48 protein-coding genes and 1 pseudogene (1 of these 49 running past the window's edge) are annotated in these 56,867 nt (G+C 66.3%); 22 read left to right on the top strand and 27 right to left on the bottom strand.

The window, feature by feature from the left end:
* The 5 genes from AC1DKV_RS18485 to AC1DKV_RS18465 all read left to right on the top strand — a co-directional run.
* On the top strand, positions 1 to 582 hold the end of the coding sequence (locus AC1DKV_RS18485) for an acyl-CoA carboxylase subunit beta (RefSeq protein WP_441615913.1). Its footprint begins 1,050 nt before the window's first position; 582 of the gene's 1,632 nt are visible here — the last part of the coding sequence; its start codon lies beyond the left edge, outside the window; the stop codon is at positions 580 to 582.
* A 15-nt stretch (positions 583 to 597) separates the two neighbouring features.
* The gene (locus AC1DKV_RS18480; RefSeq protein ID WP_441615911.1) at positions 598 to 2,187 is read left to right on the top strand and encodes an acyl-CoA carboxylase subunit beta; all 1,590 of its coding nucleotides are present in this window, start codon (positions 598 to 600) and stop codon (positions 2,185 to 2,187) included.
* Between the two features lie 41 nt (positions 2,188 to 2,228).
* Positions 2,229 to 3,548 (top strand): MFS transporter, encoded by a 1,320-nt coding sequence (locus tag AC1DKV_RS18475; protein WP_441615909.1) that lies wholly within the window; start codon positions 2,229 to 2,231, stop codon positions 3,546 to 3,548.
* A 370-nt stretch (positions 3,549 to 3,918) separates the two neighbouring features.
* Positions 3,919 to 4,491 carry a TetR/AcrR family transcriptional regulator gene (locus AC1DKV_RS18470; protein WP_441615907.1) on the top strand — a complete coding sequence of 191 codons (573 nt, stop codon included), beginning with the start codon at positions 3,919 to 3,921 and terminating at the stop codon, positions 4,489 to 4,491.
* Positions 4,492 to 4,525: 34 nt separating this feature from the next.
* On the top strand, positions 4,526 to 5,407 hold the full coding sequence (locus AC1DKV_RS18465) for an NmrA family NAD(P)-binding protein (RefSeq protein ID WP_441615905.1): 882 nt from the start codon (positions 4,526 to 4,528) through the stop codon (positions 5,405 to 5,407).
* Between the two features lie 207 nt (positions 5,408 to 5,614).
* On the opposite strand, the gene AC1DKV_RS18460 is transcribed toward AC1DKV_RS18465, so the two are convergent.
* The 10 genes from AC1DKV_RS18460 to AC1DKV_RS18415 all read right to left on the bottom strand — a co-directional run bounded on the left by AC1DKV_RS18460 (position 5,615) and on the right by AC1DKV_RS18415 (position 17,727).
* Positions 5,615 to 6,688 (bottom strand): acyl-CoA dehydrogenase family protein, encoded by a 1,074-nt coding sequence (locus AC1DKV_RS18460; RefSeq protein WP_441615903.1) that lies wholly within the window; start codon positions 6,686 to 6,688, stop codon positions 5,615 to 5,617.
* Positions 6,689 to 6,722: 34 nt separating this feature from the next.
* A complete protein-coding gene (locus AC1DKV_RS18455; protein ID WP_441616498.1) occupies positions 6,723 to 7,880 on the bottom strand; it encodes an acyl-CoA dehydrogenase family protein in 1,158 nt (385 codons plus the stop codon).
* A 5-nt stretch (positions 7,881 to 7,885) separates the two neighbouring features.
* On the bottom strand, positions 7,886 to 8,659 hold the full coding sequence (locus AC1DKV_RS18450; RefSeq protein WP_441615901.1) for an enoyl-CoA hydratase/isomerase family protein: 774 nt from the start codon (positions 8,657 to 8,659) through the stop codon (positions 7,886 to 7,888).
* 38 nt (positions 8,660 to 8,697) lie between these two features.
* Positions 8,698 to 9,690 (bottom strand): NAD(P)H-dependent flavin oxidoreductase, encoded by a 993-nt coding sequence (locus tag AC1DKV_RS18445; RefSeq protein ID WP_441615900.1) that lies wholly within the window; start codon positions 9,688 to 9,690, stop codon positions 8,698 to 8,700.
* Positions 9,687 to 11,240, bottom strand: a complete 1,554-nt coding sequence (locus tag AC1DKV_RS18440) for an acyl-CoA synthetase (RefSeq protein WP_441615898.1) — start codon at positions 11,238 to 11,240, stop codon at positions 9,687 to 9,689. Before AC1DKV_RS18440 ends, AC1DKV_RS18445 begins: the two co-directional genes overlap by 4 nt.
* Positions 11,241 to 11,255: 15 nt before the next feature.
* Positions 11,256 to 11,399: a hypothetical protein gene (locus tag AC1DKV_RS18435; RefSeq protein WP_441615896.1), complete on the bottom strand. Its 144-nt coding sequence runs from the start codon at positions 11,397 to 11,399 to the stop codon at positions 11,256 to 11,258.
* Positions 11,400 to 11,472: 73 nt separating this feature from the next.
* A complete protein-coding gene (locus AC1DKV_RS18430; protein WP_441615894.1) occupies positions 11,473 to 12,453 on the bottom strand; it encodes a Bug family tripartite tricarboxylate transporter substrate binding protein in 981 nt (326 codons plus the stop codon).
* A gap of 29 nt (positions 12,454 to 12,482) precedes the next feature.
* Entirely contained in the window at positions 12,483 to 13,670 is a 1,188-nt protein-coding gene (locus AC1DKV_RS18425; protein ID WP_441615892.1) for a lipid-transfer protein, read from the bottom strand.
* Between the two features lie 30 nt (positions 13,671 to 13,700).
* The gene (locus AC1DKV_RS18420) at positions 13,701 to 14,840 is read right to left on the bottom strand and encodes an acyl-CoA dehydrogenase family protein (RefSeq protein WP_441615890.1); all 1,140 of its coding nucleotides are present in this window, start codon (positions 14,838 to 14,840) and stop codon (positions 13,701 to 13,703) included.
* Between the two features lie 112 nt (positions 14,841 to 14,952).
* On the bottom strand, positions 14,953 to 17,727 hold the full coding sequence (locus AC1DKV_RS18415) for a LuxR C-terminal-related transcriptional regulator (protein WP_477137767.1): 2,775 nt from the start codon (positions 17,725 to 17,727) through the stop codon (positions 14,953 to 14,955).
* Positions 17,728 to 18,381: 654 nt separating this feature from the next.
* On the opposite strand from AC1DKV_RS18415, the gene AC1DKV_RS18410 reads away from it, so the two are divergent.
* From AC1DKV_RS18410 to AC1DKV_RS18395, 4 genes are all read left to right on the top strand, one after another.
* Positions 18,382 to 19,473 (top strand): BTAD domain-containing putative transcriptional regulator, encoded by a 1,092-nt coding sequence (locus tag AC1DKV_RS18410; RefSeq protein ID WP_477137766.1) that lies wholly within the window; start codon positions 18,382 to 18,384, stop codon positions 19,471 to 19,473.
* Positions 19,418 to 21,490: an ATP-binding protein gene (locus AC1DKV_RS18405; RefSeq protein WP_477137765.1), complete on the top strand. Its 2,073-nt coding sequence runs from the start codon at positions 19,418 to 19,420 to the stop codon at positions 21,488 to 21,490. Before AC1DKV_RS18410 ends, AC1DKV_RS18405 begins: the two co-directional genes overlap by 56 nt.
* Before the next feature lie 121 nt (positions 21,491 to 21,611).
* Positions 21,612 to 22,997 carry an FAD-binding oxidoreductase gene (locus tag AC1DKV_RS18400; protein ID WP_441615884.1) on the top strand — a complete coding sequence of 462 codons (1,386 nt, stop codon included), beginning with the start codon at positions 21,612 to 21,614 and terminating at the stop codon, positions 22,995 to 22,997.
* A 103-nt stretch (positions 22,998 to 23,100) separates the two neighbouring features.
* The gene (locus tag AC1DKV_RS18395) at positions 23,101 to 23,283 is read left to right on the top strand and encodes a hypothetical protein (protein WP_441615882.1); all 183 of its coding nucleotides are present in this window, start codon (positions 23,101 to 23,103) and stop codon (positions 23,281 to 23,283) included.
* A gap of 213 nt (positions 23,284 to 23,496) precedes the next feature.
* Here the strand turns inward: AC1DKV_RS18395 and AC1DKV_RS18390 are convergent, their stop codons facing one another.
* Complete coding sequence (locus AC1DKV_RS18390) at positions 23,497 to 24,465, bottom strand: LysR family transcriptional regulator (RefSeq protein WP_441615880.1); 969 nt, start codon at positions 24,463 to 24,465, stop codon at positions 23,497 to 23,499.
* A gap of 195 nt (positions 24,466 to 24,660) precedes the next feature.
* On the opposite strand from AC1DKV_RS18390, the gene AC1DKV_RS18385 reads away from it, so the two are divergent.
* Complete coding sequence (locus AC1DKV_RS18385) at positions 24,661 to 26,073, top strand: M20 family metallopeptidase (protein WP_441615878.1); 1,413 nt, start codon at positions 24,661 to 24,663, stop codon at positions 26,071 to 26,073.
* A 45-nt stretch (positions 26,074 to 26,118) separates the two neighbouring features.
* Here the strand turns inward: AC1DKV_RS18385 and AC1DKV_RS18380 are convergent, their stop codons facing one another.
* Entirely contained in the window at positions 26,119 to 26,628 is a 510-nt protein-coding gene (locus AC1DKV_RS18380; protein ID WP_441615876.1) for an Lrp/AsnC family transcriptional regulator, read from the bottom strand.
* A gap of 223 nt (positions 26,629 to 26,851) precedes the next feature.
* Between AC1DKV_RS18380 and AC1DKV_RS18375 the strand changes: the two genes are divergently transcribed.
* The 3 genes from AC1DKV_RS18375 to mdeB all read left to right on the top strand — a co-directional run bounded on the left by AC1DKV_RS18375 (position 26,852) and on the right by mdeB (position 31,742).
* Positions 26,852 to 27,868 carry a 1-aminocyclopropane-1-carboxylate deaminase gene (locus AC1DKV_RS18375; RefSeq protein ID WP_441615874.1) on the top strand — a complete coding sequence of 339 codons (1,017 nt, stop codon included), beginning with the start codon at positions 26,852 to 26,854 and terminating at the stop codon, positions 27,866 to 27,868.
* Positions 27,869 to 28,018: 150 nt separating this feature from the next.
* Positions 28,019 to 29,008: a Bug family tripartite tricarboxylate transporter substrate binding protein gene (locus AC1DKV_RS18370; protein WP_441615869.1), complete on the top strand. Its 990-nt coding sequence runs from the start codon at positions 28,019 to 28,021 to the stop codon at positions 29,006 to 29,008.
* Between the two features lie 31 nt (positions 29,009 to 29,039).
* Complete coding sequence (gene mdeB / locus AC1DKV_RS18365; RefSeq protein WP_441615867.1) at positions 29,040 to 31,742, top strand: alpha-ketoglutarate dehydrogenase; 2,703 nt, start codon at positions 29,040 to 29,042, stop codon at positions 31,740 to 31,742.
* Between the two features lie 51 nt (positions 31,743 to 31,793).
* Here the strand turns inward: mdeB and AC1DKV_RS18360 are convergent, their stop codons facing one another.
* From AC1DKV_RS18360 to AC1DKV_RS18330, 7 genes are all read right to left on the bottom strand, one after another.
* A complete protein-coding gene (locus AC1DKV_RS18360; protein ID WP_441615865.1) occupies positions 31,794 to 32,549 on the bottom strand; it encodes a DeoR/GlpR family DNA-binding transcription regulator in 756 nt (251 codons plus the stop codon).
* A gap of 108 nt (positions 32,550 to 32,657) precedes the next feature.
* The gene (locus AC1DKV_RS18355) at positions 32,658 to 33,854 is read right to left on the bottom strand and encodes a sialidase family protein (protein WP_441615863.1); all 1,197 of its coding nucleotides are present in this window, start codon (positions 33,852 to 33,854) and stop codon (positions 32,658 to 32,660) included.
* A 26-nt stretch (positions 33,855 to 33,880) separates the two neighbouring features.
* Positions 33,881 to 35,308, bottom strand: a complete 1,428-nt coding sequence (locus AC1DKV_RS18350) for a sodium:solute symporter family protein (RefSeq protein ID WP_441615861.1) — start codon at positions 35,306 to 35,308, stop codon at positions 33,881 to 33,883.
* 96 nt (positions 35,309 to 35,404) lie between these two features.
* The gene (gene pdxA / locus AC1DKV_RS18345; protein WP_441615859.1) at positions 35,405 to 37,747 is read right to left on the bottom strand and encodes a 4-hydroxythreonine-4-phosphate dehydrogenase PdxA; all 2,343 of its coding nucleotides are present in this window, start codon (positions 37,745 to 37,747) and stop codon (positions 35,405 to 35,407) included.
* Entirely contained in the window at positions 37,744 to 38,913 is a 1,170-nt protein-coding gene (locus AC1DKV_RS18340; RefSeq protein WP_441615857.1) for an iron-containing alcohol dehydrogenase, read from the bottom strand. Before AC1DKV_RS18340 ends, pdxA begins: the two co-directional genes overlap by 4 nt.
* Before the next feature lie 37 nt (positions 38,914 to 38,950).
* Positions 38,951 to 39,844, bottom strand: coding sequence for a 4-hydroxy-tetrahydrodipicolinate synthase (gene dapA, locus AC1DKV_RS18335; RefSeq protein WP_441615855.1), 894 nt, complete (start codon positions 39,842 to 39,844; stop codon positions 38,951 to 38,953).
* Positions 39,845 to 40,157: 313 nt separating this feature from the next.
* The gene (locus tag AC1DKV_RS18330; RefSeq protein WP_441615853.1) at positions 40,158 to 40,331 is read right to left on the bottom strand and encodes a hypothetical protein; all 174 of its coding nucleotides are present in this window, start codon (positions 40,329 to 40,331) and stop codon (positions 40,158 to 40,160) included.
* Between the two features lie 264 nt (positions 40,332 to 40,595).
* On the opposite strand from AC1DKV_RS18330, the gene AC1DKV_RS18325 reads away from it, so the two are divergent.
* A complete protein-coding gene (locus AC1DKV_RS18325; protein WP_441615851.1) occupies positions 40,596 to 42,113 on the top strand; it encodes a CoA-acylating methylmalonate-semialdehyde dehydrogenase in 1,518 nt (505 codons plus the stop codon).
* Between the two features lie 99 nt (positions 42,114 to 42,212).
* Here AC1DKV_RS18325 and AC1DKV_RS18320 read toward each other — a convergent pair whose 3' ends face one another.
* On the bottom strand, positions 42,213 to 42,686 hold the full coding sequence (locus AC1DKV_RS18320) for a VOC family protein (RefSeq protein WP_441615849.1): 474 nt from the start codon (positions 42,684 to 42,686) through the stop codon (positions 42,213 to 42,215).
* 237 nt (positions 42,687 to 42,923) lie between these two features.
* A complete protein-coding gene (locus AC1DKV_RS18315) occupies positions 42,924 to 43,175 on the bottom strand; it encodes a hypothetical protein (protein ID WP_441615848.1) in 252 nt (83 codons plus the stop codon).
* A gap of 36 nt (positions 43,176 to 43,211) precedes the next feature.
* Here AC1DKV_RS18315 and AC1DKV_RS18310 point away from each other — a divergent pair, with 36 nt between their 5' ends.
* Positions 43,212 to 43,397, top strand: coding sequence for a hypothetical protein (locus tag AC1DKV_RS18310; RefSeq protein ID WP_441615846.1), 186 nt, complete (start codon positions 43,212 to 43,214; stop codon positions 43,395 to 43,397).
* Positions 43,398 to 43,613: 216 nt separating this feature from the next.
* On the opposite strand, the gene AC1DKV_RS18305 is transcribed toward AC1DKV_RS18310, so the two are convergent.
* A complete protein-coding gene (locus tag AC1DKV_RS18305; protein ID WP_441615844.1) occupies positions 43,614 to 44,135 on the bottom strand; it encodes a universal stress protein in 522 nt (173 codons plus the stop codon).
* A gap of 277 nt (positions 44,136 to 44,412) precedes the next feature.
* On the opposite strand from AC1DKV_RS18305, the gene AC1DKV_RS18300 reads away from it, so the two are divergent.
* The 4 genes from AC1DKV_RS18300 (at position 44,413) to AC1DKV_RS18285 (ending at position 48,500) form a co-directional block, all read left to right on the top strand.
* On the top strand, positions 44,413 to 46,380 hold the full coding sequence (locus AC1DKV_RS18300) for an APC family permease (protein ID WP_441615842.1): 1,968 nt from the start codon (positions 44,413 to 44,415) through the stop codon (positions 46,378 to 46,380).
* Between the two features lie 118 nt (positions 46,381 to 46,498).
* A complete protein-coding gene (locus AC1DKV_RS18295) occupies positions 46,499 to 46,630 on the top strand; it encodes a hypothetical protein (RefSeq protein WP_441615840.1) in 132 nt (43 codons plus the stop codon).
* A 121-nt stretch (positions 46,631 to 46,751) separates the two neighbouring features.
* Positions 46,752 to 47,093, top strand: coding sequence for a hypothetical protein (locus AC1DKV_RS18290; protein ID WP_441615838.1), 342 nt, complete (start codon positions 46,752 to 46,754; stop codon positions 47,091 to 47,093).
* A gap of 549 nt (positions 47,094 to 47,642) precedes the next feature.
* A complete protein-coding gene (locus AC1DKV_RS18285; protein ID WP_441615836.1) occupies positions 47,643 to 48,500 on the top strand; it encodes a hypothetical protein in 858 nt (285 codons plus the stop codon).
* Between the two features lie 97 nt (positions 48,501 to 48,597).
* On the opposite strand, the gene AC1DKV_RS18280 is transcribed toward AC1DKV_RS18285, so the two are convergent.
* Complete coding sequence (locus AC1DKV_RS18280) at positions 48,598 to 49,041, bottom strand: cupin domain-containing protein (RefSeq protein ID WP_441615835.1); 444 nt, start codon at positions 49,039 to 49,041, stop codon at positions 48,598 to 48,600.
* 343 nt (positions 49,042 to 49,384) lie between these two features.
* Between AC1DKV_RS18280 and AC1DKV_RS18275 the strand changes: the two genes are divergently transcribed.
* The gene (locus AC1DKV_RS18275; RefSeq protein WP_441615833.1) at positions 49,385 to 50,221 is read left to right on the top strand and encodes a hypothetical protein; all 837 of its coding nucleotides are present in this window, start codon (positions 49,385 to 49,387) and stop codon (positions 50,219 to 50,221) included.
* A 100-nt stretch (positions 50,222 to 50,321) separates the two neighbouring features.
* Here AC1DKV_RS18275 and AC1DKV_RS18270 read toward each other — a convergent pair whose 3' ends face one another.
* Positions 50,322 to 51,491, bottom strand: a complete 1,170-nt coding sequence (locus AC1DKV_RS18270) for a hypothetical protein (RefSeq protein ID WP_441615831.1) — start codon at positions 51,489 to 51,491, stop codon at positions 50,322 to 50,324.
* A gap of 399 nt (positions 51,492 to 51,890) precedes the next feature.
* Here AC1DKV_RS18270 and AC1DKV_RS18265 point away from each other — a divergent pair, with 399 nt between their 5' ends.
* A complete protein-coding gene (locus tag AC1DKV_RS18265) occupies positions 51,891 to 52,163 on the top strand; it encodes a hypothetical protein (RefSeq protein WP_441615829.1) in 273 nt (90 codons plus the stop codon).
* Between the two features lie 33 nt (positions 52,164 to 52,196).
* Here the strand turns inward: AC1DKV_RS18265 and dinB are convergent, their stop codons facing one another.
* The 3 genes from dinB to AC1DKV_RS18250 all read right to left on the bottom strand — a co-directional run bounded on the left by dinB (position 52,197) and on the right by AC1DKV_RS18250 (position 55,375).
* On the bottom strand, positions 52,197 to 53,360 hold the full coding sequence (gene dinB, locus AC1DKV_RS18260) for a DNA polymerase IV (RefSeq protein ID WP_441615828.1): 1,164 nt from the start codon (positions 53,358 to 53,360) through the stop codon (positions 52,197 to 52,199).
* 290 nt (positions 53,361 to 53,650) lie between these two features.
* On the bottom strand, positions 53,651 to 54,142 hold the full coding sequence (locus AC1DKV_RS18255; protein WP_441615826.1) for a hypothetical protein: 492 nt from the start codon (positions 54,140 to 54,142) through the stop codon (positions 53,651 to 53,653).
* Positions 54,143 to 54,517: 375 nt separating this feature from the next.
* Positions 54,518 to 55,375 (bottom strand): 23S rRNA (adenine(2030)-N(6))-methyltransferase RlmJ, encoded by an 858-nt coding sequence (locus AC1DKV_RS18250; protein ID WP_441615824.1) that lies wholly within the window; start codon positions 55,373 to 55,375, stop codon positions 54,518 to 54,520.
* A gap of 154 nt (positions 55,376 to 55,529) precedes the next feature.
* Between AC1DKV_RS18250 and mnmC the strand changes: the two are divergent.
* Positions 55,530 to 56,843: pseudogene (gene mnmC / locus AC1DKV_RS18245) on the top strand (bifunctional tRNA (5-methylaminomethyl-2-thiouridine)(34)-methyltransferase MnmC2/FAD-dependent 5-carboxymethylaminomethyl-2-thiouridine(34) oxidoreductase MnmC1); the annotation flags it as partial.
* Positions 56,844 to 56,867 lie beyond the last annotated feature (24 nt).

The following is a 56,867-nucleotide window of genomic DNA, read 5'->3' as shown; positions in this document are numbered from 1 at the left end:
AACAACCCGATGGTGATGGGCGGCGCCCTGACGCGCGCCGCCGCGCTGAAGATGGCGCGCTTCGTCGACCTGTGCGACACCTTCCACCTGCCCATCGTCAACCTGGCCGATCAACCGGGCGTGATGACCGGCCCCGACGCCGAGCGCGAAGGCACGCTGTCCGCCGCGCTGCAGGCCATGCATGCGATCGAGCAGTCTGGCGTGCCTTGGCTGGCGATCGTGCTGCGGCGTTGCGTGGGCTTGGCCGGCGCCATGCTGAGCCCGTGGCACGGGCCGTCGGGCACCGCGCTGCCGAACCGCTATGCGTGGCCGTCGGCACGCTGGGGCTCGATCCCGGTCGAAGGCGGCGTTGCCGCGGCCTACAAGCAGGACATCGCCGCGGCCGCGGACCCGGTCGCACACCGCCTGGACCTGGAGGCGCACTACCACGCGATCTCCTCGCCGATGCGCACCGCCGAACGCTTCGGTGTGCTCGACATCATCGAACCGGCGAGCACGCGACCGCTGCTTTGCGCCTGGGTCGAAGACGCATACCGGGCCACCGCCCGCCGCCTCGGCCCGGTCGGCCGCACGATGCGCTAAGGGAGGACCACCGGCATGGACACCACGCTCGAACTTCCCGACCCGGTGACGGATACCGCAGCGGGCCCTGGCAGCTACGAGGCACAACGCGCCCGGCTCGACGCCCGTATCCGTGAGGCCCTGGCGATGGGAGGCGAAGCCAAGCTCGCCCGGCGCCGGGCCAGCGGCCATCTGAACGCGCGCGAGCGCATCGCGCAACTGTTGGACGACGGCTCGTTCAGCGAGACTGGCATGCTGGCGGTCTCGGTGCTTCCCGCCGACCGCGGCACATCGCCGGCCGACGCCAAGATCACCGGCACGGGGCGCGTCGACGGACGGCGAGTGGCGGTGGTGTCGAACGACATGACCGTCATGGGCGCGTCGTCCTCGGCGGTCAACATGCGCAAGATCGCCCGCCTGAAGGAGACGGCCACGCGCAGCGGCATGCCGCTGATCTTCCTGGGCGAGTCGAGCGGCTCGCGTGTGCCTGACAGCCTGGGCGCGGAAGCGATGGCCGGTGCCGGCCAGGACCCGCAGCAGTACTGCCGCCGGCGTGAAATTCCTTGGGTGAGCGCGGTGCTCGGGCCTTGCCTGGGCTCGTCGACCTGGTACACCTGCCTTTCCGATTTCGTGGTCATGCGCAAGGGCGCGTTCCTCGCGGTGTCGAGCGCGCGGGTCACGTCGCTGGCCATCGGCGAAGCGGTCGATCCCGGGGAACTCGGCGGCTGGAAGCTGCATGCCGAGCAGACCGGGCTGGTGGACGTGATCGTCGACAGCGACGAGGAAGCGCTGGCGGCAATCCGCCGCTTCCTCGGCTACCTGCCGTCGCACGCCGGCGTCCGCCCGCCGAGCCTCCCGGCTGCCAAGGCGACCGCGCCCGACGCGGACAGGCTCCTCGAACTCGTGCCGTCGGCGCGCAGCAAGACCTACGATATGCGCAAGGTCATCGCCGGCATCGTCGACGAAGGCAGCTTCTTCAACCTGAAGGATCGCTTCGGTCGTGCCGCGGTGACCGGCCTGGCGCGGCTGAATGGCGAGAGCGTGGGCATCGTCGCCTCGAATCCGATGTTCAAGGGCGGCGCGATGGACCCCGAGGCTTGCCGCAAGGTCACGTCGTTCCTGGTGATGTGCGATTCGTTCAACATACCGATCCTCTTCCTGGTCGACACGCCGGGCTTCCTGGTCGGCATCGAGGGCGAGCGCAAGGCTGCACCCGCGCATATCATGAACATGATTCACGCCGTGCAACTGTGCAGCGTGCCTAAGCTGTCAGTCATCCTGCGCAAGAGCTACGGCCAGGCCTACATCAACATGGGCGGCGGCCGCAACAGCGACGAGGTGGCGGCCTGGACCAGCGCCGACACCAGCTTCATGGACCCGCAGATCGGCGTCAGCGTGCTCCACGGCATCAAGCGCGAGGACGACCCGGCGCGCTTTGACCGACTGAAGGCCGAACTGGCGCGCGATACCTCGGCCTACGCACTGGCCGGCGCCTTCGGCGTACAGGCCGTGATTCCCCCGCAGCAGACCCGCGCCTGGCTGATCGAAGCATTGGCCACCCATCGCCGCGAAGGTAACGGCGGCATCGGCCAGCACGAGATGCGCGCGTGGCCGACGTACATCTGAATGCACTTCGACCAGTAGGCTTAACCCAAGGGATGCCAGACGTGAAAACCACTACCCTGTCGGCCGTAACGGCCAACACCCCCCTGAACGCGCCCGCCGGGCTGTCGCGTGCCCATGCGTGGGTCGTGTTCGCGCTCACCTTTGGCCTGATGCTGTCCGACTATCTGTCGCGCCAGCTCATCGGCGCGGTATTTCCCGCCTTGAAAGCCGAATGGGCGCTCTCCGACTCGCAACTCGGGATGCTGGTGAGCGTGGTCTCGCTTGCCGTCGGCGTGCTGTGCGTGCCGATTTCACTGGTCTCGGACCGCTGGGGACGAGTCAAGAGCATCACGCTGATGGCCTTCGTGTGGTGCCTGGCGACTATCGCCTGCGGCCTGGCGCAGAGCTATGGCCAGTTGCTGCTGGCGCGGATGTTCGTCGGCCTCGGCGAGGCGGCTTACGGTGCAGCGGGGGCCGCGTTGCTGGCCCATGTGTTTCCCGCCAGGCAGCGCGCCGCGGTGCTGGGCGCATTCCTGTCGGCCGGCTTGTTCGGGTCCGTACTCGGCGTGGTCGTCGGGGGCGCCGTGGCGGCCCAGGCGGGGTGGCGCATGGCCTTCTTTGCCGTGGGGGCGCCGGGCCTGCTGCTGGCCCTGATCTATCCCTTCGTCGTGCGCGACTACAAGACCGCCGCGTTGAGCGCCGAGGGGCAGGGGGATGCCGCGCCGGCCCGGCTGCGCCTCGGCCAGATCGCGCGCGAAGTGTTTGCCGCGCGCTCGGGCAATCTCACCTACGTCGCGAGCGGATTGCAGATGGCAATACCGGCGATCCTCATTGCATGGCTGCCGACATACCTCGGCCGCTACCAGGGCATGGACGTGAAGCAGGCAGGGCTGATGGCCGGCGTGGCCGTGCTGGCTTCCGGCATCGGCATGATCTTTGGCGGCGGTCTGGCGGACCGGCTTAGCGCCAGGCATCCGCGACGCCGGGCGCTGGTGCCCGCCGCCTATGCGGTGCTGTCGGCTCTGGTACTGATTACCGCATTCGCGCTGCCGCCCGGTCCGCTGGCCCTGGGCCTGATCTTCCTTGGCGCATTGTTCGCCGCCGCGCACGGAGGCTGTTCCGGGGCCATCGTTTGCGATGTCACCCATCCCGGCGTGCGCGCGACGGTGACGGCGATCATCTCCCTGGCCAACAACCTGATTGGCCTCGCGCCGGGCCCCCTGCTCGTCGGCGCGTTCTCGGACGTTCTCGGCCTGAAGCCGGCACTGACGCTGGCGCCCGTGTTTGCGCTGGCGGCGGCGGTCTTCTTCGTCCTGGCCTCGCGCACCTACGAGGCAGATGCCGCGCGCCATCGCACAAGCGGGACGCAAGAGCCAGCCTGACCGTATTTCGTGATCGTTCGACCCACACAGTTAGAACAGAAGACAGGGGCGGGAGGTGTGCCGCTCTTTGGCTCGCTTGTCGCCTTTCTGTCTGACCGCCGTCCCGTGCCGGGCGTTCTGGAAACGCCTGCATTGGGGGAGCGTCGGGTGTGGGCAAATCATCTGCCCTTACGCGTTGGTTTGAGACCGTCTCGATGCGACCCGCCGTGATCAACGGTCTCAAGGCCTCTGCCCAGGGCGCCACGGCCCCTGGCTTCAGGTCTACTAATCCGCACTCGCTTCGCGCAAGCTTCTCTTCTTGACTTCCATTTAGATGGTACCTACAATCTATTTAAGATTGTTAGCGACCACACACAACAGGAGCGGCGAGATGAGGAAGACGAAGGTCGAGACGGCGGAAACCCGTCGACGCATTGTCGAGGTTGCCGCGCGGGAATTCCGGCTGAACGGCATCCAGGCGACGGGGCTGAGCGACGTGATGTCTCCGTTGAACCTTACGCAGGGCGGCTTCTATCGGCATTTCGACTCGAAGGACCAGTTGGTTGCAGAAGCGTGTTCTCAGGCCATGACTGAAGTGATCGAGGGGCTGACAACGGTCGCTCGCGACAGTCAGGCTGCCAGCGGTTTCGCCGCCATGGTGGAAGCCTACGTGTCTCAGGCCCACCGCGACACACCGACCGGCGGATGCCCTCTGGCGGCAATGGGAAGCGAACTCGCCAGGGCCGATAAACAAACGCGCGCGGCCGCCGCGCAAGGTTTTGATGATCTGGTCGACGTACTGGCGAAGCAACTGGCGGACAAGCCGCCGCAGGAAGCCAGGTCGTCTGCCGTGTTCGCGCTGGCAGCCATGATCGGGGCCGTCACGATGTCAAGAGTCGTTGAAGATGCCGACGCTTCAACGGCGATTCTGGAGGATGTGAAGCAACACCTCGGGGCGATGTAAACCTGTCGGACACATTCACAGATTGGAGTAATTAATGGAACAGCGCAAATTCCTCATCACGGGCGCCACGGGCAAGACCGGCGTCTACACCGTCCGGTTCCTGCTGAAGGCGGGGCACGCGGTTCGCGCCTTCGTACACCAGGAGGATGAGCGGAGCGCAGCCCTGCGCGAAGAAGGGGCAGAGATTTTCGTCGGCGACCTCCTCGAGCACGACGACGTGATTCGCGCCATGGACGGAGTGGACGGCGCGTACCTGTGCTATCCGGTTCGTCCCGGCTACATCCAGGCCACCTCGTACTTCGCTGATGCCGCACGGCGTGCCGGCGTCGAGGTCGTGGTCGAGATGTCGCAAATCTCGGCGCGGGAAGATTCCAGGAGCCATGCCGCGCGCGATCACTGGATTGCCGAGCGCGTTCTCGACTGGTCCGACGTTCCGGCAGTCCATATTCGCCCGACGTACTTCTCCGAATGGCTGACATTTCCGTGGGTGCTCGATCCTTTGGTGCAGGAAGGCAAGATCACGCTGCCCTACGGGGAAGGGCGTCATGCGCCGATCGCAGCCGAGGACCAGGCGCGTCTGATCGCCAACATTCTCGCGGAACCCGCAGGCCATATTGGCAAGACTTACTCTCTATTCGGCCCCGTCGAGCTGAATCAGCAGGAGATCGCCAGCGAGATCAGCAAGGTGCTGGGACGCGAGATCACCTATGTGCCATCGACCCTCGAGCAATATCGCGAACATCTGGAGAAGTACAAGCTGCCTGAGTTCGTGATCCAGCATTTCCTTGAAACCGCCATCGACTATCAGAACGGAATCTTCTCCGGTACGGATGGCGTTATCGAAGAAATCACGGGCAAGGCGCCGCAGACCGTGGCTGCGTTTGTACAGGCCAATCGCCAGGTGTTCCAGGCGTAATTTCGCCAGGAACCTGCCGCCCACACAGTCCAATGATCGTGTGGGCGGACGGGCGGGGGCGCAGGTTCATGAAAGGCGGTGGTAGCACGAAATCCAATTCGAACGGTACATCCGGCATTGGCCTTGAACCGATCAGGAGAAAGAAGTGAGCATCCCTGTCACTATCGGTGGCTTGATTGCGCCCGATTCGGAACTGATACGCCCACGCTAGCCGCGACAAGGGACATACGCGCCGAAGCGCAGTTTCAGCAGTGCTTCGCTTACCACCTCCCGCCTCCCGCCTTGCTCCTCCAATAGCGTGGCTTTTCTCACAAACTCCACGGTGCCTGCTTCACTGGCCAGGAGGGCTTCCCCGACCTGGACAGACCAACACGCCTCCGATCCGTGCGCGGCCCGCCATTCGTGCAACCGCCGCGTCAGCAATTGCAGGTCATACTCCTGCGTCACCCCGATCGCCCCATGCAGACCATGCGCGCTCGCGGCTACCAGTTGCGCCGCCTCGCTGCTGCGTGCCTTCGCAATCGCCGCCGTCAGTCGCTGCGGCTGCGTGCCGTTGGTGCCGAAGGCGAGCTCGGCGGCCACCGTGGCGGCGGCGATGTGCTCGGTCATGACCGCCAGTTGATGCTGGATCGCCTGGTACTTGCCGATCGACTTGCCGAACTGCGAGCGGTCCTGGCAGTACTGGAGCGTCATCGCGCCGACGCGCGCGGCGGCCCCCGCGATCAGCGCGGCGTGGAGTGCGGCGCCCCATGCCTGGACGTCGGCGGAGGTCGCACCGGGCAGAGGCGTGGCGACATCGCCGGGCAGCCAGCGCAATGTCGCGCGCTGGCTGCCGCGCACGCCTGTGCCGATGCGCTCGGCCCCGCGGCAGTCGAGCAGATGCAAACCGTCAGCCGTGCCGGCCAGGGTGAAGTCGGCGACCGCACCGAACGGCGTGTATGCGCACACGAGCGCGCCGTTGGCCTCGCGGCGGCACGACTGGGCCAGCGTGATCATGCCGCCCGGCGCGGCGGTATCGGTGCGTGCGAGCAGCGCGCGGGCGGCGATGCTTTGCGCGAGCGGCACCGGCACGGCGTGGCTGCCGATGGTGGTGAAAATCGAAAAGAGGTCGGACAGCGACAGTCCCGCACCGCCGGCGTCTTCGGCGGCTAGCAGTTCGAGAAATCCGGCGTCGGCGAGCGCGTTCCACGCAGGCGCGGGATCGGCCCCGGCTTCGATCGCGCGAATGGCAGCCGGCGTGAATTGGTCCTGCAGGATGGCTTCAATGGCTTCTGTGAACATGGGTGGTCTCCCGTATATGGCCTGCGGGGGCGTCTCAGCGCAGGCCTAGCGCGCGCGCGATCATGCCGCGCAGGATTTCGCGCGTGCCGCCGCGCAGCGAGAAGGTCGGCGAAATCTGGCTCAGGTATGCGACCGTGCGGTACAACTCGGGGTCGGGCGGCGAGTCCGGGTCGGCGGCCATCGCGGATTCGATATAGGCCGGAATGGCCTGTTCGATCTCCGTGCCGAGGTCTTTCACGAGCGCGGCTTCGACCACCGGGCTTTCGTGGCGTGCGAGCTTGGCCGTCACGGCGACCGACATATTGCGCAGCGTGGCGATATGCGTGACGAATCGACCGAGCGCGGCAGCCTCTTCGCGCGTGGCGCCATGGCGGCGCAGGTGGTTCGCCCACAGGTCGAGCAGCACGATGCTCGAGTAGATGCGCTCCGGCCCGCTGCGCTCGAAAGCAAGTTCGGCATTGACCTGCTCCCAGCCGCTGCCTTCTTCGCCGATCAGCGTGTCGGCGGCAAGCTCGACGTTGTCGAAGACGACTTCGCAGAAATGCGCGTCGCCTGTGAGGTCGTGGATCGGGCGGATCGTGACGCCCGGCAGCGACAGATCGACGATGAGTTGGGACAGCCCTTTCTGTTTGTCCTCCGGCGCGCCCGACGTGCGCACCAGTGCGATCATGTACTGGCAGTGATGGGCATTGGTCGTCCAGATCTTCTGCCCGTTCAGCCGCCAACCCGTCCCGGTCGGCGTGGCGCGGCTGCGTACGCTGGCGAGGTCGGAGCCGGAATTGGGCTCGCTCATGCCGATGCAGAAGAATGCCTCGCCACGGCACAGGCGCGGCAGGTAGAACTGCCGCTGCGCTTCGCTGCCATAGCGCAGGATCTGCGGACCGCTCTGGCGGTCGGCGATCCAGTGCGCGGCGACGGGTGCGCCCGCGCTCAGCAGTTCCTCAACGAGCACGAAGCGGCGGAACGCATCGATCCCCGCGCCGCCATAGGCGGGCGGCAGCGTCAGCCCGACCCAGCCGCGCGCGGCGAGGCGACGGCTGAAATCGGCGTCGAAGCCCATCCACGAGCGCGCGCGGCGCTCGGCGGACGCCGCCGGCTGGTGATCTGCGAGGAATTGCCTGACTTCGGCGCGGAAGGCCTCGGCCTCGGGCGGAAGCTCGGCGAGGCGGAAGGTTTGCAGCAACTGGTTCAGCATCACTATTTCCCCGTGAATACGGCGGCACGGCGCGCGGCCGTGGCGGCCACGCCTTCGGCGAAATCGGCAGTCTGCACCTGCCATTCCTGTTCCGACGCCTCGCGGTCCACGGCGGCAGACACGGCGTCGGCCAGGCCCTGGCGCAGCGTGGCGCGGGTCGACACCACGGCCAGCGGCGCCGATGCCGCGATTTCCTGCGCGAGCATCACGGCGTGCTCGAGCACGGCGTCGTCCGGCGCCAGCACGTCGGCCAGACCGATCTCGACCGCCTCGCGGCCGGTGATCCGGCGTCCGGTGAACAACAGCTTCGTAGCCTGCTGCATGCCGATCAGGCGAGGCAGCGTGACCGACAGCCCGAAGCCCGGATGAATGCCGAGCCGGTTGAAGTTGACCGCGAAGCGCGCGGCGTCGCTGGTCACACGGAAATCGGCCACCAGTGCGAGTCCGACGCCGCCGCCGATGGCCGGGCCATGTACCGCGGCGATGATCGGCTTGCGCGTGCGAAACAGGCGCACGGCGTGCTTGTAGATCCGGCGCGGCATCTGCGGATCGGTGGGGCCGCCCGAGAAATCGGCGCCGGCGCAGAAGGCCTTGCCTTGCGCGGCGAGCACGATGGCGCGGCACGACGCATCGTCGTCGAGGCGTTCGAAGATCGCAACGAGGTCATGGATCAACGCCTCGTCGAAATAGTTGTGTGGGGGACGTACCAGCTCGACGATCGCCACGTGGCCGTCATGGCGCACGGCGATGTCCCGGGAGTCTTGATGAGATTGCATGGAGGTCTCCTGTATCGCTTCTTTTGTACAAAGTGCCATCACGACATGGTGGCACCGAGGCGCGCGGTGGCTTGCCGCGCGTCGGCCATCAGCCGTGCGACGATGGCACCGGCCGGCTCGATGCGATCGGCGAATCCGCCGGCCGGTCCGAGTGACACGATGCCCGCTTCGACATCGCCGCCTTCGTACACGCGCTCGCGCGTGCGGGCCGAGAGAATCAGGTCGCCGAACTCGGCATGCGAGCGCGCACCCTGCGCTTCGAGTTGCTGCACCGCGCGGGCGGTGTCGTTCGCCAGTACGCGCCAGGTGTCGCCGAGCGTATCGAGGATGGCGACCGAGCAATGTTCGTCGGACGCCGCGATGCGTTCCTTTAGCGCCCGATGCGCGATGATCTCGTCGGCCACCATGAAGCGGCTGCCGAGCACCACGGCGTCGGCGCCCATCGCAAGCGCAGCGGCAATCTGGCGGCCGCTGCCAATGCCGCCGCCGATCGCCAGCGGCACGCGCACGCGTTCCAGCGCAAAGGCGCCGTTGACGAACGCCGATAGCTTGTTGGCGCCGGGATGGCCGCCTTCTTCCAGTCCGACCAGCGCCACCGCATCCACGCCCAGCCGCTCTGCCGACAGCGCATGGCGCACGCTCGGGCATTTGTGGATCAGCACGCCGCCGCCGCGCTGGATCGGGCCGACCAGCTCCGCCGGCGAATTGCCGGCGCTTTCGAAATGCCGCACGCCTTCTTCGAGCGCGATGCGGACCCAGTCCTGCACGGCAGCGTTGTGGCCGGCGCGGCGCGCCAGCGTCAGGTTGACGCCAAACGGCTTGCCGCCGGTCAGTTCACGGCAACGGCGCAGGTCCTGGCGCAGCGCGTCAGGCGTGGCGAACGAGCGCGCCGTGATGAAGCCCATCGCCCCGGCGTTGACGACAGCCGCCACCACGCCGGATTCGCCGAGATGGTGCATGCCGCCGAGCAGGAGCGGGTGACGGATGCCGAACAGGTCGGTCAGGCGCGTGCGGAACCGCGCGGCCGTCATGACGGCTTCCAGTAGCGTTCGCGCAGCGAGGTCTTGTAGAGCTTGCCGGTCGGCAGACGTGGCATCGCGTCGATAAAGTCGAGCGAGCGCGGGACCATGTACTTCGCCACCTTCGTGCGCAGGTAGGCGAGCAGTTCCTCCGCCAGTTCCGGGGTCGGGCTGACGCCTGCCGCCGGCTCCACGATGGCCTTGACCTCCTCGCCCATCTCCGGATTCGGCACCCCGATGACGGCGGCGTCGCCCACACTGGGATGGATCACCAGCGCATCCTCGATCGCCTGCGGATAGATGTTGACCCCGCCCGAAATGATCATGAACGCCTTGCGGTCGGTCAGGTACAGATAGCCGTCGGCATCGACATGCCCCACGTCGCCCACCGCGGTCCAGCTCGGATGGCGTGGGTGCTGCGCGGCGCGTGTCTTTTCCGGATCGTTGTGGTAGTGGAACGGCAGCGTGTCGCGCTCGAAGTACACCGTCCCGGTCTTGCCGGCAGGCAACTCGTTGCCGTCATCGTCGCAGATGCGGATGCGGCCGAGCAGGGCCGTGCCGACTGATCCGGGGTGGGCCAGCCATTCCTGCGTGTCGAGGCTGGTCGACCCGTTGCCTTCGGTGGCGGCGTAGTACTCGTACAGGATCGGTCCCCACCAGGCGATCATGTCGCGCTTGGTTTCCTGCGGGCATGGAGCGGCCGCATGAATGGCCACGCGATGGCTTGACAGGTCGTACGCGCCGCGCGCCGCGCCATCGAGCTTGAGCATGCGGATGAACATGGTCGGCACCCACTGGCTATGGGTGACTCGATGGCGTTCGATCATGCGCAGCGCGTCTTCGGCGTCGAACTTCTCCATGAAAATGACGGTACCGCCGCCGAACTGCGTTTCCAGCCCGTAGCCCAGTGGTGCCGTGTGGTACAGCGGCGCCGGGGACAAGTACACGGTATTGGCGTCGAAGCCGTAGCGGTCGAATTGCGGGCGGCGCGCGGAGCCGGAGCCCTCGGTGACCTTGCCTTCGGCCTGGGCGCGGAGGATACCCTTCGGGCGTCCCGTTGTGCCGGAGCTGTAGACCATCGTGGCGCCGAGCCATTCGTCGGCCAGGCGCTCGGCGGGGCAGGCAGCAACTTCTGCTTCGTAGCTGTCCCAGCCAGGAATCGTGCCATCGATCATCAGCCGCTTGCGGCAGGTCGGCATGATGTCGCGCAGGGCCGTGGCCAGGTCGCGCATGGCCCAAGAGGTCACGACGACCTGGGCATTGCTGTCTTCGATGATATAGGCGGCCTCCGGGGCGGTCAGGTAGCGGTTGACCGGCGTGATCAGCAGCCCGGAGCGCAACGCGGCCCAGCACACCTCGAAGCAGCGGATATTGTTCTCCAGCACCATGGCAAGGTGGTCGCCACGGCGCAGGCCAAGCGCGTAGAGGTACTGGGCGAAGCGGTTGGAGCGTTCGTCAAGTTCTTGGTATGTGAGCAAATCTCCCGTGGTGCCGTTGATGACGGCGGGCTTGTCGGGCGTCTGCGCGGCGTGGTCGCCGAGGTATTTCGGGGTTTTCGTCATGGCTTGGGCTCGCGATCAGCGTTGCGGAATCTCGCCGGAAACATCGGCGTTGGCGGCGGCCTGGCGCACCAGTGCCGGAATCTCGGCGACCACTTCCTGCGCAGGCGCACTGGCGGCGCCAGTGACGACGACGCGGTTTTTGCAGATCTGTTGTTGCATGGTTGCTTCTCTGAGTATTCCGATGGATGCTCGATGGTCCTTCGCGGGGCGCCGCGAAGGACCGCGCCGGTGACTAGCGCGCGCTGACGTCGTAGGTCTTGACGATCGATGCGTAGCGCCCGCGCTCCGCATCGATCATCCGGCTCATTTCCTTCCCGGGCATGCCGAGTACGCCGGCGTACAGCGTCTGTGCGGCGAAGCTCTTGAACTCGGCGGAGCCGATGGCCTTGAGCAATGCGTCCTCCAGCCTGGCGACGACCGGCTCCGGCGTTTTCGCGCTGACCGCGAAGCCCACCCAGACCGTCAGCTCGTAGCCGGGCAGACCACTTTCGGCGACCGTCGGGACATCGGGCAGTTCGGGATGGCGTGCGCGGGTCGTGACAGCCAGTGGGCGCAGCTTGCCGGCACGGATGAGCGGCAGCGCGCCGCCGAGATCGAGCAGCGCCGCGTCCACGGCGCCCCCCATCACGTCGGTCTGGGCCTGAGATGCGCCCTTGTAGAGGACGTGGTTGAACTCGACCCCGGACATCTGCTGCATCTGCAGCGCGCCGAGCCGGTAGTGGTAGCTGTAGTTCGCCAGGCTGACCGAGTTCGGCGCCTTCTTCGCGGCGGCCAGAAAGTCGCCGAACGTCTTGTACGGCGACGACGGGCCCGTCACCAGTACCGACGTGGCGCGGATCGCGGCGGCGAGCGGACGCAGGTCGCGCCTGGGATCGTAGGGCAGGTGATCGTGCACCAGCGGGTTGATGACCATCGCGCTGGGCGAGATCATCAGCACGCTGTAGCCGTCGGGCGGTGCCGTGAGGACGCTCTGCGTGGCGATGATGGTGTCGGCGCCAGGCCGGTTTTCCACCACGGCCGGCTGCCCCAGCAACTTGCCGGCGCGCTCCGCCACGAAGCGGGTTACGGTGTCGGAACCGCTGCCTTGCGTGAGCGGAACGACAAAGCGCAGCGGCCGCGAAGGGTAGCTGTCGGCGGCGCCGGCCAGTGCCGGCAGCAGTATGGCGAACGTTAGCCCAAGGCCCGCCAGCCAGGTGAGTCGTGCACGCTTCATGTTTGTCTCCTCCTGCGTTCTTGTGTCGTTCAGTTCTTGCCGTACAACGTGACCACGCAGGCGCCACCCAGTCCAAGGTTGTGCTGCAGGGCCAGCCGCGCGCCTTCCACCTGGCGCTGCTCCGCCGTGCCGCGCAACTGGTGCGTCAGCTCGAAGCACTGCGCCAGCCCGGTTGCGCCGAGCGGGTGTCCCTTCGACAGCAGCCCGCCGGACGGACCCACCACCACCTTGCCACCGTAGGTGTTGTCGCCGTCGCGCACGAATTTTTCCGCGCCGCCTTCCGGGCAGAAGCCGAGCGCTTCATAGCTGATGACTTCGTTCTGGGCGAAGCAGTCATGCAGCTCGCAGACATCGATATCCTCGGGGCCGACACCGGCCTTCTCATAGACCCGGTTGACTGCGGAGCGGGTCATATGCGTGCCGACGTAGTTCAGCATCGACGGCGGGTCGAACGAGGCGAGCGGATCCGTGGTGAGCGCCTGCGCCAGGATCTGCACGTCGGTGCGCAGGCCGTGCTTGCGGGCGAAGCGCTCCGAAACGAGGATGGCCGCCGCGCCGCCGCAGGTGGGCGGGCATGCCATCAGGCGGGTGAGCACGCCGGGCAACAGCGGGGTGTCGTTCAGCACGTCCTCGGTGGTCACCACCTTGCGGAACAGCGCCAGCGGATTGTTGGCAGCGTGGCGGCTGGCCTTGGCGCGCACCGCGGCAAAGGTCGCGAGGCTCGTGCCGTAGCGTTGCATGTGCTCGCGGCCGGCGCCGGCGAAGGTGCGCACCGCTTGCGGCAGATGGGCCATGTCGGCGGTCAGGCCATGCATGATGGGCTGGAAGCGGGCGCGCGTGACAGGACGGTCGTCCCAGTGCGATTTCAGCGCCCCGGCCTGCATCTGCTCGAAGCCGAGGGCCAGCACGCAGTCGGCGTCGCCGGTGGCGATTGCCTGGCGTGCCAGGTACAGCGCGGTCGAGCCGGTCGAGCAGTTGTTGTTGACGTTGACGATGGGGATGCCGGTCATGCCGACCTCGTACAGGGCGGTCTGGCCACACGTGGAATCGCCGTAGACGTAGCCGGCAAACGCCTGCTGCACGTCGCTGTAGGCAATGCCGGCGTCGGCCAGCGCGCGGCGTGCGGCCTCCGCGCCCATTTCGGTGTAGCTTGCGCACGCGCCCGGCTTGGCAAAGGGAATCATGCCGACGCCGGCAACCAGTACTTTTTCGCTCATGGTGATTGTTCCTCGGGAAAAATGATGAAATCAGAGCTTGCGCGAGATGAGATCGCGCAGGACCTCGCTGGTGCCGCCGAAGATGCGCGTCACGCGCATGTCGACGAACGAGCGTGCGATGGGGTATTCCAGCATGTAGCCGTATCCGCCGTGCAACTGCACCATCTCGTCGAGGCACTTCCACAGCGTCTCGGTGGCGAAGAGCTTGGCAATGGCTGCCTCCTGCAGCGTGAGCTTGCGCGCCATGTGCTGGCCGATGTAGTAGTCGATCATCGTGCGCACGGCGATGGCCTGTGCCTTGACGTCGGCCAGCTTGAACTTGGTGTTCTGGAAATCCCAGACGGTCTGGTTGAAGGCCTTGCGCGACTTGACATACTCCAGCGTCAACTCGAGCTGACGCTCCAGGCGGGCGGCACTGTAGACGCCGATGATCAGGCGCTCCTGGGGCAGCTCTTCCATCAGGTGGATGAAGCCGCTGTTCTCCACGCCGAGGAGGTTGCTCGCCGGCACCCGCACGTCATCGAAAAACAGCTCGGCGGTATCGGCCGCGTGCTGCCCGACCTTTTCCAGCTTGCGTCCACGGCGGAAGCCCGGGCGGTCGGCCTCGACCATGATCAGGCTCACTCCCTTGGCGCCGGCGCCCGGATCGGTCTTGCAGACCACGACGACCCAGTCGGCGGTCAGGCCGTTGGAGATGAAGGTCTTGCTGCCGTTGATGACCCATTCGTCGCCTTCGCGCACGGCCGTGGTGCGGATCGACTTGAGGTCGGAACCGGTGCCCGGCTCGGTCATGGCGATGGCGAGGATCTTCTCGCCCCGGCAGACGGGGGGCAGCCAGCGTTGCTTTTGCTCTTCCGTGCCAAGCCGGGCGATGTAGGGCGCGGTAATGTCGGAGTGAACCGAGAAACTCGGGCCCGACACGCTGGAGCGGTGGTACTCCTCGGCGAGCACCGCCGCGTGGCCGAAGTCACCGCCGCCGCCGCCATATTCCGTCGGGACAGTGACGCCCAGCAGCCCTTCGCGGCCAGCCTTCAGCCAGATGTCCCGGCCGGCCTGGCCGGCCTGGTCCCATTCCGCCTGGCGCGGGGCACACTCGCGTTCGAAGAAGCGGCGCGCAGTGGCGCGGAACATTTCATGGTCTTCGCGATAGACGCTGCGCTGGATCTCCACTGCAGACTCTCCCAATCCGGTTGGCGGCACCAGAGCGGCACCGCGATGAAGAGAGTGTGGACGGAGCGACGAAAAGAATCCCTACACCCGTGGTGTAGGAAGGCGTCCCGGCTTACCCCAGACGAGGCGCCTGCATCTCACGCAGCCGCGCCACGGCTTCATCGCGGCCGGTCACGCCGAGTTTGGCGTAGACATTGCGCAGGTGGTACTTCACCGTGTCGAGGGAAACATTGAGCACGCGGGCAATCTTCTTGTTCGGCATGGCCTGCGTGAGCAGCCCCAATACTTCGTTCTCACGGTCAGTGAGTGCGGCCAGTGTGCCGGGAAACGCGGGCCGTGGCGCCGTGGCGGGCTGGACGTCTCGCTCCGCCTCGTCGAGCAGTCGTTGCGCATAGAAGGCCAGGATGGGGTCGAGCGCAGGATCGTGGGCGACGTCTGCAATCGCTTCGGGAGCGCGCGGGGAGACGTCAAGCATGCTGCGAACGAGCCCAAGGCGATGACCGAGACGAAGCGCGGCCACCACATGGGTGCGTGCGGTCGCCGTGTTGAGCCGTCCGGCCTCGGCGATGGCCATCAGCATGTGCAGGCTTGCCACGCGACACCAGCGGCCGCCGGCTTCCGAAAGGCGGTGAAGCGGCGTGAGACGTGCCAGCGCCGCGTCGAAGTCATTCTGATGCAGGTGCATGGCGGTGGCAGCCAGATCGGCGCAGACACGCACTTCCCACGCCGTGCTGCGCGTGGCCTCCCGGTATCGGGTTGCCAGTGCCTCCAGGGCGCGCAATGCCGTGGCGCCATCGTGCATGTTCCCGGCTTCCAGATGGAACCTTACGCGCAGCCACCAGGCAGTGGCCAGCAAGCGGTCCGTCTGGCGACGTTGCGCGTAGCGTTCGAGCCGATCGAGGCAGGCGAGCGCTTCCTGGCGGCGTCCGGCCAGCCACCCGGCGCACGACAGTGTCTGCAGCGCGCGCAATACGGTGTCCGGAATGGAGATGCGCTCCAGCACATCGATGCGCCCGGCGAGCATCTGTGCCGCGGCGTCGAAGTCGTTCAGCTCGTACTGCGCCTCGCCCAGCAACGCTGCGGCCATGCATGCGACACCCGCGTAGGTGCGGCCCTGCTGCTCCGATTCGGCCAGCACGTCGCGCAGGATGCGCTCGGCCAGCAGGACTTCGCCTTCGGCAGCGTGCGTCATGCCCGCCATGCAGCGGCCCAGCAGGAGGCCGCGCGGCGCGCCGCCGCAGGGAGCGCCATCCTCGATCACCCGGCGTGCCTCGCCGTATTCGCCGCGATAGATGTGCATCCACGACAGGATGTTGCCGCGCCCGGTGAGCGTGAGATCGTCGGCGTCCCGGGGCACGCGGTGCAGCGTGGGCAAGAGGGCGGCGACGGCGTCGGGGTCATCGCGCACAAGCGCGATGCCGCCACGAAGGATGGCGAGCATGTAGGCCCGGCGCGCCCTGGACATCTCGGGCTGATCGGGCCACGCTTCCAGCCGCCGCAGGCTGCCTTCCAGGGCATCCGCTTCACCGGCGTACATGTGCAGGTAGGCCATCGCCAGTTCCAGGCGGAAGCGGGCGGCGATGGTGGCGGGCGGCAAGCGGCGCAGCAGCGTGGCAAGCTGGCTCAGTTCGCCAATCCTGAGCCGTTCGATGGCGCGCCGTTCCACCATGTCGGCCGCGGCTTCCAGGGCGCCCGCCCCAACGGCATGGGCTACCGCTTCTTCCACCAGTCCCTTTGCCGCAAACCAGTGCCAGGCGGCGGTGTGGATGGCCTCGCGCGCCTCCGCAGGCAGGTCCGCGGCGTGCGCATGCAGGACTTCGCGCAGCAGGGGATGCAGGCGATACCACGCGTCGTCGCCGGTGCCGTCACCGATACGGACCAGGAACAGCCCGTCCAGCGCGAGACCGGCAAGACGCCGGGCGATGTCCGGCCCGGTGTCGGGCGTGTCGAGCAGCGTCGCGCCAAGGGCGCCGCAGAAGCGGTCGCAGGCGGCCAGGCAGGTGAGCAGGTGGCGGTCGGCCGGGGCCAGTCGCACCAGCACCTCGCGCTCGAAATAGCTGGCAAAGCCTTCGGCGTCGCGCACATGGACCGGTACGTAGGCGCCGCCCTGCCGCGTCCGCATGTCCACCGCGAACAGTTGCAGGCCGGCGGGCCAGCCGTCTGTCAGCTCGTGGAGCCTGCTGGCATCCTGCGGGGTGACGGCGCCAAGCTGGTCAAGCAGGAATCGCGCTGACTCGGCTCCGGAAAAGCGCAGGTCACGCAGGTCGAAGCGCGCCGCCATCCCGCGCGCCTCCAGTCGGGCCAGCGACTGCGACACGGGTTCCGGCAGCGGCAGCCGTGAAGCCAGCGCGATATGCAATTGAGGCGGGGCATAGTCGAGCAGCCAGCGCAGTACGGCCAGCGCGCCCGGATCGCGCAGAACGTGGGCGTCGTCCAGCATCAGCACCAGTTCGCGGCGGTACATGGCAATGGCGCGTACTAGCGTGATCACGCAATGCTCGGCGGCGCCTGGCGTGCCGTCGCGGCCCGCGAGTAGCTGGGCATCGCTGACGAGGACTGGGTCCACCGCGGCCAGACTGGCGAGCAACGCATCGAAGAAGCTGACCGCATCGTCGTCATCGTGGGTCAGCGACAGCCATGCGACATCGTAGTCCAGTGACAGAAGCGACTGGCGCCAGGCGACCAGGCTGCTGGTCTTGGCGCTGCCCGCCGGCCCCTGGATTGTCACGCAACGCAGGCCGCGCGCCTCGGTCAGCCGCGCGGTGAGACGCGCACGCGGCATCAGGGGGCGGGCACTGCGCGGTGGCGTGAGCTTGCTTGGCGCAATGGGAGGCGGGACGGGAGCCGTCTGGGGCGGCGTGTCCGTCACGCATGCGGCTGGGGCCATGACAGAAAATCCTCGGGGAAAGCCGGACGGCGGTACGTGTTGCCCTGCGCGGGGCTGGGTGATTATAGGAACGGTCGGCCCCGGCCGGGGAAGCTCCTGCAGCATGCAACCCGATATGGGTGGGGAGATCAGGGAACATTGCCGGCAATACATCACAGGCTACAGGTGTCCGAAGACGGTTGCGTTCCGCGAGGCGCTGCCGCTATCCGGCGCGGGCAGATCTTGAAGCGTGAGCTGCGCGCCATTCTGATCCCATGATGCGGCGCACACACAGCGTTGGGGTTGAGGCGTCTAGCGCACCTGTCAGGCCGCGAATTCATCGGCCGATATCGCTTTCGTCCCGGTGCGACAAGCTTCGGCGGCGAGCGTAGTTCGCACTAGACTGAAGAACGCAGAACTGCCATCTGGGAAAAAATTCTTTGGGAGCGACCCTGCTGAGACGCACGACACGACGGCTGGCGCCTACCCGGAATGGCGCGCCGCCTCCGCCTCCGGAGTCCATCGACATCGCCCACGCGGAAGTCCGGTGCGTGCCTGCGCGATTACGCACGTTTGCCGGGTGCGTGCGCACCGCCATCGGCAGCCCGGCGTACCGTGACGCGTGGGCCGGCCTCCACGACGCCGCCGAAGTCGCCTGGATCACCGGTGACCAGCATGGCGCCTGAAACTCGCTACTCTGTCCGCCTGTTCGGCGAGTTCCATCTCGACGGCGCCGACGCGCCGATGCCTGACGCGAATTCTCCCCGCTTGCAGGCGCTGCTTGCCTATCTGATCTTGCATCGGGACGTGCCGCAGTCGCGCCAGCAGCTCGCCTTCCTGTTCTGGCCCGATTCCACGCAGGCGCAGGCACGCAACGCATTGCGTCAGCTCCTGTTTCATCTACGCAAGTCTTGGCCGCACGCAGCCAGTTTCGTCCACGCCGACGCGCAAATGGTGCGATGGTTGCCCGATTCCGCGTTCGATCTCGATGTTGCGCAGTTTCAGTCGGCCCTGGCCACCGCGGCGCGGGCCGCAAGCAACAACGACGCGGCCACCGAGGAGGAGTTCCTGGTGCGTGCCGCGGAACTGTATCGGGGCGACCTGCTAGCCAGTTGTTACGATGAATGGATCGCGCCGCAGCGCGAGCAGTTACGCGAAGCGTGCATCGCGGCGCTCGCGCGGCTCAGCCAGTTGAGCGAGGACAGGCGCGACTACGCCAAGGCGTTGAAGCACTCGCAGCAGTTGCAGCGGCTCGACCCGTTGCGCGAGCCCACCTATATGGCGTTGATGCGCCTGCATGCCCTGAATCACGATCATGCATCCGCGCTGCGCGCCTATCGCAACTGCGTTGAAACGTTCGCGCGCGAGCTGGGCATCGTGCCTGGTGAAGCCTTGCGCGCGGCCTATGCGCGTCTTGCTGCCCAGGCTGCGCCAACCCAGCGTCGACGCCCACGGGCCCCCATGCTATCGATGATCGGACGCCACGACGAATGGCGGCGGCTTCTCGAAGTGTGGCAGCGCGGCCAGCTTGGCGACAAGCAGTTCGCGCTGATCTCGGGCGAGGCCGGCATCGGCAAGTCGCGCCTGGCGGAGGAATTGCTCGTGCACCTTTCGGGCCAGGGCTTTACCACGGCGCACTCGCGCGCGTACGCGGCCGAGGGGCAGGTCGCGTTCGCGCCGGTCACCGGCTGGCTGCGCGCTGGCGCGCGCCGTGCTGGCGAAAGACGGGCCGTTGCTGCTGCTGCTCGACGATTTGCAATGGTGTGACACCGAGACGCTCGAATGGCTACGCTTCCTGATGCGCTTCGACGTGAGCGCGAAGCTCCTCGTTGTCGCTACGGCGCGGCATGAGGACATCACGCCATTGCACGCCGTGAGCCGGCTGCTTGACGCCTTGCGGCGCGACGACCAGCTCACGGAGATGCTGCTGGGCGCACTGGATGCCGCCGAAACGGCGAAGATCGCGGCGCAGATCATCAATCGGCCGCTGGCCGATGCGGAGGCAACCCGCCTGTTCGAGGAAAGCGAAGGCAACCCCTTGTTCACGGTCGAGATGATGCGCGCCCGGTTCGATACCGCGACGGCTGGCGGGACGCCGCACGGCCCGGTCGCGAAGTTGCCGCCCAAGGTGTACACGGTGATCTCGAACCGGCTGGCGCAACTGTCGCCCGCCGCGCGCGATATCGTCGGCGTCGCGGCGATCATCGGGCGCGCGTTCACCGCCGATGTGCTGGCCCAGGCGAGCGACGTGCGCGAGCATGCCCTCACGGGAGCGCTGGACGAACTCTGGCAGCGAGGCATCGTGCGCCAGCCGGACAGCGGGGGCCTTGCCTTTGATTTCAGCCACGACAAGATCCGTGACGTGGCGTACGCCGAGGTCAGTCCGCTACAACGCCGCGGCCTGCATCAGCGCGTGGCACGCGCGCTCGAACAGGCGCCGGGCGATGAACTCGACGCCGCAAGCGCGCAGATTGCCGCGCATTACGAGCAGGCCGGCCTGCCAACCGACTCGGCCGCTTTCTATCGGCGCGCGGCCGGCGTTGCGCAGAGCGTGTACGCCTATGACGATGCGATTGCGCTGTTGCAGCGCGGGCTGGCGCAAGCCGATCAGATCGTCGATCCGCAGGAGCGCGCCCGGCAGTCGCTGGCATTGCAACTCGACCTTGCGCCGCCGATCCGGATTTCCCGTGGCTGGGCGGCACCGGAGCTCGACACGCCGCTGCGGCGTGCTGTGGAGCTCAGCAAACAGGCGGGCGACCTCGGCCAGCAGGCGCGCGCCCAGGTCAGCCTTGCCTTCTTTCTCGTCGTCAGTGCGGAGCTTGCCCAGGCGCGGAGCCTGAGCGAGGAACTCATCGCGGGATTGGGCACGCCGGGGTGGGGTACCTACGCGTCGATGGCATGGACCAACGTCATGGGGAGCCTGATCCAGCAGGGTGACTGGGTCGCGGCGGAGCCAGCGTATCAAAGCGCGCTCGGCGCCTATGACGAAACCCAGCACGCCGAGCATGTGTCGATGATGGGCGGCAACTTCGGCGTGCTGGCGTCGGCGTGGTCGGCCCATGGATTCTGGTTCGGCGGGCTCGCCGATCAAGCCCTGCGGCGTGGGCGCGAAGCGCTGGAGGTGGCAGACCGGCTGGCACATCCGTTCTCCCAGGCGCTGGCGCTGTCTTATCTTGCAACGCAGCATGCCCTGCGCCGGGAGCACGGGCTCACGCTTCACTACGCCCGCCAGGCTCGTTCGATCGCCGCTCAGTACCACGTCGGCTACTACCTCGCCTGGGCTGACGTGCTGCTCGCCTGGGCCAATGCAAAGCAGGCGCCCGGCGCCGACGCCGTGGCGGCCATGCAGGTGGCGATCGAGGGCTTTCATGCCACCGGCGCGCGCCTGCGGCTGCCGCTGTATCTCGGCATGCTGGCGGAATGCCTGGGTGACGTGGGCGAGACTGAGGCCGCGCTTGCGGCGTTGGATCAGGCACTCGACCATGCGCAGCACACTGGCGAGCACTGGCTGGACGCGGAGCTCTATCGCCTGCGTGGCGAATTGCTGTTGCACCGCAGCGCCAACCTGGGCGAAGCCGAATCGTCGCTGATCAAGGCGGTCGAGATCGCTGCCGCCCAGCGGGCGCGCCCGCTCGAGCTGCGCGCCGCGCTGTCGCTGGCGGCGTTGCGCGAGCCACGGGAGGGTATCGGCGCGCGCCGGGTGGTCGAGTCGCCGCTCGCCCGGTTCACCGAAGGCTTCGACCAGCCTGACATCGTGCGGGCGCGCGCGTTACTGGCGCGTTAGTCATGGTCTGGCCGGTCCGGGCCAGCCGCGCCGGAGACTGGCGCATATAACGGCGCGCCTAACGCCCTCCAAACGCCGAGGTTGATACAACTCCTGCATACCAACCGGACAGGAGGCAACCATGGAAGGGGCTCTGAGTGAAACCGTCGCCACCGCGCTGAAGCCGCATTTCCGCGGGCAACTGATTCAGCCTGGCGATGCGGCCTATGAGCAGGCACGCGCGGTGTACAACGGCATGATCGACAAGCGTCCGGCACTGATCGCGCGCTGCACCGATGTCGCGGACGTCATTGCGGCGGTGAACGCCGCGCGCGACGGCGCAATGCTGCTGGCTGTGCGTGGCGGTGCGCACAATGGCGCGGGGCTCGGTACATGCGATGGCGGACTGGTGGTCGACCTCTCGCCGATGAAAGGCGTGTTTGTCGATCCGAAGCGCAACACCATCCGGGTTGGTGGCGGCTGCACCTGGGGTGACGTGGACCACGCCGCCAGCGCCTATGGACTGGCGACGCCGAGCGGCTTCATCTCGACCACGGGCGTAGGCGGGCTGACGCTCGGCGGGGGCATCGGCTACCTTAGCCGCGCCTACGGCCTGACGATCGATAACCTGCTCAGCGCCGAGGTCGTCCTGGCCGACGGGCGACTGGTCAACGCCAGCAGCGACGAGAACGCGGACCTGTTCTGGGCGCTGCGCGGCGGTGGCGGCAACTTCGGCGTGGTCACCTCGTTCGAGTTCAAGGCCCATCCCGTCGGCACGGTCTACGGCGGCCCGATGCTGTGGCCGATGGACCAGGCGCGAGCGTTGATGAAGTGGTGGCGCGATTTCATCCTGACGGCGCCGCAGGACATCAATGGCTGGTTCGGCTTTGTGACGGTGCCGCCCGGGCCGCCGTTCCCCGAGTCCGTGCACCTGCAGAAGATGTGCGCCGTGGTGTGGTGCTACACGGGCCCGCTCGATCAGGCCGAAGCGCGCTTCAAGCCGATTCGCGACGCCATGCCGCCGGCGGTGGATTTTGCCGGGCCCATTCCATGGCCGGTCTTGCAGAGCCTGTTCGACGCCCTGTATCCGCCTGGCCTGCAGTGGTACTGGAAAGCCGACTTCGTGAGCGACCTCAGCGACAAGGCCATCGACCTGCACATCAAGTACGGGCACCAGTTGCCGTCCATGCACTCGACCATGCACCTGTATCCCATCAACGGCGCGGCGCATCGCGCGGGCCCCGGTGACACCGCGTTCAGCTACCGCGATGCGAGCTTCGCCAGCGTGATCGTCGGCGTCGATCCCGACCCGGCCAACAACGACCGCATCGTGCAGTGGGCCAGGGACTACTGGCTGGCGTTGCATCCGCACTCGGCTGGCGGCGGCTACATCAACATGATGATGGACGAAGGCAACGACAACGTGAAGGCGGCCTATCGCGACAACTATGTGCGACTGGCGGAGATCAAGCGCAAGTACGACCCGGCAAACCTGTTCCGCGTGAACCAGAACATCAGGCCCGCGTGAGGGTGGGCCGAAGGTTGCGACTGCTGAAAGCATTGTGGGACTCGCCGCCCTGATTCCCGGCGACTCCCGCTCCCTTGCCTGCCGGAATCGCGAGGAGATGTTCATGAGCAAGCTGTTTTGCGCGGGGCTCGCAGCCCTGGCGCTTCTCGCTGCCTGCACTGACGCCGGGAGGAGCGTGGACTGTGCCGGCAGCATATCGATGGGTGGCGCGAGTGCGATGATGGATGATGTTGCCGCGGCTTTCCCGATGAACGGCGGGCAGTTTTCCCTCTATCTGATGCGATAGGCCAGGCCCCGCGGGAGGCCAATAAAGAAGGCGTGCCGACCACCGCGTGCCGACCACCGCGTGCCGACCACCGGTTATGCCTCGATGAATACCGATTCTCCCGCCATCCTGTCCGGCGTCTTCGACCGCCGGAATTTCGGCGACCTCCTGCTGGCGCAAGTGACGGGGCGCCTGCTGGCCGAGGCTTCTCATCATTCGCTGCGCTCGCCGCATTTATCCGGCTTTGCCGGTTGTCAACGCACCCAGGGCTTCGCACCCGATGCCACCGGGGCTCGATAGCATCGCGATCAGGAAATCCCGGAACACGCGCACCACTTCCGCGTGGGTCCTGCCCTGCAAGGTCTGGACTTCGATGCTGCGCTCGCTCATCGCCCGGTCCCGGATGGGAATGGCGCACAAGCCGCGTTCCTCCAGCAGCAGGCGCACCGAGACTTCGCTCGCCAGCGTGACGGCATCGTTGAGCCGCGCGAAGTTCAGCAGGGTCTCGACGTAGTTGCTGGTGAGTATCGGGTCGACCGTCACGCGCTGCCGGATGCAGGCGATGTCGAACACCTGGCGCACGGTGGTATCCGTGTCGGGCAGGGCCATCGGATAACCCTGCAGCTGGGACAAGGTGACCTGCCTGGACTTCGCCAGGGGATGGTCGGCGCGCATGATGGCAAGGCCGGGGGCCGGCTGGCGATGCTCCACCTTGACATCCTTCTGCCCGATACGGCTGTAGTTGAAGACCATGCCAATATCGCATTCGCCCTGGCGCACGCGGCGGGTGACTTCGGCCGGCGCATCCACCGAGAGCTGGAAGCGGATGCCGCGATACTTTGCGCGGAACGCCTCGATGACGCTCGGCAGGAACTGGATGGCGAAGCCTTCCGAGCTGGCGATGCGGACATGGCCGGAGCCCAGTCCTTGCAACGCCAGCACGTCGGCCACGACCCGTTCTGCCTCGAAGCTGGCCTTGCGGGCATGCGCGGCCAGCAGCTCGCCCGCGGCGCTGAGGACCATGCCCCGCGGCCGGCGCTCGAACAGGACCACCTCCAGGGCTTCCTCCAGGCCGGCAATCTGGCGGCTGACGGCGGAGCCCGCGACATTCAGGTGCGACGCCGCCTCGCTGATCGAGCCGCAACGGACCACTTCCAGGAAATAGCGCAGCGCAGTGCTCTGCAAGCGATGGGACTGGGGCACGGGTTCTCCGGCTGGATGGATGGGATTGCGCGGCTTGCACGGTTTGCGCGGTTTGCATGGTTTGCGAAAAAGGCAAACCAGGCATCTGAATTCTATGCTTTTCGCAATGTTTGCAAGGCACTAGGATTCAACGTCGCCGCCCGGGAAGGCACCCGGTGCGAGCGATTCGCGCAACGTTGGAAGGAATGCACAGACATGAGCCGAACACAAGCCGTCGAACTCGCGGCCCGCTACTTTGACGACGGCAGCTTCGAGCAGGTGCTCCGCCAACGCGTGGCGATGCGCACGGAAAGCCAGAATCCCGCCAGTGCCGCCATCCTTGCGGTCTACCTGACCGATGCGATCGGGCCGCAGCTCGATCGCCTTGGCTTCACGTGGAAGCTCGTCGACAACCCCGTCCCCGGCGGGGGGCCGTTCATGCTGGCGCACCGGCTGGAACCCGAGGCCGCCTTCACCATGCTGACCTACGGCCACGGCGATGTGGTGCGCGGGCAGGATGCGCAATGGCGGCCCGGGCTTGCCCCCTGGGAGGTGACGCTTGACGGTGACCGCTGGTATGGCCGCGGCACGGCCGACAACAAAGGCCAGCACACCATCAACCTGGCCGCGCTGGCCCAGGTGCTGGCGCTGCGCGAGGGCAGGCTCGGCTACAACGTCAAGATGATCCTCGAGATGGGGGAGGAAACCGGCTCGCCTGGCTTGCGGGAAGTGTGCGCAACGTACGCGGACGAACTGGCGGCGGACGTGTTCATCGCCTCGGACGGGCCGCGCGTGGCCGCCGGGCGGCCAACGATCTTCCTGGGGTCGCGCGGGTTCTGCAACTTCCGGCTTGCCGTCAACCTGCGCGAAGGCGCGCATCACTCCGGCAACTGGGGCGGCCTGCTGAGCAACGCCGGCACGCGGCTTGCGCATGCGATCGCCAGCGTGGTGGATGCCAAGGGCAGGGTGCTGGTGCGCGGGCTGTTGCCCGACGGGCTGCCGGACAACGTCCGGGCGGCACTGTGCACCATCGAGGTTGGTGGTGGCCCGGCCGATCCCGGGATCGATCCCGGCTGGGGCGAGCCCGGCTTGTCGCCTGCCGAACGCGTGTATGGATGGAACACGTTCGAAGTGCTGGCCTTCAAGACCGGGAATCCCGATGCCCCGGTGGGGGCGATTCCCGGCCATGCGTTCGCCCTGTGCCAGATCCGTTTTGTGGTGGGCAGCGACAGTGCCGGCTTCATGCACCACCTGCGCGAGCACCTGGACGCCCATGGCTTCCAGGATGTGGAGGTCCGGCCGGATGGCGAACCGATGCAGGCAACCCGCCTGGATCCGGACGATGCCTGGGTGCGGTGGGCCCTGGCGTCCGTGCAGCGCACCACGGGCGAGCCGCCGGCGTTGCTGCCGAACTTCGGCGGGTCGCTGCCCAACGATGTGTTTGCGCACGTGCTGGGCTTGCCCACGCTCTGGTTCCCGCATTCGTATCCCGCCTGCAGCCAGCATGCGCCCAACGAGCACCTGCTGGGTAGCGTGGCCAGGCAGGCGCTGCAGGTCATGGCGGGGGTGTTCTGGGATCTTGCCGAAGGCGGCGGCGCCATTGCCGGCAGCCGGCCGCGCGGCGCGTGAGGGGACGGCGGCGGCCGGTGCGCGCCTTGCCGCGCCCGTGGCGCTTCAGATCGGAAACTGCGTTGTCGACAGCACCTGCTTGAGCACCATGAACGAGCGGATCTGGCGGACCCCCGGCAGGTAAAGCAGCTGCTCCGCATGGAGGCGATTGAAGCTCTCGCTGTCCTTGGTGCGCAGCATCATGAAGTAGTCAAACTCACCCGTGACGACATGACACTCCATGCATCCCGACACCTTCTGGGCAGCCTTCTCGAACTCCGAGAAGGATTCCGGCGTGGAGCGGTCCAGCACCACGCCGATCATCACCAGCATGCCGGCGTCCAGCGCGGCCGGGTTCAGCAGCGCCACGATGCCGCGAATCAGGCCGAGTTCCTTGAGCCGCTCCACGCGACGCAGGCAGGCCGGCGGGCTCAGGCTGACCTTGGCCGCGAGTGCCACGTTCGAGATGGACGCGTCGCGCTGAAGTGCCCGCAGGATGGCTTTATCGGTGCGATCCAATGCCTCGGAAAGTGGCACGAGATGCTCGGATTTGGTGCGCAGTTTTGTTTCGTCCATGATGGTTTACAAAAAATAAAGCGACAAAAATCGGCTGTTGATATTTTTTATCGTGCACAAATATGGCTATTTTTGCAACCACGTTTCGTGCATTTTTTTCTAGGATTGAGTCCGTCGCAGCATCAACGAAAGGTGGTTCCACATGCCCGTGTTCTTCGCCAGCCTTGATGCATGGATTCCCGCCCCTGTCCCAGGAAAACCAGAAACCCAAGGAGTTGCCAGCATGAATCTCAAGCGCTTTCCCCGCCACCAACTGACGTTCGGCCCCACGCCCATCCAACCGCTCAAGCGCCTGAGCGCGCATCTCGGCGGCAAGGTCGACCTCTATGCCAAGCGCGAAGACTGCAACAGCGGCCTGGCGTTCGGCGGCAACAAGACGCGCAAGCTCGAGTACATCATTCCGGACGCGCTTGCCCAGGGCTGCGACACGCTCGTCTCCATCGGCGGCATCCAGTCGAACCAGACGCGCCAGGTGGCGGCCGTGGCGGCGCATCTCGGCCTGAAGTGCGTGCTGGTGCAGGAAGACTGGGTGAATTACTCCGATGCCGTCTATGACCGCGTTGGCAATATCCAGATGTCTCGCATCATGGGCGCGGACGTGCGCCTGGTCAGCGATGGCTTTGATATCGGGATCCGCAAGAGCTGGGAAGAGGCCATGGAAAGCGTGCGCCAGGCGGGCGGCAAGCCCTACCCGATTCCGGCGGGGTGTTCCGAGCACCCGCTGGGCGGCCTGGGTTTCGTGGGCTTCGCGGAAGAAGTGCGCGCGCAGGAAGCGGAACTCGGCTTCAAGTTCGACTACGTCGTGGTCTGCTCGGTGACCGGCAGCACGCAGGCCGGCATGGTGGTCGGCTTCGCCGCCGATGGCCGGGCCAACCGCGTGATCGGCATCGACGCATCGGCCAAGCCGGAGCAGACCCGGGCGCAGATCCTGCGCATTGCCAGGAACACCGCGCACCTGGTGGACCTGGGCCGCGATATCACCGACGACGACGTGGTGCTCGACACGCGCTACGGCGGGCCGGAGTATGGCTTGCCCTCCGAAGAGACGCTCGAAGCCATCCGGATGAGCGCCAAGTTCGAAGGCATGATGACCGACCCGGTCTACGAAGGGAAATCGATGCAGGGCATGATCGACCTGGTCCGCCGCGGCGAATTCCCGGAAGGCTCCAAGGTGCTCTACGCCCACCTGGGTGGCGCTCCGGCGCTGAGCGCCTACAGCTTCCTGTTCCGGAACGGCTGATCCGGCACGATGGCTGCACCCTGATGCCGGTGGTGCAACGCCGGCATCAGGGGGCGCTTGTCCGGCAAAGCCCCCGGTCTCGTCTTGCTCCCTGTCAGCTTCCTGTTTGCCCCCCGTTTGCCCCCCGTCGCTCAATCACAGGAGTAGCGCATGAACGTCGTTTCACGAAGCGTTTCGATGGCGGTGAAGGCGCTGTCGCTGTTGGGCATCGCCATGTGCGCCGCGCATGCGCAGCCCCAGGGATATCCCGCCAGGCCTGTCGTGCTGGTCGTGCCGTTTCCGCCGGGCGGGGCGGTAGACATCATGGGACGACTGGTTGGCAAGAAGCTGGGCGACCGCCTCGGCCAGCCCGTGGTCATCGAGAACCGCGCGGGCGCCGGCACCATCGTTGGCGCCGGCTATGTGGCAAAGGCCGCGCCCGACGGCTACACGCTGTTCATCAGTTCAGGCTCGACCTTCACGGTCAATCCCGCCATCAATGCGAATCTGCCATACGATCCGGTGAAAAGCTTCGAGCCGATCGGCCTGGTCGCGCGGGTGCCCTTGATCCTGCTGGCCAATCGCGATGTCCCGGTGGACAACCTCAAGCAGATGATGGCGACGGTGAAGGCCGCGCCGGGGAAATACGCCTACGGCTCGTTCGGCAATGGCACCACCGGCCATTTCGCGGGCGAGATGATCCTGGGCGCCACAGGCATGCAGCTCCAGCACATCCCCTACAAGGGTAGCGCCCCGGCCATTGCCGACCTGATCGGAGGCCAGATCCCCTTCTCGGTCGACACCATCGCGGCATCGCTTCCACATATCCGCAGCGGCAAGATCAAGGCGATCGCGGTCGCGGGCGCCAGGCGCGCGACGCTGCTGCCGGAGGTGCCCACCGTCGCGGAAACCGGCTTCCCGGGCTTCGATGCGGATTCATGGGTGGCGATCGCGGCCCCGCGCGGCTTGCCGCCCGATGTCAGGTCACGGCTGGAGAAGGCCCTGGCGCAGACCATGAAAGACCACGAGATCCAGGAAAAACTGGTGGCCAACGGCCTGGAGCCCTCCTATGCAACGCCGGAGCAGGTCAGCGCCATGATCGACAAGGACCTGCCGCGCATGCGGGCCATTGCCCAGAAGGCTGGCATCCAGGCAAATTGAGCCGGGCGGTTGCCGGCGGGAGGGTTTGAAGATGGCATCTCGTAACCGATTCGGCGCCATCCTGGCGAGCGCTCCGATTGTGCAGGCGGATCCGCAGGAGCTGCAGGAGTGGTGCGACGCGCTCGATGGCGTGTTGTCGGCCTGGGGCCCGGAGCAGGGCAGGGAGCGCGCCTGCGCCATCCTGGATGCGTTGCTGGCGCATGCCGGCAAGCATCGGTTGCAGTGGCGGCCGGAACAGGCCACGCCGTACCTGAACACGATCCCGGTCGAAGCGCAACCGGCCTATCCCGGCGACCTGGCGATGGAGCGGCGCCTGTCGGCGATCCTGCGCTGGAACGCGCTTGCCATGGTGGTGCGCGCCAACCAGGCGCATGGCGAGCTCGGCGGCCACATCGCGAGCTATGCCTCGGCGGCAGACCTGTTCGAGGTGGGTTATCAGCATTTCTTCCGCGGCCCCGGTGCCGCGCAAGGCGGGGACCTCGTCTTTTTCCAGCCGCATTCGGCGCCCGGCGTCTATGCGCGTGCTTTCCTGGAAGGCCGGCTGGACGAAGCGTCGCTGTGCCACTACCGGCAAGAGATCGTTGCAGAAGGCAAAGGGATTCGCGGCCTGAGTTCTTACCCGCATCCATACCTGATGCCGGACTTCTGGCAGTTTCCGACCGGGTCGATGGGCATCGGCCCGCTCAACGCCATCTACCAGGCGCGTTTCATGCGCTACCTGGAAAACCGGGGCTTGAAAGCGACCAGCGAGCGCCGGGTCTGGGGCTTCTTCGGCGATGGCGAAATGGACGAGCCGGAGTCGATCGCAGCACTGACGCTAGCCGCCCGGGAAAAGCTGGATAACTGCACGTTCGTCATCAACTGCAATCTCCAGCGCCTGGACGGGCCGGTGCGCGGCAACGGGCGCATTGTCGATGAGCTCGAGGCCTTGTTCGCGGGGGCAGGATGGCATGTCGTCAAGTGCTTGTGGGGGTCGGAGTGGGACGCGCTGCTGGCGCGTGACCACGATCACGCCATCAGCCGCGCGTTCGCGCAGACCGTGGATGGAGAATTCCAGACGCTCTCGGCCAACGATGGCGCGTTCAATCGCGAGAACTTCTTCAGCAAGACGCCGGCGCTGCGCGCGCTGGTGGCGCATCTGTCCAACGACGAGATCGACCGCCTGCGCCGGGGCGGGCACGATCCGGTGAAGATCTACGCGGCATTTGCCGACGCCGCCAGGCGCAACGGGCGTCCCTGCGTGGTACTGGCCAAGACCATGAAAGGCTACGGCATGGGCGCCATCGCGCAAGGCCGGATGACCACGCACCAGCAAAAGAAGCTCGGCCCCGAGGATCTGCTCGCGTTCAGGGACCGCTTCCAGTTGCCGCTGACCGACGAACAGGTGGCCCAGGCCGCGTTCTACCGCCCGGCGCAGGACAGCCCCGAGATTCGCTACCTGCAAGCCAGGCGCGCCGCCCTCGGCGGCTATCTTCCCGCGCGCCATCCCGGCGCCGGCCCGTTGCCGGTGCCCGGGCTGGACAAGACCGCCGCGTTCGCCCTGCATGCCAATGGCAAGGCCATGAGCTCCACCATGGCGCTGGTGCGGTACCTCGGCGCCTTGCTCAAGGATCCTGTGCTGGGCCCGCGGATCGTCCCGATCGTCGCCGACGAAGCGCGGACGTTCGGCATGGCGAACCTGTTCCGCCAGGTCGGCATCTACGCGCCGTTCGGCCAGCTTTACCAGCCGGAGGATTCGGCATCGATGCTGTCGTACCGGGAGGTCAAGGATGGGCAGATACTGGAGGAGGGCATCACGGAGGCCGGCGCGCTGTCGTCGTGGACGGCGGCGGCCACCAGCTATTCCACGCATGGCGTCACGATGCTGCCGTTCTATATCTACTACAGCATGTTCGGCTTCCAGCGCGTGGGTGACCTGATCTGGGCCGCCGCCGACCAGCGCGCACGCGGGTTCCTGATCGGCGCCACCTCGGGGCGCACCACCCTGGGCGGCGAGGGCCTGCAGCACCAGGACGGCACGAGCCACCTAGCGGCATCGACCATTCCCAACTGCCGCGCCTACGATCCGGCCTTTGCGGGGGAACTGGCGGTCATCGTCGACCATGGCATGCGGCGCATGGCCAGCGAACAGGCCGACGAGTTCTATTACGTCACCGTCACCAATGAAAGCGTCGAGAACCCGAGCCTGCCAGCCGACGCGCATGAAGGCGTGGTGCGGGGCATGTACCTGCTGCGGCGTGGCGCAGCGTTCGACCACCGCGTGCAGTTGTTCGGCAGCGGGGCAATCATGGGCGAAGTCCTGAAGGCGGCGCGCCTGCTCGAGCAGGTGCATGGCATTGCCGCCGATGTCTGGAGCGTGACCAGCTATATCGAGCTGGCGCGCGAAGGGGTGGAACGCGAACGCCTGTGGCGCCATGGCACCATTGCCGCAGTCGATAGCTGGTTCGGGCGGCAGCTCGGGGCGGGCAGCGGTCCGATCGTCGCCGCGACCGACTATGTCCGCGCGCTGCCGGAGCTGGTGCGTGCCTTCGTGCCGCCGGGGCGCCGCTATGTGACGCTGGGCACCGATGGCTTCGGGCGAAGCGATTCGCGGGCGGCGCTGCGCCGCTATTTCGAGGTCGATGCCGCGGCCATCGTCCAGGCCAGCCTGGCGGCGATGGCGGAGATCGTCGCGGGGGAGCTGGCTCGCGAGAAGCAGCACCTGGCTGACGTGATTTCCCTGGCGTCGATCTAGCTATCGACCACGCCGGCCTTGCGCTCGGCCTCGCCCCTGGGCGGGCGACGGTCAGGCCGTCATCACCGTGACTTCGCCATGCGCCGTGAAGGCGCTCAACTGGTCCGGGGTCACGGCATCGTCGGTGATCAGCGTCCATGCGCGCTCCAGCGGCGTCCAGTGCTGCTGGCTGGCCCGCCCGACCTTGTCGGCGGTGACCAGCACGAACACCTGCGCCGACTGCCTGACCACGCATTCCTTCAGGTAGGCCTGGTCCGCCGAGGCTTCGCACAGGCCGTTGCTCGCCACCACGCCGTCCGCGCCGAGAAAGGCCTTGTCCACGCTGATCCGGCTCAGCGACAGCTGGGCCAGCGGCCCCAGGGTGCTCATGCTGGAGGGCCGCACGTCGCCGCCGACCAGCGTCACCGGCAGGCCGCTCGCGGCCAGCGCCGCGACCACCAGCAGGTTGTTGGTCACCACCTGCACGGCCTTGCCGGGGAGATGGCGCGCCAGCGCCGCGGTGGTGGTGCCGCCATCGAGGAACACGGTGTCGCCATCGGCGATCAGGGTGCAGGCCACGCGGGCAATGGCGTCCTTCTGTTCGCGGCCGCTCACGCGCCGCTCCTCCAGCGGGGCCTCGGGCTCGTGGGAGCCCACTGCCGCCGCGCCGCCATAGGTGCGCAGGATGCGGCGGTCGGACGCGAGCGCGCGCAGGTCGCGCCGCACGGTGGCCTCGGACATGCCGAAGTGCTCGCACAGCGTGGCGACATCGGTCATGCCGCTCAGCACGGCCTGGTGCATTGCCTCGCGGCGCTTGGTCACTTTCATGTCTGCTGGTCCTGGGACGGTGTCAGGGCGCATGCCAGGGTGCGGCATGCAACGAGCGCTAAATGTAGCAAAGAATGCCACGCATCTGGCGCTTGCCCGCCCGGCCCGTCAGCCGCGCACCCAGGACTCGTCCACCGTCACGTACTTGATGCGCTGGCGGAAGTACGTGAAGGCGATATGCAGCGCGCCGTCCGCACCCTGCACGATGGACGGGTAGGAGTACTCCCGGTTGCGCTGGTCGGCGGAGTTGTTGGTCATGCAGAAGCCGTCGCCGATCTCCAGGTTGCGGCGGCGGCGCCAGGTCTTGCCGCCGTCCTCGGAGATGGCCAGCGACATCGGCGCGCGCGGCGCGCCCCAGAACGCAGCGCCGCGCGCCGACGCCGGCTGGTCGCGCAGCTCGCCGCTGTCTTCGGAGTCTTCGATGTCGTCGTACAGCGACGTGCGCCGCCCGGTGCTGTGGGAGGCGTCGCTTTCGTTGTAGACCAGCGCCAGGTGCCCGTTGCGCAGCGCCACGAACTGGATCGACGAGTTGTTGTTCGGCAGCGCCGTGGGTTGCGGCGCGCTCCAGTCGCGGCCGTCGCGCGAGCGGCTGGCGTAGACCGTGTCCGCCCAGCGGCTGCGATACAGCGCCAGCAGGCTGCCGTCGGCCAGCGTCTGCACGTTCATGTGCACGCAGCCGACGCTGTCGGGCACCGTGTGCTCCTGCCAGGTCAGGCCCTGGTCGCTGGAGACCATGACCGCGCTGATGTCGTCGTTGCCGACCCAGCGCTCTCCTGGCCTGGTGCGGCACAGGAACACCGGGCACGCCCAGGCGCCGTCGGGCAACACCACGAGCGGCTGGCGCACGAAGGTCCCGGCATGGTCGAACAGGGTGTCGATCGGCCCCCAGGTGAGGCCGCCATCGCTGGAGATGCGGCGGCGCACGATGGCCGTGTTCTGGTGGCCGGACAACTGCGCCGTGTAGATCAGCCACAACTGGCCCTGTGGCGTGCTGAACAGCACGGGGTTCTGCTCGGAGCGGGTGGGGTCATCGGACAGCTTGACGGCCGGCAGCCACGCGTCGCCGCCGGCGGGCAGCCGCGACATGTAGATGGACACGTCGGGGATACCTTCCTGCGTGCCGCCGAACCACACGCACAGCAGGTCGCCGTTGGGCAGGACATGCAGGTTGGCGGCATGGTTCTGCACGCAGGGCGTGGGCAGGTAGGCTTCGCGGCGGCTGGCGTCGGTGTGCGCGGGATACACGTGCGGGTCGAAGGCGATTTGCACTGCGTCGCTGGCGGGGGCCGGTTGGGTGCTGGTCATGTCTTGTCTCTTGAAATCGGGTTGATTCAGTGCGCGGCGTGCTTGGCCGGTGCGCCGCCGGCCGGCGTGCCGCTGGCGGGCGTGCTGGACCGGAAGCACAGCTTGTCGACCACCAGCACCAGCGCCGGCGTCACCAGCGCGATGTACATGTTGTCGATGCCGAACGGATTGCCCAGCAGGTACCACGCCGTGGTGGCCACCGCCGCCGCAATCAGGCCGCTGACCGCGCCGCGGTTGCTGCCGAAGAACGGCAGGTAGATACCGATCAGCGCCACGATGGACACCGACAGGCGCAGCGCGCGGGTGAAGAACGACAGCGCCAGGATCTGCGGCACGAACAGCACGAACACCAGTGGCAGGACGCCCACAGCCAGCGAGATCCAGCGCGTGGCGCGCAATTCCTGCTCGGGAGTCGGCTGGTAGCGCGGCACGTAGAAGTCCTTGACGACCAGCGACGCGATGGCCAGCGCCACCGTGCAGACGCTCACGAAGATCGATGCCACCAGCGAGGTGGTCACCACGCCCGCCAGCAGCGGGTGCATGTGCTCGAGGAAGACCGGCAGCGCATACAGGCTCTTGATGTTCGGGTACAGGAACTTCGCCGCCACGCCGATGAAGCCGAGCGCGATCGAGATCGGCACGCAGAGCGCCGCCGCGATCAGCGAGGCCTGGCGCGCGGCAGCCGGGCTCTTGGTCGAGGAGATGGCCTGGATGATGAACTGGGTGGAGAAGATCGCGCCGGCCGAGCCGATGATCCAGGCGCCGATGGTGCCGCCGCCGAGCGCGCCCTTCCAGGTGAAATAGTGCTCGGGCATGGTCTGCACCATCGGCGCGATGCCGCCGGACAGCTTCCACGCCACCGCCACCAGGATGCCGATGCCGAGCAGCTTGACCGCGCTGTGCACGATGGTCAGGCAGGCCACGCTCTTGAGACCGCCCCAGGCGAAGTAGATCGTGCTGATGATGGCCGTGATGACCGCCGCGGTGGTCAGGTTGATGTGCATCACCGTGGAGATCGCCGCGGCGCCGCTGACGTAGTTGCCCACGTTCACGAGGAGCAGCGCATAGATCATGATGGCCGAGACCACCAGCTTGGTGGTGGGGCCGTACTTCCTGGCGATGAAGCCGGAGATGGTGAACTCCCCCGAGGCATACAGGCGCTTGGCCATGAACAGCCCGAAGAGCAGGAAGCCGATCGCGGCCGAGATCACCGACCACGAGGCAGCGATGCCCACATTGAAGGCCTCCTGCGACGTACCGACCGTCGATTTGGCGCCGATGTACTCGGACATCAGCAGGACCGCCACCACCACCGCCGGCATCGAGCGGCCGGCGACCATGAATTGTTCGGTATTGCGGCTGCGCAGCCGGATGCTGGCGATGCTGGTCACGATGATGTAGACCACCACCATGGCGATGATCGTGACGGTGTCCCAGTACGAGAACGAAGTCATCTTTGTCTCCTGATGCTTGAGCGTGATTGCCCGCGGCCAGCCCGGCGTGTATCCGCCCGGTCCGGCCCGCGCCTGTGGCGCTTTGCCTTGTGGGTGTCAGGCGGCGCGTGCCGCGGCCGGTTCGTCGCGGTGGGCGGCGAGGTCGCGCGCCTGCCGGAAGGCCTCGAGCAGGCTGCGTTCGTCGGCGATGCCCTTGCCCGCGATATCGAAGGCGGTGCCGTGGTCGACCGAGGTGCGGATCACCGGCAGGCCCACCGTGACGTTGACGCCGGCTTCCAGCCCCATCACCTTGACCGGACCGTGGCCCTGGTCGTGGTACATGGCCACCACCACGTCGAAGTCGCCGCGCCCGGCGCGGAAGAACAGCGTGTCGGCGGGCAGGGGTCCCTCCACCTGCCAGCCGCGCGCCTGCAGCAGCTCGACCGCGGGCACGATCTTTTCCTCTTCCTCGCCGTAGCCGAACAGTCCGTTCTCGCCGGCATGCGGGTTGATGCCGCAGACGCCGATGCGCGGATTGGCGATGCCCGCGCGCACCAGCGTGGCGTGCGCGCGCTCGATGGTGCGCTGGACCAGGCCAGGCTCGATGCGACGGATGGCGTCGAGCAGGCCGATGTGCGTGGTCACGTGGATCACGCGCAGGTTGGGTGCGACCAGCATCATCGAGACTTCTTCGATGCCGGTCAGGTGCGCCAGCATCTCGGTGTGGCCGGGGAAGATGTGGCCGCCGGCGTGCAGCGCTTCCTTGTTCAGCGGCGCGGTGCAGATCGCGTCCAGCTCGCCGGCCGACGCGAGCTCGACGGTGCGCGCAATGAACTGGTAGGCCGCGTCGCCCGCGATCGGGGACAGCTTGCCGTAGGGCAGGTCGGCGGGAATGAGGCCGAGGTCGATGCAGTCCACCACGCCGAAGCGGAACTCGGCCTCGGCGGGCCGGGCGATGGAGCGCACCTCCAGCTTGACGCCGGCGCGGCTGCCGGCATCGCGCAGGCGCGCGGTGTCGCCGATCACCAGCGGGCGGCATTGTTCGTAGACGTCGCGGTGCGTCAGCGCCTTCATGATGATCTCGGGACCGACACCGGCGGCATCGCCCATGGTGATGCCGATGACAGGACGATAGGACATTGCAGGGATTCCTCTAGATAGATGGCGCGGTGCGGCGCCGGCAAGTCGTTGCCAGGCGGCATGGAGGGAGCCGGGCGTGCCGAAGCCGCCGGCCTTGGTAACGACCGGCAGCATGCCGCCGGGAAGCGAGGCATGGAGCAGCGGCATGCCGGTCTCGATCTCGTCGACCAGTTGCAGCGCGCCGGCGCTGGCGGCTGCCAGCAGCGCGCGCGCCGTTTCGCCGCCGGTGGCGATCAGGCCGCCGGCGTGGGGAAGGACAGGGGCCAGCAGCGCGGCCAGGCGCTGGCAGAACAGCAGCCCGTCGGCGCTGTCGCCGCGCGTGGCCTGGCTCAGCGTGACCAGCACGTGGCGGCCGTCGCGCAGGGCGTCGGCGACGGTGCGCGTGAGCACTGGCTGCGCGGTGCCCAGCGTGGCAGTGTCCAGGTCCAGGACAAGCAGGGCGGGACCCGCCGCGGCCTTCAGGTGCTCGGCCTGGCGGTGCGACACGCTGGACATGCTGCCGACCACGGTCAGCACGGGGCCGCCCGTGCTGGCTTGCGCAATGGCCGGCAACGGCGTGGCGGTCGTTGTTGCATTGGCGTCGCACAGGCCGAGCGCGTGCAGCAGCGCGGGCGCCAGGCCGGCCGAGCCGACCCAGAACGCGTGCGCCAGCCGCGCCGAGGCGTCGGCGACACGTTCGAGGTCGGCGTCGGTCTCGCAGTCGCATACCACGGCCTGGGTGCCGCCTGCCTGCAGCGCGGCAAGCCGGGCCGCCAGCGCGGTGGCGCCGGCGCGCACGTCGGCCAGCGCCAGCAGGGCGGTATCCAGGCCGTGGCTCGATAGCATGTGGCACAGGTCGGCGCGTCCGGCGATGGACTCGTTGCGCCAGACCTCGGTTTCCTCCACGGCCACGCCGCGCAGCCACTGGCGGCCGTCGCGTGTCGTGCGGCCGGCGGCAGGGAAGGCCGGCGCGACGATGGCCAGCCCGGCAAGCGGCACCAGGGCGGCAATTTCGGCTGCCACGTTGCCGCGCAGCGTCGAATCGATCTTCTTGTACAGGCGCGTGGCGGGCCCGGCCAGCCTGCGCCAGGCGGCAACCTGCCGCGCGGCGGCATCGGCCGGGCTGGCGCGGCGGGAATCGGTGTCCACCGCCAGCAAGCCGGCATCGGCGGCATCGGCGGCATCGGCGGTATCGGCGGTGCCGGGGGCGCCGGCGTCCGCGCTCAGCATCACGGTGCTGCGCAGGCCTGCGCGCACGCCGGCCACGGCGCAGTCGGCGGCGCCGGACAGGTCGTCGGCGAGGATCAGCAGCCTGGGGCCGCGGTGGACGACGGTGTTCACGGCAGCAGGCGCTGGTAGATCGCCTTGATATCCGCCAGGCTCAACGGCTTCGGGTTGTTGCCGAGCAGCCGCTTGACCTTGGCGGCGGCCTCGGCCAGCGCGTCCAGGTGCGTTTCCGACACGCCGAACGCGCGCAGGTCCTGCGGGATCTGCAGCACGTCGGTCCATTCGGCCAGGCGGTCGATCAGCTTCTGCGCCGCGGACTCGTCATCGTCGCCGTGGCCGCAGACGTCGAGCGCGCGCGCCACGGTGGCAAGGCGGCCGACGATGGCGTCCTTGTTGAAGGCCATCACGTGGGGCAGCAGCATGGCATTGGCCACGCCGTGCGTGATATTGAACATGCCGCCGAGCGGGTAGGCCAGCGCGTGGACGGCGGCGGTGCCGGCCGCGGTCAGCGCGAGGCCGCCGTACATCGAGCCCAGCATCATGGCCTCGCGCGCCTTGACCGAGCTGCCGTTTCGGTACGCCTCGACCAGGTTGGCGCCGATCAGCCGCATCGATTCCATCGCGAACATGTCGCTGACCGGATTGGCCTTGGTCGAGATATACGATTCGAGCGAGTGGACGAACGCGTCGACGCCGGTGGCGGCGGTGATCGGCTGGGGCAGGCCGAAGGTCAGCTCGGCATCCAGGATCACCAGCTGCGGCAGCAGGTGACGGCTGACAATGCCAACCTTCAGTTCCTCGTCAGGCAGCGTGACGATGGCGTTCGGCGTCACCTCGGAGCCGGTGCCCGCCGTGGTGGGCACCAGGATCATCGGCACGCCGGGCTGCTTGATCAGGTCGATGCCCAGCCATTCGCGCAGGGGCTGGTCGTTGGTCAGCCGCACCGCGAACAGCTTGGCGGCGTCGAGCACGCTGCCGCCGCCGATCGACAGGATCGCCTGCGGGGCAAACGGCGCGATCTGCTCGCGGAACACGGTCTCCACGTTCTCGATGGTCGGCTCGGGCTCCACGCCGCGCACGATGCGCGCTTCCACGTCGCGCTCGGCCAGCGCGGCCACCACGCGGCCGATCACGCCGTTCTCTTCCATCACGGGCTGGGTGATCAGCGCGATGCGCGACACGGGACGGTCGAGCAGCGCCAGCTTCTCGGGCAGCAGGGCCAGGCTGCCGGCGCCGTGGACGATATGCTTGACGGTCTGGAAGTGGTAGGTGTTGGTCATGGGCAGCTTGCTTGGGGTGTCGATGAGGGGCGGCCGGTCACTGTTGCCCGGCGGCGCGGTAGATGGACAGCGCCTCGGCCAGCCGCTCGCGGGTCTTGGGGTCCAGCGGTTTGGCGGGCGCGCGGGCCGGGCCGGCGGGCATGCCCAGCATTTCGGCGGCGGTCTTCAGCACCACGGGCATGGTGCCGAGCGCGAAGGCGTCGCGCAGTGCGCGCAGCGATTCCTGCGCGGCGCGCGCGGCGGGCACGTTGCCGGCCTGGAACTCGTTCCAGATCGACATCACCACATGCGGCACGGCATTGGTGGTGGCGGCCACCGCGCCGTCGCCACCGGCGATCAGCGTCCACAGGATCATCGAGTCGGTGCCGGTGAACACCGCGAAGTCGTCGCGGCGCAGGTTGATCAGTTGCAGCAGGCGGTCGAAATCGCCGCCGCTGTCCTTGATGCCGCGGATATTGGGGATCTCGGCCAGGCGGCGCACGGTGTCGATGGTCAGCGTGATGCCGGCCTTCGCGGGGATCGTGTAGAGCATGACCGGCAGCGTCGTGGACTCGGCGATCTGCTTGTAGTGGGTGAACAGCTCGGCCTGGGTGGCGCCGTTGAAGTAGGGCGTGATGACCGAGACGGCATCCACGCCCAGGTCCAGCATCTTGCTGTTCAGCGCAATGACGTCGCGGGTGGCATAGGCGCCGGTACCGGCGATCACCGGTACCCGGCCGCGCGCGTGTTCCACCGTGATGCGGGCAATGCGCAGCTTCTCTTCCTCGTTCAGCGCGATGAACTCGCCGTTGGTGCCGAGCACGAACAGCGCATGGACGCCGGCGTCGATCAAGCGGTCGACCAGCGTGCGCAGGCCGTCTTCGTCTACGCCTTCGTCGGCGGTCATCGGGGTAATGAGGGCGGGGATGATGCCCTTGAACTGCACTGCCATGCTTTGCTCCTTCTTGCTGGTCGCTCGTCCCGGCGGCGCCCCCATATGGAGGCCGACGATCTGGATGACGGGGATTTTGTCTGACTGAATCAGTCAAAATAGACGGATTCATCTGATCGATTGGGTCATTATAGGGTTTGGATTGACTGATGCAGTCGATGTTTACCCTAGTTTTGATTGAATCGATCACAATAGAGTGCCGCTTGAGGCGCTCCCGGGGCGGTGCATGGGCAAGGCGACCTACCGCCTTGCTGCCGGCGTTGGCAAGAAGCCTCTTTGCAGGAATGCGGGCGCGAGGGCGGGCACGAATCCCTCAGGAGCGCAGGTGGGCGTCGCGCGCCATGCCGTTGCCGTCGGCATCCATGGCGATGAAGCCGACGACGCGGCGACCGACGACCTTCTTGCCCGCGTCATACGCTCGGATATCGCCTTGTCCTGGCCGCCATGCTTGCCTGCCGCTCTCGATGTGCACGGTGCGTTCGTACATGGATCCGGCTTCGCGTCTTTGGTCATTGCGATGTGCGGAAAATCACCGTTGAGCGCAGGCGGAGAGCCTTTCGTTAAATTGCGATTCGTTCCCGACGCGCAAGACTGTTGTGTCCGATGCGGGTGTTCGAAATTAGAGCAAAGCGCCTATATTTGCGTCTATTGGAGCCGTCGGGCCGATCGGCGTTGAAGCCGAAAAACCAATGTTCGAAGACATGAGGAGGCATGGCGCGGGCGGCACCTGCATCCCCCCATAGGAGAAGGTATGAGCGAAGCAAATCAAGGCGCTGTGCGCGAGCTGAGTCATTTCATCGACGGTGAACGCGCCGCTGGTGCGAGCGGGCGGTTCGGCAATGTATTCGATCCGGCGCTAGGCCGCGTGACGTCCCGCGTGCCGGTCGCAAGCACAGCTGAAGTCGATGCCGCCGTCGCCGCTGCGAAAGCCGCGTTCCCGGCCTGGAGCGAAACCGCGCCGCTGAAGCGCGCTCGTCTGATGTTCAAGTTCAAGGAACTGCTCGAGGCGCATCAGGACGAACTCGCCGAGCTCATTACGCGCGACCACGGCAAGCTGTTTTCGGACGCGAAGGGCGAGGTGGTGCGCGGTATCGAGATCGTCGAATTCGCGTGTGGCATTCCGAACCTGCTCAAGACCGATTTCACCGATCAGATCAGCGGCGGCATCGACAACTGGAATCTGCGTCAGCCGCTCGGTGTGGCTGCGGGCGTCACCCCGTTCAATTTCCCGATGGTGGTGCCGTGCTGGATGTTTGTGATGGCGGCCGCGTGCGGCAACACCTTCGTGCTCAAGCCCTCGGAGCGCACACCGTCGGCATCGATCCGGCTTGCCGAGCTGTTCCTCGAGGCGGGCTTTCCCAAAGGCGTCTTCAATGTCGTGCATGGCGACAAGGCCGTCGTCGATGCGCTGATCGAGCACCCCGATGTGGCCGCGATATCCGTCGTCGGCTCGACGCCGGTCGCTGAATACATCTACACCGAAAGCGCGAAGCGCGGCAAGCGCGTGCAGGCCCTGGGCAGTGCGAAGAACCATCTGGTCGTCATGCCCGATGCCAATCTCGATCAAGCGGTCGATGCGCTGATTGCCTCGTCGTATGGCTCGGCCGGCGAGCGCTGCATGGCGACCTCGGTCGCGGTGGCGGTGGGGCATATTGGCGACGAGCTGATCGAGCGTCTTGCGCCGCGCGTGCGCTCGCTCAAGATCGGCGGCGGCATGGAGCCCGACCTGGACATGGGGCCGCTCATCAGCGCCGCGCATCGCGCCAAGGTGCTGGGCTATATCGAGGCGGGCGTCGCGGCAGGTGCCAAGCTCGTGGTCGATGGTCGCGGCCATACCGTGGCCGGCCACGAAGAGGGCTTCTTTCTCGGCGGCTCGCTCTTCGATGACGTGAAGCCTGATATGAGCATCTATCGGGAAGAGATTTTCGGGCCGGTCCTGTCGGTTGTCCGCGTGCCTGATCTCGCGAGTGCGATCGCACTCGTCAACGCGCACGAACTGGGGAACTGCGTATCGCTTTTCACATCCGACGGCAGCGCGGCGCGCGCATTTTCCCGGCAGATTCAGATCGGCATGGTGGGCATCAACGTGCCGAGTCCGGTGCCGCCGGCATGGCATTCGTTCGGGGGCTGGAAGCGATCGCTGTTCGGCGATCATCACGCCTACGGCGAGGAGGCCGTCCGCTTCTACACGCACTACAAGAGCGTCATGCAGCGCTGGCCAGACAGCATCGCCAAAGGTGCGGAATTCGCGATGCCCGTGGCCAAGTAAGCCGCCCCAGGCGATTGCGCTGGTCCACGGCCCGGACGAGGCTGAGATGCGCGATTATTCGGCTGGCCACAGTGGACAGCCGAATGGGAACGGTATTGCTCAGCCGCGCACGGCCGCTTCGATGGCGGCGACGTCGATCTTTTTCATCGGCATCATCGCCTCGAACGCACGCTTGGCCGCGTCGCCACCCTTGGCGAGTGCATCGGTCAGCACGCGCGGGGTGATTTGCCAGCTAATGCCCCATTTGTCCTTGCACCAGCCGCAATGGCTTTCCTGCCCGCCATTGCCGACGATCGCGTTCCAGTACCGGTCGGTCTCTTCCTGATCGTCAGTCGCGATCTGGAAGGAAAAGGCCTCGCTGTGCTTGAACCGCGGGCCGCCATTGAGACCGATACAGGGTACGCCCACGACGGTGAATTCGACAGTCAGGGCGTCGCCCGTCTTGCCGTCGGGATAGTCGGCCGGCGCACGGTGGACAGCGCCGAGGCTGCTTTGCGGAAAGGTCTTGGCGTAGAAGCGCGCGGCCTCTTCGGCATCGTGTTCGTACCACAGGCAGATCGTGTTCTTGGCCATCTTGGCTAACTCCTTTTGCCAATCAGTGAGAAAGCGGCGCACCACTCTGGCGCGGCACGCCGACGTCGGCTGCCCATTTTGGCGAGTACGGCGAGTACGGTGCCATATCGACGGTGGTCATCGAACTTCATTTATAGGACGTAGGTTGATGGTTCGCACCGCCAACCTTGTCGGACTCGCGATGGCGAGGCAGGCGGGTGGAGCGTATGGCGTTCGCCGTGGGTGGCGGAGTTAGCGTCAGGAAACGCCATGAGGGATAGCTACCCGCATCATTGCCAATGCGTGGCGCAAGCTCTTGATTTTCGGCGTTTGCGTTTCCGCTTCATTGCGCCAGAGTCCTGCTTGGCCACTTTTCTGCGTCACCCCAATGGCATGCGTTTTCCCTTGTGCAGCAAGGCTTTCCGGGCGATTTCGGAAGCCGTTGTCTTGTATTTCTCCCGCTCGCGGACTCCTTGAGATGGCCGCTTCTCCGGTGGTGCTAAGATCCATTTGCAGTTGCCTATGACAACGTCCAAGGAGACCAGGATGGCCGAAAACGAAGAGGCGGGTTGCGATGCGGCATCGTGCGTCGCTGGCGTGGCCACTGTATTGGCTGTCGGGGTATTCCTGGCCTTGGGGTACTTCTGCCTTCGCAAGGTGCGATCAGATGAGACGCGGCCCACGACCGAGAGCACGTTTGGCGGTGACTGGGCCGAGAGGGGCAACGGCTGACGGTTGGGCGGCGGATGAGTCCGGTGGTGTCCATGCCGCCAGCGTGCCGCGTGCGCGTGGAACGGTCATGCACCTGGTGTTGTCACTGCTGAGCGCACGACACACCACTGGCCTGATACGCTCTTCGCTTTTTCCCGCCCATGTGAGCGCGATGAAATCCTGGAAAGCTGCGGTGAGCATGTATGAACGCTCTCAGCCAACAGCCAGAACGGCCACTCAGAATGCAGACGAATAGACCACAAGCCGCGGGTGAGGGTGCGTCCGCTGCGGTTGTGGCTGTGCGGGCATGCTCCCTGCGGGCTGCGCCTTGGAGGCCTTGACGGCGGTCACCGGCACGCTTGATCGCCGCATGATCTTTGCGGGCATGCCGCCTCCGAAGCAGGCCTTGAACTGCGACCAGATCGTAACGCCGAGCACAATGCCGTCACAACGGTTGGCATCTGCGGCAATGGCAATCGTGCTCGCCGTGCGGCCCAACCCGATCAAGGCCACGTATCGCACATCGGAATCATCGAGAATCTCCATCGCCCTTGAGAGTGCGGACTCTCCCAGCCTGGATTCAAGCTCCCGCAATTCGGCAAGTGAATGGAATGCGCCGGCCCGGCTGCGTTCAAGGGCGGGCTGTACGTTCAGCAGTACGACCTCCGACGCGCTTCCCTCCCGGAAAAGAAAGGCTGCATGCCGGACAGCCGCCAGAGCACACTCCGAATCATCTACCGGCACAAGTATCCTGATCATCTTGATGGCTTCCCTGGATGGTGGCTGAGGCGGCGATGCGCGCGGAGACGCGCGGCTCAGGTTCCCACGCTTCAAGACTATGCGGTGCCACATACAGCGGGCATCAAAAAGCCGCCGGCGCCGTATAAAAAAGGCATAAAAATTCTCGTGGCGATGATTCCCCCTCTCGCCTGCGCCTACATTAGTCACATGGTCGGATGTGCCGCTTCCGGGGGGGCACTATCGACGAACCTGGTGCAGGCCACCCTACACGGGGGTGGCCTGCAGGGGGATGACTATGGCGGGGCGATCAAGGTGGTTGGGATACCTGGCCGGGAAGCCACTCGATCCGCTCGCGCCGGCGACGCGCCATGCGATCGCGGTCGCCCCTGTGCTGGCTTGGGTCGGACTTGGCGCCGACGGGCTGTCGTCGTCCTGTTACGGCCCGGAGGAAGCCTTCCTGGCGCTTGGAAGCCATACGCCGCTGGCGCTGTTCCTGGCCATGGCGACTGCCAGCACGGTGTTCATCATTGCTGTCGGCTACAACCAGGTCATCGAGCTGTTTCCCACCGGCGGTGGCGGCTATCGTGTCGCCACCGCGCTGCTGGGGCCGCGCCCGGGCCTGGTATCCGGCGCGGCCTTGCTGGTGGACTACGTGTTGACCGTGGCCACTTCGCTGGCGAGCGGCGTCGACGCCTTTTTCAGTCTGCTCCCGCTGGCGGCGCAGCACTACAAGCTGGCAACCGAAGTTGCCATCGTCGTCATGATGACGACACTCAATTTCCGCGGCATGAAGGAATCCATCCTGGTGATGCTGCCAATCTTCATGGGCTTTGTAGTCCTGCATCTGGGGCTCATCACCTATGGCATCGTTGCGCATGCCGACAATCTCGCCAGCGTGGTTCCGGCCGCAACGGGCGAGGCATCGACGATGTCGCACGCGATGGGACCGGTCGTCGTCATGGCGCTGCTGATGCGTGCGTTCTCCCTTGGCGGCGGTACGTACACGGGATTGGAGGCCGTCTCCAACAACGTCAACATGCTCGCCGAGCCGCGCGTGCTGAATGGCAAGTGGACCATGTTCTATATGGCAACTTCCCTGGCCTTTACGGCAGGCGGGATCATTCTCCTCTACATGCTTTGGCACGCCGCGCCCGTGGAAGGCCAGACCTTGAATGCGGTGGTTTTCAACCACATCATCGACAGCCTCCGGCTAGGCTCGCCACTTGCCAGTGGTGCCCTGCTGGTGGCAGTGCTGGCGTTCGAGGCAGGCCTGCTCCTGGTCGGCGCGCAGACGGGCTTTCTTGATGGACCGGCTGTGTTGTCGAACATGGCGGCGGATCACTGGGTGCCACGACATTTCAGGGACCTCTCCGCCCGCCTGGTACGACAGAACGGGATTATCGTGATGGGTGTGGCGAGCGCACTGATCCTGCTTTGGACGCAAGGCAAGGTGGCGCTGCTGGTGGTGCTCTATAGCATCAACGTATTCCTGACGTTCAGCCTTTCCTTGCTCGGCCTTTGCATCTACTGGTGGCGGCACCGGGTCGAAGCGCGCTGGATCGTCCGCTTTGGGTTGTCGTTCCTGGGCCTGTCCGTGACGTCAACGATACTCGTGATCACCGTGGTCGAGAAGTTCACCTCAGGTGGCTGGCTCACCATCCTGGTTACCGGTATTGTCATCACGCTCTGCGCGCTGGTGAAGCGCCATTACTCGGCTACCCGGACCGAGCTGGCACGCGTCGACGAGACGTTCGCGGGCGCCCCTCCGCATGTCGATCCCGCGCGTATCCGTCCGGTCGACCCGGCCCAGCCGACAGCCGTCGTTCTGGTCGGGAAACATCGCGGCGTCAGCATGCACGCACTGCTCTGGGTGGAACGACTGTTTCCCGGGCACTTCAAGAACTTCATTTTCGTCGCCGTGGGCGAAGTCGATGCCCAGAGCTACGAGGGGCAGGAAACGCTGCGCCACCTTCAGACGACCGTCGGGGAGGCATTGCGCTACTACGTGGCTACGTGCCAGCGGCACGGGGCCGCGGCCGACTCCCGGGCCGCATTCGGCACCAATCCCGTCGCCGAGTTCATGCGGCTGGTCGACAGTGTGATGACCGAGTATCCCAATAGCGTCTGTTTTGCCAGCAAGCTGATTTTCCGTCACGTCAACTTCCTGACAGCGTGGCTCCACAACCAGACCCCGGCCGAAATACAAGAGCGCTTGCACCTGCAGGGCAAGCAGATGGTGTTGCTGCCAATGAACGTGCAGTGACGTAGCCGATTTCTGACCTGAGAGACTCGGCATATCCCTTGCTTCATAACGGCGTACCGAGACCTACAATCCAGACAGGGGATCGGTTCTTCGCTGCATTCGCAAAGGGGGCGCCATCATGAAGCCGTTGATCCACGATTTCCACTCCGTCCATTCGCGCCACGGCAAGGGCTACTACCTGCGTCTGGCGGCTTGCTTGCTGCTCCCCGCCGCGGCCTATCTTTGTGTCCAGTTGCTGGGCAGGCACTGAACCCAGGCGTGGCGGTTGTCGGTAGAAGACCGGATGCACGGAAGGTGTGCGATCTGTCACATTTGCTGTGAGGCCAGCGGTTCTGGCCATGGTTGTAGCTGCACTGGAAGGGAGGCTACCCATGCTGCAGATTTTGGTGCTGATTCTGGTCGTCTCTGCCCTCCGGGCGTTCTACTTGCACCACCAGGTGGCAGGCCTGGCGCTGGTGCGGCGCGAGTCCTCGGGATGGCTCACCTATGAGGTGCGCAGGCGCGTTTCGCTGGTGCCCTTGCCCACGCATGTCGCTCAATACCCGGTTCCCAGGGAAGAGCGCATGCGTGTAGTCCGGCTCACCGGCTTCGTGGTCTGGCACAAGGAACTCAGCATCGCTCTGCCAGCCGATGCCTGCTCGCACCTGGGCGATATTTCGGCGCTGGAGTTCGACGGCCGCTTTCCTGCCTGGCTGCGGCTCGATGCCGCATAGCCGGGCGACGCGTACGGCGATAAAAAACCCGCCGGATGGGCGGGTGGCGCCGTCTAGCGCTTGTGGTGAATCAATCGATTCCACCAGTAGTGGAGAGGGTGCGCGTGCTCGGGATAGAGAGGGGATTTGTGGAAGAATTCGGCCCTCACCGCGAGTACATACAAGAGCACAATTGCAACGGTGAATACGATAGCTACTGTCATGGCGCCTCCTTTTGGGATGACCACACACTCAGTGTAGGACTCGGAGGACGAACAGCAAAAAGCCCGCCGGTGCTCCGATTCGAGCGGCGTCCAGCCCCGGGCGCGGTGGGTCTTCATTTGCCCATGCAGCCGCCCGCGATAATCCCGGTTCGAACACGCGTCAGCCATCCATGAAGGCCCGGTCAGCGGCGGATCAAGCCGGTACTCTGTCCGAAACCGTGCGGGAATAAGTGGGGTATCGCACGCCTCGCGCCTGCAAGGTCATCGCAAAATACAAATCGCATCCGCGCCGGGACCACAGCGCCGGATTCTCTACCTCCTTGGGGAAGACTCGATGAAAAGGCTCGTGAGCGATCTGGCCGCCGTCATTGCATTGGGTCTTTTTTCCGCCGCCGGGGTGCAGGCGTCGGAAATCGCCTGCAAGACCATGCTGCGCTCGGACTTCATCCGCTGCGAGGAGGATCCGCTGGCAGCCGGCCAACGGTGCGTGAGCCAGGAAGATCTGCGCCCGCGAGGCGAGAGTCTGATCTGTGACTACGCGATTCTCAATATCGAGTATGAGCGCATCTACGCAGACCAGGATCGGATGCTGCTGGCGGGCGCCATCCAGCATGAAGGTGTTCTTGCGTGGCGCAGGAACCGGGATGCTTGTACGTCGGTGGAGTGCCTTGACGATGCCTTCGCCAATTGGCAGCAGGACGTGGCCAGGACGCAGCCGGAGCAAGCCGTCGCCCAGCCGGGCAAACCGCTGGCCGCATCGTTGCGTCGCACGCCGGCAGTCAAGTCCGCTCGCAGCAGGCCGAGACTTGGCAATGTGAGTTGGGTCGTGACGCCGACGCAGGATCGAACTGCGCCGCCACAGGTGATTGCCACGACGGTCTCGCAGCCGGCAGTGCTTGCGCCCATCGCTGTCGCTCCGCCAGTGGCGCAGCCTCATCGAGTCAGCGTCGCTCCCAGGCAAGAGCGGACTGCCGGCGGCTGGGGATCGCTTGGCGTGCTGGCATGGTTGGGGATCTTTTGCGGCGGCCTGGCTTACCTGTGGGACCGCAGGTTGCGCCATCGGTTTCCGGGGGCGCCAGGCATCTACGGGCGCGGACGCAGAAGCATCTACCGGCCGAGACGCAGGATACCGGTGCCGCTCCTTATCCTGAGTGGCTTGCTGGTTGCGAACGGACTCGTTCTGATCTTTATCCTCGCCAGGTGACCGGTGCGCCAGTGCTGCGCTTACCTGGGTTGACCCGGCCTGGCCCTGAACGGAAACGCCGCCATGCCAAGAAAGCAGGGTGGCGCCCCCGGGAGCATCAACCGGCGACAGTCACTCCGCATTTCCCGGCAATCGCGATCAGCGCGGGAATGTCCGGGGCTCCCGCGGGGATATCCTTGTCGATCGCCGCAAAGAGTTGAGCGGCATTGCCGGTATGGCTGGTCATCGAGATCATCTCGGCGCCGCCCGGACCAAAGCGGAAACTGTGTATCGTGCCCGCCGGCACGTGAACGAATGTGCCGGGCGTGGCGGTGATGGTGTTGTCACCATAGCGAATCTCGATCTTGCCCTTCAGGATATAGAACGATTCGTCCCAGGCATGGCTGTGCGGCGGTGGTCCGGCGCCCTCGTCGCCCTGCTGCAGGAAGACTTCATAACCTTGCGTCGCGGTATTCGAGGCGAGCACCGTTATTTTTTCTCCCACCACATCGAGCGGGCGCGCGTACGTGTCCGGGGTCACCGCAAATGGTCGTGGCGTCATGGATTCTGGCTCCCTGGAATCGGCTTCAGTCGTGAACTCAGCGTAGTGGGTGGAATCAGGAGAGTCTAGCGGCAGAGGTCGGCAGAGGTCGGCAGAGGTCGGCAGAGGTGGCCATCGCCGGCGGCGGCCTGCCGCGGAACTCCGCAGTCATCGGGGATCCTCGTCAGCATGGTCGCGATCACGCTCGTGGCCGTTCAGGACTGCATTTTGTCCGAGCGCGCACCGGGATATGTGTGGTATCGCACTCCGCATTCGCGAGGCGCGGTAGCAGAATACAGGGCTGATCCGCATAGGATCCCGGCGCCGAATTCTCTAATTCCATGAGAAGACGATGAAAAGGCTCATGAGCCATCTGGCCGCCCTCATTGCCTTGGGGCTTTTCTTCGCCTTCAGTGCGCAGGCGTCGGATATCGCCTGCAAGACGTCGCTGCGCGCGGCTTCCGTCCATTGCGAGGATGCGATGGCGGGCGGCCAGAACTGCCTGAAGCGGGCGAACAAGCGTCCGCATGCCGAGAACCTGATCTGCGACTACGCGTTGCTCAATATCGGGTATGAGCGCATTTACGCCAGCCAGCTTCGGATGTTGCGTGCGGGTCTTATCCGCAAGGCAGACATCACTGCCTGGCGCAAGACCCGGGATGCATGTGGTTCGGTGAAATGCCTTGACGAGCTTTTCGCCGGCTGGCAACAGCATGCTGCCCAGAAGAAGGCAGCACGAGATACCGTCCAGCCGAAAAAGCCGCTTGCCGCGTCTGCGGGTGACACGCCGGAGGATAAGGCGGCGCGAGGCAGGCCGAGACGCGGTGAGGCGAAGTGGTCGATGACATCGACGCGGGAACCGAGCGCGCCTCCACAACGGATCTACACGCAGACCAGTGCGCAACCGCCCGTGCTGGCCCCCATGTCCGGTGCACCTTCAGAGGCTGAGCCAAGGTGGATCAAGGCGCCTCTCGCGCAAGAGCGGACTGCCTACCGCGTGGGATCGCTTGGCGGGTTGGCATGGCTAGGGATCCTCGGCGTGGGTTCGGCCTGCTTGTTCACGCGCAGGCTGGGCCAGCGGTTCCCGGGCGTGCCGGACATTTACCGACGGATCCGCAGCATGCCTGTGACCACGCTCATCCTGAGCGGCCTGCTGGTGGTGAACGCATTGTTCATGGTCCTCATGCTATTCGAGGAATAGGCCTGCGAGCTGGGGAGGCTTGCTCGCGACGGGCCGTCTCTGGCCTCTTCCTGCCTGACGAACTGGCGGTCGGTCAATCAATGAATCCAACCCCGCGCCATCATCGGTTCATACCGTCGGCATTCGTTCGCCTGACGAAATCAAGACCGACAAGCGCCATCCCCGTCATGACGCATCCGCTCAGCAGGGAAAATGCCGCTATCGCCAGCGTCCCGTGCCCGGCGCGACGCTCGGGCACGGTTGGCCCCGAGGCGAAGTGCGTATTGACGAGGTGCTTCGTTCGGAGTTCCTCTGCGATCAGGCCGATGTCGTTGAAGACTTCCCGGATGTCGTCGTCTTTCAGATCGGCGCCGTCGAACATGTTTTTCTGCAGCGCAAGGTAGACGGCGAGCATGGCCTTGCCCGAGTTGGCAGGGTCCCTCGATGCCTCCGCGCGAGCGAAGAATGCTTCGCGCAGCGTATTCTGGGCGGCTTCCCGCTCAAGCGAATCGATCGCCGTGCGAAGATCGACGATAAGGGATTCGGTTCCGACAAGCTGCGCCACCGGCGACAGATATTTCGAGCTTCCGGCATCGGATGACAGCAGTTGCCTGGATTCGAGCTTCGATGCGCCGGGGTACCTGCCGGCTATGATCTTCAGGGACTTCATCCGCGCGGTTTCCTGGCGGAGTTCGAGCCGTTTCGAAATGAGCTGGTTGTCGATTCTCTGCTTCTTGGCCTTGAACTCGGCGGCCTTCGTGTGCACGATCTCCGTCAGTTCCTGGCGCAGCATGGTGTCCTTGAGGAAGTCTCCCAGGATTCTTACCCTTGCTGTCGCTTGCGCAGGCGATGGCGCGGCAAAGGAGATGGCGAAGCCAAGGATATCCATGTCGATGGGCGTCTTGCTGTTGTTGAGATATCCCAGTTCCGCTTTTGAATAAGGCAGCACGGGTGTCACGTGCTTGCGGAGAAAACTCTCCTGCAAGGCATTTGCCAGATATTGCCCGTTGGCGTCACCTCCCAGTTGTTCGTGGCCGAGAAAGCGGCGTAGCGCGCCTTTGTCCGCGAATGCGGAGCGCTGGGTGTTGTACTCCGTCAGTTTTCGACTTGCCCTGAGGAAGCCTTCGCTCCTGTAATTTTCGCTGGCGGCGAACAGGATGGAGAACGAGATGCCTGAGACGACGGGCACAAAGATAAGCAGCCACATCCAGTGTTTGCGCAGCCAGTGCCCCGTGGCGATGAAGGAAAAGGGTGTCGCTGATGAAGTTTCCGACGATTTTATTTCCAGCATGGAGTCTCTGCGAAACAGCCGATTGGTATGTGCCAGCCATGGAGGCCGGCAAGTCAGAATCCATCGCGGCAGTGATTCGATGGTGCGGAAACATCCCAAGATGAAATGGAAACTTCTCCATTTTCCGAGTACTTGCCGAGTACTTGCCGAGTACTTGCCGGTCGGACAGTCGGAGGAAATCGCTCATCGGCGACCCGGGCCGGCAGGCCGTCCCGGCTGTCCAGCCAATCCGCCCGGGATCCCCGCATCGCCTGGCGGCAGGAACGGCAGTTGTCCGGCACACCAGCGCGCCTGAAGCGCGGCCATGTGGCCCGGGGCGCGGGCACCCCGGGCAGGCATCGGCGCGAACTCGCACGCAATGGGCGCATACTTGGCATCGCGCGAGTCGTGGGGGATGTCATGGGAAAGCTCTTCGAAGCATTGCCGGCGGACGAGCGCGCAGACTTCGAGGCCGCTTGCAGGAAGCATGGCCGGACCCGCGAAGAATTCACGGTCGTCCTTGATGAGGAGGCCCCTCCCCGGGATGCGGTGGGTCCCATTCCCCGCAAGGTGGCGGTCCAGGCCAACCTGACCGGCGCTCGCCAGTCCTATCCCGCGGCAAGCGGCACGTCCTGGACTGCCGAGTTCGAGCGGGACCTCGCCCGGGGCTTTTTCTGGGAAACCTACGACTAGGTACGGGTACGCACCGCCGCCATCGTCCCCAGCCTATTCGCCATCCCCGAACGGCAACTCGCCCTGCACCGGGAGCACGGCAAGATCTTCCCCGCCGGCCATCGTCAAGGTGCTGACGCGCACGCCCAGCAGCCGGATCCTCCGGTCCAGCGCGACACGCTTCACGCATTCCGTCGCCGCCCGCCGCAGCAATACGGCGTCGGCCGTCGGCGCGGGCATGCTCAGGTCGCGGGTCACGGTCTGGAAGTCGTCGTAGCGCAGCTTTACCCCGATCGTGCGGCCGACGTACCCCTTGCGGCGGAGGTCCTCGGCCAGGCGCTGGCACAGGGCGGTAAAGATTTCGGAGAGGGCCTGGCGGTCCTGGCGGGGGTGGAGGTCGCGTTCGAAGGTGGTTTCGCGGCTCATGGACTTCGGTTCGGAGCTGACCACGACGGGACGGTCGTCCTGGCCCTGGGCGATTTCCGCCAGCCAGGCTGAGTAGCTGCGGCCGAAGTGGCTTTGCAGCAGCCCAAGGTCGGCGCTGGCGAGGTCGCCGACGGTGGCGATGCCGAGCGCGGCGAGCTTTTCGGTCGCCTTGGGGCCAATGCCGTTGACCTTGCGCACGGGCAGCGGCCAGATGCGACGGGGGATGTCGTCGGCGCCGAGCAGGGTGAGGCCGTCAGGCTTGTCCAGTTCGGAGCCGATCTTGGCCAGGAGCTTGTTGGGGGCGATGCAGATCGAGCAGCTTAACTGGGTGGCTTCACGTACGGCTTGCTTGATGCGCGCGCCGAGATCGGCCGGTTCACCGGCGACTTCGCTGAGATCAATGTAGATTTCGTCGATGCCGCGGTCTTCGATCTGGTCGGTGAAGGTGTGGACGGCGGCCTTGAAGAGGCGGGAGTAGTGCCGGTAGGAGTCGAAGTCGGTGGGCAGCAGGATGGCGTCGGGCGCGAGTTGGGCGGCTTTCATCATGCCCATGGCCGAGAAGACGCCGAGCGCGCGTGCTTCATAGGTGGAGGTGGTGACGACGCCGCGGCCGGCGTAGTCGCGCAGGCGGGCGAAGCGCCGGCTGCCGTCCGGCAGGATTTCGGGCACGGCGTTGCGTCCGCCGCCGATCACCACGGGCATGCCGCGCAGCTCCGGGTACCGCAGGAGTTCGACGGAAGCGTAGAACGCGTCCATGTCCAGGTGGGCGATGCGGCGAGTTGCGGAAGGCATTGTCGGCTGGCAGGGATTGGCGACGCCTCCATCCGGCCATGCCGGGGCGGGGTGTCGCGATAACTGTATGCATATACAGTATATCGAACTCTGCGCCGGGCATCGATGCCGCCGGCGAACGCGCTTTCATTTTGCCTGCAAGCGCAATGCGACGATTCTCAAGACGGTGCGCGCCACCCGCGCGGACATCGGCCGGGCCGGCGGTCGGTTGTCACAAGCGGCCAGCGGCAGCCGGCGCGCGGCTCGCCACCGCCCGCTGACAGCGGTCCGAGGCTGCGCCGGAGCGGCGCTTACCGCAGCAGGAATCCGATATCGTCGACGCTGATCTGCGCTGCCGGCACGCCCCGGCGTTGCTGGAACAGCATGTGCTGCAGCACCTGGCGGCGCTGCGCGGCGAAGACCGCCAGGTCGATGGGCGACCCGGCGCGCGCGTAGTGTTCGATCAGGAGCTTGTAGGCGCGGTGTCGCATGCGCAGGGCCTCGCCGTCGGCGCGGAGCTTGCTGGTGTCTTCCGGCGCGGGGCGCTCGACATTGCGCAGCGCTTCGAGCGCATGGGCGTGCAGGTCGCGATAGCGATCGAGTTCGGCCTGGGTGGTGCGCAGGCGTTCGCGCAGGTCCCGTACCTTGCGCTGCAATTTCAGTGTCATGCCGACACCGTGCTCGATCAGCGCGACGGTTTCCAGTGCATGGCTGGCGGCGGCGATGGTGTTCTTCCAGATACCCCGGTCGGACGTGTCGGCGTCCGTTGCCCAGCCATCGCGGGCTCCGCTCAATGTCTTCATATGACCCCTTTGACCCTTGTATCGATTTCCGGCGGCCGGTCCTGTGGTTTCCGGTCCTGTCCGTGCGCATGGTGGCCGCGCTGACCTGGCGGCCTGCCATGCCGATGCAACCTCGTGCGCTTGGGTGCATCTGAGCCGGCAGCCTTGCGTCGAGGTTTTGGGGAAAGATCGTACGGTTTTACCCCGTCCGGGCCAAGTAGAAGATGCTTAGATCTGGTCTTCCCGGCGCCTATGTCGCGTAATGTCTACGGGCCTTGGCGCGGCTGCCCTTGTCATGGTGCTGACACCGGCACAGTGCGGGCGGGGAGGGGGTCAGGCTCCGCCGCCATGCCGTTGGGGTCACACGGGCGCAGGAGGCAATGGCGGGACGGTGGCTCAGCTTTCCTGGGCTTCGAGCGTGAAGCGGGCGCCGGCGTCCTGGCCCAGCAGCGTGACCAGGGTGGGCATGGCTGCTTCCAGGTTTTCCTTGAGGCGCCACGGCGGGTTGACGATAAACATGCCGCTGCCGTGCAGGCCCAGGCCGCCCGCGACCGGCTGCTTCACGGTGAGGGAGACATGCAGCCAGCTCTTGAGCGGCAGTTTTTTCAGCTGCACCGGCAACTGCACCGATTCGCGGCGTTGCACTTCGGGGTACCAGACCGCATAGATGCCGGTGGCAAAGCGCTGCAGGCCATCCTGTACGGTCCGCACCACGCGGGCGTAGTCCTGCTTGTCTTCGTAGGAGGGGTCGATCAGCACCACGGCGCGGCGCGGCGCAGGGGGCAGGATGGCATTGATGCCGGTGAAGCCGTCGCCGTCGTACAGCATGACGCGGCGGCCGGCGCCCCGGAAGTTGTCGCGCAGCACCTGGATCTCCGTGCTGTGCATCTCGAACAGGCGCAGGCGGTCGGCCTCGCGCAGCATCTGCCAGGCAAGCCAGGGCGAGCCGGGGTAGTGCCGCAGGTTGCCGTCGGGATTGAGGGTGCGCACCTGTTCCAGGTAGTCCTCGAGTAGCGTGGGCATGGGCCGCTTGGCGGCGGCGGCCTGCCACAGGCGGGCGATGCCCGTTTCAAACTCGCCCTTTTTCTGCGCGTAGGCATGGTCCAGCGCATACAGGCCGGCGCCGGCATGCGTGTCGATGTACCAGAACGGCTTGTCCTTCTGGGTCATCTGCTCCAGCAACTGGACCACGATGGCATGTTTGAGGACATCGGCGTGGTTGCCGGCGTGGAAGGCGTGACGGTAGCTGAACATGAGAAGGGGGGAAGGCGGGAATGTGGCGTGCGGCTGCCGGCCGGCGGCGCAGGGCGCTATGCTACCATCGCCCGCGTCCGGTGCCGCCTGCCTGCCCTGGCGGTACTCCCGGGATCCTCGCTTCTCCTTCCCATTGCCGACGTCCCTTCGTTTCATGTCCCGCGCCTTAGATCCCGCCGAGCCCGTCTTTTCCGATACCGGCCCGCCTTATTCGGCGCGCTATGGCGATGTCTATCACAGCGACGAGGGCGGGCTCGCACAGGCCCGCCACGTATTCCTCGCCGGAAACCATCTGCCGCAGGCCTGGGATGGCCGCGATCAGTTCGTGATCCTGGAGACGGGCTTCGGCCTGGGCCTGAATTTCCTGGCCACGTGGCAGGCCTGGCGTGCCGATCCACAGCGCTGCGGGCGGCTGCATTTCGTTTCGATCGAGAAGCATCCGTTTACGCGCGAAGGCCTGGCTGCCGTGCACGAGAAGATGCCCGGCGCCGACGAACTGGGTCCGCTGGCTGCGCAGTTGCGCCAGGCCTGGCCGCTCGCGCTTCCGGGCCTGCACCGGATGGAGTTCGAGCAGGGCGCGGTGGTGCTGACCCTTGCCTTCGGCGATGTCGACAGCATGCTGCCGCGGCTGGTGGCGGGCGTCGATGCGTTCTACCTGGACGGCTTCGCGCCCGACCGCAATCCGGAGATGTGGCAGCCGCAGCTGATGAAGCGGCTGGCGCGCCTTGCACGGCCGGAGGCCACGCTGGCGACCTACGCCGCGGCCGGCTTTTTCCGGCGCGGACTGCAGGCGGCCGGCTTCGTGGCCAAGCGTGCCACGGGCTACGGCAGCAAATGGCATATGACGGTGGCGCGCTTCCCCGCCGAACGCGGCCAGCGCCGGCATCCGCCGCCCGCGCCGGCTGCCTGGCCCGAACGCCATGCGATCGTGATCGGTGCCGGGCTGGCTGGCTGCGCGGTGACCGAGCGCCTGGCCGCGCGCGGCTGGCAGGTGACCCTGTTCGACACGCATGACGGCCCGGCGCGGCAGACCTCGGCTCACCGCGCGGCAGCCATGCATCCGCATCTTTCCTCGGACGACAGCATCCTGTCGCGGCTGTCGCGGGCCGGCAATCTGGAGTCGCTGCGCAACTGGGCGGCGCTGGCCGCGGCAGGGCACGCACCGCGCTGGCACGGCTGCGGTGTGCTGCAGACCGGCGCGGACGCGGAGGATGCGCGTATCCAGCAGGCGGCCCTCGCCGCGCTCGGGTTTCCCGAGGCGTTCGCGCGCTGGATGCCCGCCGGGGAGGCCGCGCGCCGGCATGGCGCGGGGGTGCCCCTGGGCGGGCTATGGTTCGAGCAGGGCGGCTGGGCGGCGCCGCCCGATATCTGCGGCGCGCAGCTGGCGCGAGCCGGCGCGGCGGTGGCGCCGCGCTTCGGCTGCCTCGTGGCGCGGCTGGCGCGCGAGGGCGATGGCTGGCAGGCCCTCGACTAGGCCGGCGCGGTATTGGCG

The organism is Cupriavidus sp. 05T41 (genome assembly GCF_056396525.1).
Note: the sequence above shows the minus strand (reverse complement) of the source record. Positions and strands in the feature narration are given on the sequence as shown.

Bases quoted from the DNA above. Each gene is read 5' to 3' on its own strand.
- AC1DKV_RS18280 (WP_441615835.1), bottom strand. From the start codon at position 49,041: ATGACGCCACGACCATTTGCGGTGACCCCGGACACGTACGCGCGCCCG.
- AC1DKV_RS18375 (WP_441615874.1), top strand. From the start codon at position 26,852: ATGAATCTCAAGCGCTTTCCCCGCCACCAACTGACGTTCGGCCCCACG.
- AC1DKV_RS18355 (WP_441615863.1), bottom strand. From the start codon at position 33,854: ATGACCAGCACCCAACCGGCCCCCGCCAGCGACGCAGTGCAAATCGCC.
- AC1DKV_RS18415 (WP_477137767.1), bottom strand. From the start codon at position 17,727: ATGGCCCCAGCCGCATGCGTGACGGACACGCCGCCCCAGACGGCTCCC.
- AC1DKV_RS18435 (WP_441615896.1), bottom strand. From the start codon at position 11,399: ATGCAACAACAGATCTGCAAAAACCGCGTCGTCGTCACTGGCGCCGCC.
- AC1DKV_RS18270 (WP_441615831.1), bottom strand. From the start codon at position 51,491: ATGCTGGAAATAAAATCGTCGGAAACTTCATCAGCGACACCCTTTTCC.
- AC1DKV_RS18310 (WP_441615846.1), top strand. From the start codon at position 43,212: ATGGCCGAAAACGAAGAGGCGGGTTGCGATGCGGCATCGTGCGTCGCT.
- AC1DKV_RS18400 (WP_441615884.1), top strand. From the start codon at position 21,612: ATGGAAGGGGCTCTGAGTGAAACCGTCGCCACCGCGCTGAAGCCGCAT.
- dinB (WP_441615828.1), bottom strand. From the start codon at position 53,360: ATGCCTTCCGCAACTCGCCGCATCGCCCACCTGGACATGGACGCGTTC.
- AC1DKV_RS18350 (WP_441615861.1), bottom strand. From the start codon at position 35,308: ATGACTTCGTTCTCGTACTGGGACACCGTCACGATCATCGCCATGGTG.
- AC1DKV_RS18315 (WP_441615848.1), bottom strand. From the start codon at position 43,175: ATGGATCTTAGCACCACCGGAGAAGCGGCCATCTCAAGGAGTCCGCGA.
- AC1DKV_RS18320 (WP_441615849.1), bottom strand. From the start codon at position 42,686: ATGGCCAAGAACACGATCTGCCTGTGGTACGAACACGATGCCGAAGAG.
- AC1DKV_RS18460 (WP_441615903.1), bottom strand. From the start codon at position 6,688: ATGTTCACAGAAGCCATTGAAGCCATCCTGCAGGACCAATTCACGCCG.
- AC1DKV_RS18470 (WP_441615907.1), top strand. From the start codon at position 3,919: ATGAGGAAGACGAAGGTCGAGACGGCGGAAACCCGTCGACGCATTGTC.
- dapA (WP_441615855.1), bottom strand. From the start codon at position 39,844: ATGGCAGTGCAGTTCAAGGGCATCATCCCCGCCCTCATTACCCCGATG.
- AC1DKV_RS18255 (WP_441615826.1), bottom strand. From the start codon at position 54,142: ATGAAGACATTGAGCGGAGCCCGCGATGGCTGGGCAACGGACGCCGAC.
- AC1DKV_RS18425 (WP_441615892.1), bottom strand. From the start codon at position 13,670: ATGAGCGAAAAAGTACTGGTTGCCGGCGTCGGCATGATTCCCTTTGCC.
- AC1DKV_RS18395 (WP_441615882.1), top strand. From the start codon at position 23,101: ATGAGCAAGCTGTTTTGCGCGGGGCTCGCAGCCCTGGCGCTTCTCGCT.
- AC1DKV_RS18410 (WP_477137766.1), top strand. From the start codon at position 18,382: ATGGCGCCTGAAACTCGCTACTCTGTCCGCCTGTTCGGCGAGTTCCAT.
- AC1DKV_RS18385 (WP_441615878.1), top strand. From the start codon at position 24,661: ATGAGCCGAACACAAGCCGTCGAACTCGCGGCCCGCTACTTTGACGAC.
- AC1DKV_RS18305 (WP_441615844.1), bottom strand. From the start codon at position 44,135: ATGATCAGGATACTTGTGCCGGTAGATGATTCGGAGTGTGCTCTGGCG.
- AC1DKV_RS18445 (WP_441615900.1), bottom strand. From the start codon at position 9,690: ATGACGGCCGCGCGGTTCCGCACGCGCCTGACCGACCTGTTCGGCATC.
- AC1DKV_RS18250 (WP_441615824.1), bottom strand. From the start codon at position 55,375: ATGTTCAGCTACCGTCACGCCTTCCACGCCGGCAACCACGCCGATGTC.
- AC1DKV_RS18265 (WP_441615829.1), top strand. From the start codon at position 51,891: ATGGGAAAGCTCTTCGAAGCATTGCCGGCGGACGAGCGCGCAGACTTC.
- AC1DKV_RS18325 (WP_441615851.1), top strand. From the start codon at position 40,596: ATGAGCGAAGCAAATCAAGGCGCTGTGCGCGAGCTGAGTCATTTCATC.
- AC1DKV_RS18340 (WP_441615857.1), bottom strand. From the start codon at position 38,913: ATGACCAACACCTACCACTTCCAGACCGTCAAGCATATCGTCCACGGC.
- AC1DKV_RS18450 (WP_441615901.1), bottom strand. From the start codon at position 8,659: ATGCAATCTCATCAAGACTCCCGGGACATCGCCGTGCGCCATGACGGC.
- AC1DKV_RS18440 (WP_441615898.1), bottom strand. From the start codon at position 11,240: ATGACGAAAACCCCGAAATACCTCGGCGACCACGCCGCGCAGACGCCC.
- AC1DKV_RS18300 (WP_441615842.1), top strand. From the start codon at position 44,413: ATGGCGGGGCGATCAAGGTGGTTGGGATACCTGGCCGGGAAGCCACTC.
- AC1DKV_RS18275 (WP_441615833.1), top strand. From the start codon at position 49,385: ATGAGCCATCTGGCCGCCCTCATTGCCTTGGGGCTTTTCTTCGCCTTC.
- AC1DKV_RS18465 (WP_441615905.1), top strand. From the start codon at position 4,526: ATGGAACAGCGCAAATTCCTCATCACGGGCGCCACGGGCAAGACCGGC.
- AC1DKV_RS18290 (WP_441615838.1), top strand. From the start codon at position 46,752: ATGCTGCAGATTTTGGTGCTGATTCTGGTCGTCTCTGCCCTCCGGGCG.
- AC1DKV_RS18480 (WP_441615911.1), top strand. From the start codon at position 598: ATGGACACCACGCTCGAACTTCCCGACCCGGTGACGGATACCGCAGCG.
- AC1DKV_RS18330 (WP_441615853.1), bottom strand. From the start codon at position 40,331: ATGTACGAACGCACCGTGCACATCGAGAGCGGCAGGCAAGCATGGCGG.
- mdeB (WP_441615867.1), top strand. From the start codon at position 29,040: ATGGCATCTCGTAACCGATTCGGCGCCATCCTGGCGAGCGCTCCGATT.
- AC1DKV_RS18370 (WP_441615869.1), top strand. From the start codon at position 28,019: ATGAACGTCGTTTCACGAAGCGTTTCGATGGCGGTGAAGGCGCTGTCG.
- AC1DKV_RS18380 (WP_441615876.1), bottom strand. From the start codon at position 26,628: ATGGACGAAACAAAACTGCGCACCAAATCCGAGCATCTCGTGCCACTT.
- AC1DKV_RS18360 (WP_441615865.1), bottom strand. From the start codon at position 32,549: ATGAAAGTGACCAAGCGCCGCGAGGCAATGCACCAGGCCGTGCTGAGC.
- AC1DKV_RS18295 (WP_441615840.1), top strand. From the start codon at position 46,499: ATGAAGCCGTTGATCCACGATTTCCACTCCGTCCATTCGCGCCACGGC.
- AC1DKV_RS18430 (WP_441615894.1), bottom strand. From the start codon at position 12,453: ATGAAGCGTGCACGACTCACCTGGCTGGCGGGCCTTGGGCTAACGTTC.